At 48.0% G+C, this 55,506-nt stretch carries 54 protein-coding genes, 3 tRNA genes and 1 pseudogene (1 of these 58 cut by a window edge); 23 read left to right on the top strand and 35 right to left on the bottom strand.

From position 1 onward, the window contains the following. Positions 1–223 precede the first annotated feature (223 nt). Positions 224–661 (top strand): NUDIX domain-containing protein, encoded by a 438-nt coding sequence (locus ACRJJO_RS07835; RefSeq protein WP_404356143.1) that lies wholly within the window; start codon positions 224–226, stop codon positions 659–661. Between the two features lie 49 nt (positions 662–710). Here ACRJJO_RS07835 and efpL read toward each other — a convergent pair whose 3' ends face one another. Next, positions 711–1,277: an elongation factor P-like protein EfpL gene (gene efpL / locus ACRJJO_RS07830; protein WP_431065290.1), complete on the bottom strand. Its 567-nt coding sequence runs from the start codon at positions 1,275–1,277 to the stop codon at positions 711–713. Between the two features lie 244 nt (positions 1,278–1,521). Then, on the bottom strand, positions 1,522–3,657 hold the full coding sequence (gene recQ, locus ACRJJO_RS07825; protein WP_431065289.1) for a DNA helicase RecQ: 2,136 nt from the start codon (positions 3,655–3,657) through the stop codon (positions 1,522–1,524). Between the two features lie 805 nt (positions 3,658–4,462). Between recQ and gshA the strand changes: the two genes are divergently transcribed. From gshA to ACRJJO_RS07795, 6 genes are all read left to right on the top strand, one after another. After that, positions 4,463–6,049: a glutamate--cysteine ligase gene (gshA, locus tag ACRJJO_RS07820; RefSeq protein WP_431065288.1), complete on the top strand. Its 1,587-nt coding sequence runs from the start codon at positions 4,463–4,465 to the stop codon at positions 6,047–6,049. Positions 6,050–6,075: 26 nt separating this feature from the next. Further along, entirely contained in the window at positions 6,076–6,807 is a 732-nt protein-coding gene (locus ACRJJO_RS07815) for a phosphoadenylyl-sulfate reductase (RefSeq protein ID WP_431065287.1), read from the top strand. Positions 6,808–6,992: 185 nt separating this feature from the next. Next, positions 6,993–7,283 carry a hypothetical protein gene (locus ACRJJO_RS07810; protein WP_431065286.1) on the top strand — a complete coding sequence of 97 codons (291 nt, stop codon included), beginning with the start codon at positions 6,993–6,995 and terminating at the stop codon, positions 7,281–7,283. A gap of 550 nt (positions 7,284–7,833) precedes the next feature. Continuing rightward, positions 7,834–8,109, top strand: a complete 276-nt coding sequence (locus tag ACRJJO_RS07805) for a type II toxin-antitoxin system Phd/YefM family antitoxin (RefSeq protein ID WP_125219048.1) — start codon at positions 7,834–7,836, stop codon at positions 8,107–8,109. Positions 8,110–8,111: 2 nt separating this feature from the next. Then, positions 8,112–8,528, top strand: a complete 417-nt coding sequence (locus ACRJJO_RS07800; RefSeq protein ID WP_125219047.1) for a putative toxin-antitoxin system toxin component, PIN family — start codon at positions 8,112–8,114, stop codon at positions 8,526–8,528. A gap of 46 nt (positions 8,529–8,574) precedes the next feature. Then, positions 8,575–13,134, top strand: coding sequence for an AAA family ATPase (locus tag ACRJJO_RS07795; protein ID WP_431065285.1), 4,560 nt, complete (start codon positions 8,575–8,577; stop codon positions 13,132–13,134). 204 nt (positions 13,135–13,338) lie between these two features. On the opposite strand, the gene ACRJJO_RS07790 is transcribed toward ACRJJO_RS07795, so the two are convergent. The 4 genes from ACRJJO_RS07790 to hslO all read right to left on the bottom strand — a co-directional run bounded on the left by ACRJJO_RS07790 (position 13,339) and on the right by hslO (position 17,264). Beyond that, positions 13,339–13,989 carry a glutathione S-transferase family protein gene (locus ACRJJO_RS07790; RefSeq protein ID WP_431065284.1) on the bottom strand — a complete coding sequence of 217 codons (651 nt, stop codon included), beginning with the start codon at positions 13,987–13,989 and terminating at the stop codon, positions 13,339–13,341. Between the two features lie 410 nt (positions 13,990–14,399). After that, positions 14,400–15,602, bottom strand: a complete 1,203-nt coding sequence (locus ACRJJO_RS07785; RefSeq protein ID WP_431065283.1) for an HD-GYP domain-containing protein — start codon at positions 15,600–15,602, stop codon at positions 14,400–14,402. Between the two features lie 16 nt (positions 15,603–15,618). Next, positions 15,619–16,392 (bottom strand): hypothetical protein, encoded by a 774-nt coding sequence (locus ACRJJO_RS07780; protein WP_431065282.1) that lies wholly within the window; start codon positions 16,390–16,392, stop codon positions 15,619–15,621. Positions 16,393–16,394: 2 nt separating this feature from the next. Continuing rightward, the gene (gene hslO / locus ACRJJO_RS07775; RefSeq protein ID WP_431065281.1) at positions 16,395–17,264 is read right to left on the bottom strand and encodes an Hsp33 family molecular chaperone HslO; all 870 of its coding nucleotides are present in this window, start codon (positions 17,262–17,264) and stop codon (positions 16,395–16,397) included. Positions 17,265–17,578: 314 nt separating this feature from the next. Here hslO and msrA point away from each other — a divergent pair. From msrA to ACRJJO_RS07745, 6 genes and pseudogenes are all read left to right on the top strand, one after another. Further along, a pseudogene (msrA, locus tag ACRJJO_RS07770) lies at positions 17,579–18,210 on the top strand (peptide-methionine (S)-S-oxide reductase MsrA). Between the two features lie 387 nt (positions 18,211–18,597). Further along, the gene (locus ACRJJO_RS07765) at positions 18,598–20,016 is read left to right on the top strand and encodes an ATP-binding protein (protein ID WP_404356167.1); all 1,419 of its coding nucleotides are present in this window, start codon (positions 18,598–18,600) and stop codon (positions 20,014–20,016) included. Next, positions 19,994–20,542 (top strand): response regulator transcription factor, encoded by a 549-nt coding sequence (locus ACRJJO_RS07760; RefSeq protein ID WP_431065280.1) that lies wholly within the window; start codon positions 19,994–19,996, stop codon positions 20,540–20,542. Before ACRJJO_RS07765 ends, ACRJJO_RS07760 begins: the two co-directional genes overlap by 23 nt. 438 nt (positions 20,543–20,980) lie before the next feature. Further along, positions 20,981–22,408 carry an L-lactate MFS transporter gene (locus ACRJJO_RS07755; RefSeq protein WP_431065279.1) on the top strand — a complete coding sequence of 476 codons (1,428 nt, stop codon included), beginning with the start codon at positions 20,981–20,983 and terminating at the stop codon, positions 22,406–22,408. After that, positions 22,299–22,547 carry an MFS transporter small subunit gene (locus ACRJJO_RS07750; protein ID WP_431065278.1) on the top strand — a complete coding sequence of 83 codons (249 nt, stop codon included), beginning with the start codon at positions 22,299–22,301 and terminating at the stop codon, positions 22,545–22,547. The genes ACRJJO_RS07755 and ACRJJO_RS07750 overlap by 110 nt, the downstream gene beginning before the upstream one ends. 49 nt (positions 22,548–22,596) lie before the next feature. Then, positions 22,597–23,178: a TIGR00730 family Rossman fold protein gene (locus ACRJJO_RS07745; RefSeq protein ID WP_431065277.1), complete on the top strand. Its 582-nt coding sequence runs from the start codon at positions 22,597–22,599 to the stop codon at positions 23,176–23,178. A 99-nt stretch (positions 23,179–23,277) separates the two neighbouring features. Here the strand turns inward: ACRJJO_RS07745 and ACRJJO_RS07740 are convergent, their stop codons facing one another. From ACRJJO_RS07740 to ACRJJO_RS07710, 7 genes are all read right to left on the bottom strand, one after another. Further along, positions 23,278–23,610, bottom strand: coding sequence for an exosortase system-associated protein, TIGR04073 family (locus ACRJJO_RS07740; RefSeq protein WP_404356175.1), 333 nt, complete (start codon positions 23,608–23,610; stop codon positions 23,278–23,280). 99 nt (positions 23,611–23,709) lie between these two features. Continuing rightward, positions 23,710–24,177 (bottom strand): bacterioferritin, encoded by a 468-nt coding sequence (gene bfr / locus ACRJJO_RS07735; protein WP_431065276.1) that lies wholly within the window; start codon positions 24,175–24,177, stop codon positions 23,710–23,712. Between the two features lie 301 nt (positions 24,178–24,478). Continuing rightward, positions 24,479–24,554: transfer RNA gene (locus tag ACRJJO_RS07730), tRNA-Glu, on the bottom strand. Positions 24,555–24,608: 54 nt separating this feature from the next. Continuing rightward, positions 24,609–24,684: transfer RNA gene (locus ACRJJO_RS07725), tRNA-Glu, on the bottom strand. 18 nt (positions 24,685–24,702) lie between these two features. Then, positions 24,703–24,778: transfer RNA gene (locus ACRJJO_RS07720), tRNA-Ala, on the bottom strand. A gap of 47 nt (positions 24,779–24,825) precedes the next feature. After that, positions 24,826–26,229 carry a glutamate--tRNA ligase gene (gltX, locus tag ACRJJO_RS07715; RefSeq protein WP_431065275.1) on the bottom strand — a complete coding sequence of 468 codons (1,404 nt, stop codon included), beginning with the start codon at positions 26,227–26,229 and terminating at the stop codon, positions 24,826–24,828. Between the two features lie 3 nt (positions 26,230–26,232). After that, complete coding sequence (locus ACRJJO_RS07710; protein WP_431065274.1) at positions 26,233–26,655, bottom strand: tetratricopeptide repeat protein; 423 nt, start codon at positions 26,653–26,655, stop codon at positions 26,233–26,235. A gap of 360 nt (positions 26,656–27,015) precedes the next feature. Between ACRJJO_RS07710 and ACRJJO_RS07705 the strand changes: the two genes are divergently transcribed. After that, positions 27,016–28,005, top strand: a complete 990-nt coding sequence (locus tag ACRJJO_RS07705) for an ATP-binding cassette domain-containing protein (RefSeq protein WP_431065273.1) — start codon at positions 27,016–27,018, stop codon at positions 28,003–28,005. 899 nt (positions 28,006–28,904) lie between these two features. Continuing rightward, positions 28,905–29,885 (top strand): ABC transporter substrate-binding protein, encoded by a 981-nt coding sequence (locus ACRJJO_RS07700; RefSeq protein WP_431065272.1) that lies wholly within the window; start codon positions 28,905–28,907, stop codon positions 29,883–29,885. Here ACRJJO_RS07700 and ACRJJO_RS07695 read toward each other — a convergent pair whose 3' ends face one another. Both ACRJJO_RS07695 and ACRJJO_RS07690 read right to left on the bottom strand, forming a co-directional pair. Next, positions 29,886–30,896 carry a Gfo/Idh/MocA family protein gene (locus tag ACRJJO_RS07695; protein ID WP_431065271.1) on the bottom strand — a complete coding sequence of 337 codons (1,011 nt, stop codon included), beginning with the start codon at positions 30,894–30,896 and terminating at the stop codon, positions 29,886–29,888. Positions 30,897–30,911: 15 nt separating this feature from the next. Then, positions 30,912–31,412, bottom strand: coding sequence for a CinA family protein (locus ACRJJO_RS07690; protein ID WP_431065270.1), 501 nt, complete (start codon positions 31,410–31,412; stop codon positions 30,912–30,914). Between the two features lie 136 nt (positions 31,413–31,548). Here ACRJJO_RS07690 and mutS point away from each other — a divergent pair, with 136 nt between their 5' ends. Then, the gene (gene mutS / locus ACRJJO_RS07685) at positions 31,549–34,116 is read left to right on the top strand and encodes a DNA mismatch repair protein MutS (RefSeq protein WP_431065269.1); all 2,568 of its coding nucleotides are present in this window, start codon (positions 31,549–31,551) and stop codon (positions 34,114–34,116) included. A 191-nt stretch (positions 34,117–34,307) separates the two neighbouring features. Here mutS and ACRJJO_RS07680 read toward each other — a convergent pair whose 3' ends face one another. Further along, entirely contained in the window at positions 34,308–35,147 is an 840-nt protein-coding gene (locus ACRJJO_RS07680; RefSeq protein WP_431065268.1) for an SHOCT domain-containing protein, read from the bottom strand. Between the two features lie 1,143 nt (positions 35,148–36,290). Between ACRJJO_RS07680 and ACRJJO_RS07675 the strand changes: the two genes are divergently transcribed. The 4 genes from ACRJJO_RS07675 to ACRJJO_RS07660 all read left to right on the top strand — a co-directional run bounded on the left by ACRJJO_RS07675 (position 36,291) and on the right by ACRJJO_RS07660 (position 41,177). Beyond that, positions 36,291–37,454 carry a cysteine desulfurase family protein gene (locus ACRJJO_RS07675; RefSeq protein ID WP_431065267.1) on the top strand — a complete coding sequence of 388 codons (1,164 nt, stop codon included), beginning with the start codon at positions 36,291–36,293 and terminating at the stop codon, positions 37,452–37,454. A gap of 15 nt (positions 37,455–37,469) precedes the next feature. Continuing rightward, a complete protein-coding gene (locus ACRJJO_RS07670) occupies positions 37,470–39,992 on the top strand; it encodes a DNA phosphorothioation-associated putative methyltransferase (RefSeq protein WP_431065266.1) in 2,523 nt (840 codons plus the stop codon). Positions 39,993–40,410: 418 nt separating this feature from the next. Then, complete coding sequence (locus ACRJJO_RS07665) at positions 40,411–40,683, top strand: DUF1778 domain-containing protein (protein WP_431065265.1); 273 nt, start codon at positions 40,411–40,413, stop codon at positions 40,681–40,683. Then, positions 40,680–41,177, top strand: coding sequence for a GNAT family N-acetyltransferase (locus ACRJJO_RS07660; protein ID WP_431065264.1), 498 nt, complete (start codon positions 40,680–40,682; stop codon positions 41,175–41,177). Before ACRJJO_RS07665 ends, ACRJJO_RS07660 begins: the two co-directional genes overlap by 4 nt. Positions 41,178–41,526: 349 nt before the next feature. Here the strand turns inward: ACRJJO_RS07660 and ACRJJO_RS07655 are convergent, their stop codons facing one another. From ACRJJO_RS07655 to ACRJJO_RS07625, 7 genes are all read right to left on the bottom strand, one after another. Continuing rightward, a complete protein-coding gene (locus tag ACRJJO_RS07655; protein WP_431065263.1) occupies positions 41,527–41,844 on the bottom strand; it encodes a type II toxin-antitoxin system RelE/ParE family toxin in 318 nt (105 codons plus the stop codon). Beyond that, complete coding sequence (locus ACRJJO_RS07650; RefSeq protein ID WP_341325805.1) at positions 41,832–42,089, bottom strand: type II toxin-antitoxin system Phd/YefM family antitoxin; 258 nt, start codon at positions 42,087–42,089, stop codon at positions 41,832–41,834. The genes ACRJJO_RS07655 and ACRJJO_RS07650 overlap by 13 nt, the downstream gene beginning before the upstream one ends. Positions 42,090–42,536: 447 nt before the next feature. Next, positions 42,537–43,166, bottom strand: coding sequence for a DUF799 domain-containing protein (locus ACRJJO_RS07645; RefSeq protein ID WP_431065262.1), 630 nt, complete (start codon positions 43,164–43,166; stop codon positions 42,537–42,539). Further along, positions 43,163–43,561, bottom strand: coding sequence for a DUF4810 domain-containing protein (locus tag ACRJJO_RS07640; protein ID WP_431065261.1), 399 nt, complete (start codon positions 43,559–43,561; stop codon positions 43,163–43,165). Before ACRJJO_RS07640 ends, ACRJJO_RS07645 begins: the two co-directional genes overlap by 4 nt. A gap of 2 nt (positions 43,562–43,563) precedes the next feature. Next, positions 43,564–44,247 (bottom strand): CsgG/HfaB family protein, encoded by a 684-nt coding sequence (locus ACRJJO_RS07635; protein WP_431065260.1) that lies wholly within the window; start codon positions 44,245–44,247, stop codon positions 43,564–43,566. Between the two features lie 155 nt (positions 44,248–44,402). After that, the gene (locus ACRJJO_RS07630) at positions 44,403–44,786 is read right to left on the bottom strand and encodes a type II toxin-antitoxin system VapC family toxin (protein WP_431065259.1); all 384 of its coding nucleotides are present in this window, start codon (positions 44,784–44,786) and stop codon (positions 44,403–44,405) included. Then, on the bottom strand, positions 44,783–45,073 hold the full coding sequence (locus tag ACRJJO_RS07625; RefSeq protein WP_254055106.1) for a hypothetical protein: 291 nt from the start codon (positions 45,071–45,073) through the stop codon (positions 44,783–44,785). Before ACRJJO_RS07625 ends, ACRJJO_RS07630 begins: the two co-directional genes overlap by 4 nt. Before the next feature lie 532 nt (positions 45,074–45,605). Here ACRJJO_RS07625 and ACRJJO_RS07620 point away from each other — a divergent pair. Then, a complete protein-coding gene (locus tag ACRJJO_RS07620) occupies positions 45,606–45,878 on the top strand; it encodes a CopG family antitoxin (protein ID WP_431065258.1) in 273 nt (90 codons plus the stop codon). A gap of 10 nt (positions 45,879–45,888) precedes the next feature. Continuing rightward, positions 45,889–46,203 carry a HigA family addiction module antitoxin gene (locus ACRJJO_RS07615; protein WP_431065257.1) on the top strand — a complete coding sequence of 105 codons (315 nt, stop codon included), beginning with the start codon at positions 45,889–45,891 and terminating at the stop codon, positions 46,201–46,203. Between the two features lie 63 nt (positions 46,204–46,266). Here ACRJJO_RS07615 and ACRJJO_RS07610 read toward each other — a convergent pair whose 3' ends face one another. The 10 genes from ACRJJO_RS07610 to ACRJJO_RS07565 form a co-directional block, all read right to left on the bottom strand. Then, on the bottom strand, positions 46,267–47,805 hold the full coding sequence (locus tag ACRJJO_RS07610; RefSeq protein WP_431065256.1) for an AAA family ATPase: 1,539 nt from the start codon (positions 47,803–47,805) through the stop codon (positions 46,267–46,269). Positions 47,806–47,839: 34 nt separating this feature from the next. Continuing rightward, positions 47,840–48,430: a Uma2 family endonuclease gene (locus tag ACRJJO_RS07605; protein ID WP_431065255.1), complete on the bottom strand. Its 591-nt coding sequence runs from the start codon at positions 48,428–48,430 to the stop codon at positions 47,840–47,842. 314 nt (positions 48,431–48,744) lie between these two features. After that, a complete protein-coding gene (locus ACRJJO_RS07600) occupies positions 48,745–49,032 on the bottom strand; it encodes a helix-turn-helix domain-containing protein (protein WP_125218833.1) in 288 nt (95 codons plus the stop codon). Further along, positions 49,013–49,174, bottom strand: coding sequence for a hypothetical protein (locus ACRJJO_RS07595; RefSeq protein WP_431065294.1), 162 nt, complete (start codon positions 49,172–49,174; stop codon positions 49,013–49,015). Before ACRJJO_RS07595 ends, ACRJJO_RS07600 begins: the two co-directional genes overlap by 20 nt. Further along, positions 49,150–49,365, bottom strand: a complete 216-nt coding sequence (locus tag ACRJJO_RS07590; RefSeq protein ID WP_431065254.1) for a hypothetical protein — start codon at positions 49,363–49,365, stop codon at positions 49,150–49,152. Before ACRJJO_RS07590 ends, ACRJJO_RS07595 begins: the two co-directional genes overlap by 25 nt. A 724-nt stretch (positions 49,366–50,089) precedes the next feature. Further along, positions 50,090–50,611: a BrnT family toxin gene (locus ACRJJO_RS07585; protein WP_431065293.1), complete on the bottom strand. Its 522-nt coding sequence runs from the start codon at positions 50,609–50,611 to the stop codon at positions 50,090–50,092. 138 nt (positions 50,612–50,749) lie between these two features. Next, on the bottom strand, positions 50,750–50,986 hold the full coding sequence (locus ACRJJO_RS07580) for a HepT-like ribonuclease domain-containing protein (RefSeq protein WP_431065253.1): 237 nt from the start codon (positions 50,984–50,986) through the stop codon (positions 50,750–50,752). Further along, entirely contained in the window at positions 50,983–51,276 is a 294-nt protein-coding gene (locus ACRJJO_RS07575; RefSeq protein ID WP_125218830.1) for a nucleotidyltransferase family protein, read from the bottom strand. Before ACRJJO_RS07575 ends, ACRJJO_RS07580 begins: the two co-directional genes overlap by 4 nt. Before the next feature lie 52 nt (positions 51,277–51,328). Continuing rightward, positions 51,329–51,820: a hypothetical protein gene (locus ACRJJO_RS07570; protein WP_431065252.1), complete on the bottom strand. Its 492-nt coding sequence runs from the start codon at positions 51,818–51,820 to the stop codon at positions 51,329–51,331. Positions 51,821–52,138: 318 nt separating this feature from the next. After that, positions 52,139–53,188 (bottom strand): hypothetical protein, encoded by a 1,050-nt coding sequence (locus ACRJJO_RS07565; protein WP_431065251.1) that lies wholly within the window; start codon positions 53,186–53,188, stop codon positions 52,139–52,141. Positions 53,189–53,300: 112 nt separating this feature from the next. Here ACRJJO_RS07565 and ACRJJO_RS07560 point away from each other — a divergent pair, with 112 nt between their 5' ends. Beyond that, positions 53,301–53,429: a hypothetical protein gene (locus ACRJJO_RS07560; protein WP_431065250.1), complete on the top strand. Its 129-nt coding sequence runs from the start codon at positions 53,301–53,303 to the stop codon at positions 53,427–53,429. A 431-nt stretch (positions 53,430–53,860) separates the two neighbouring features. Here ACRJJO_RS07560 and ACRJJO_RS07555 read toward each other — a convergent pair whose 3' ends face one another. Next, positions 53,861–54,625: a hypothetical protein gene (locus tag ACRJJO_RS07555; protein ID WP_431065249.1), complete on the bottom strand. Its 765-nt coding sequence runs from the start codon at positions 54,623–54,625 to the stop codon at positions 53,861–53,863. Positions 54,626–55,024: 399 nt separating this feature from the next. Beyond that, positions 55,025–55,506 carry the end of a helicase-related protein gene (locus ACRJJO_RS07550; RefSeq protein ID WP_431065248.1) on the bottom strand. It continues 1,390 nt past the right edge of the window, so the window shows 482 of its 1,872 coding nt (coding positions 1,391–1,872); the start codon falls outside the window, past its right edge; it ends in the stop codon at positions 55,025–55,027.

The raw sequence follows: 55,506 nt of genomic DNA, 5'->3' as shown, positions 1-55,506 counted from the left end.
CTATTCTCGGCAAAATCGCCAGTGCTCGGCGCGGCCTAACGGGGCCCAGGGAGGGTAACCATAAATTAAACTAAATTGACTAAGCGCTCAAGGAAATATTATAACATATTGATATATTTATTATTTTAATGCACTTACCCTAGACAGCCTACCCTTATTCTCGATTATTGAAAGAAATTCAGGTAACGTAGACTGAAAGCTTCAGACTTTTGCGAGAATATCTATGCCGAAACCGATCACGCCGCTATTGGCCGCCGACGCCTTAATCCAATTAATCGACCGTCCGGGGCGCCCTTTCGTTCTGATCGAACGCGCCAACCCGCCGTTCGGCTGGGCCATTCCCGGTGGCTTTGTCGATATCGGCGAAACAGTTGAACATGCCGCCATCCGTGAAGCCCGAGAGGAAACCGGTCTCGATGTTTCCTTGACCGCTCTGCTAGGCATTTATTCGAACCCGCAACGCGACCCTCGCAATCATACCGTCACTGCGGTCTATATCGCCGAAGCAACAGGCACTCCGAAAGCCGATGACGACGCGAAAAACCTCGATACCTTCACCTTCGAAACGCTACCGTCAGAATTGGCTTTCGATCATGCACAAGTGTTGGCCGACTATAAGCGCTATCTCGAAACCGGCAACCCTACCCCGCTTCGCATCTGAGTCCGCCTCGCTTGCCCATGCACGAAAAAACGCCCACCTAGCGGACCCATCAAGCCCTGGACATGAATTTTCCGGTAACGGTATTGATCTTGATTATTTCGCCGCTCTTTAGGTATTCCGGAACCTGTACTTCCAAACCGGTCGTCAATCGCGCCGGCTTGGTTCTGCCAGTTGCCGTTGCGCCCTTGATTTCCGGTGCGGTCTCGACGATTTCCAACGCCACAGAGCTCGGTAGTTCGATACCCAGCACGGTATCGTCAAACAACAACGCAACGATATCCTCGAGCCCTTCGGTCAAATAACCTTTCTGTTCTTCCAAATCGTCCGCGCCGACCGAGTATTGACTATAGTCCTCCATATTCATGAATACGTAGTTTTCGCCATCCATATAAGAAAACTGAACTTTCACGCGCACACAATCCGCATCCTTGAAAAAATCGTCTCCTTTCAGGGTTTCATCGAGTTTTTGCCCGGTCTTGAGATTATTGAACCGGACTTTATACAAGGTAGTCGCGCCACGCGAGGACGGACTTCTAACCTCGATTTGCTTAATTATATGCGGCACACCGTTAATCTCGACAACCATTCCACGCTTAAAATCACTGGCCTTTGCCACGCATTGCTCCTAACAATAATTAAAAATTGGGCATATTATACCTTTCGCACTTCAAATTTCGGTAGTGCCTGAGGAGGCGCCGGGGTGTGCGGCAAAGGCTTTGCCAGCATGGAGCTGGCATAGAGCCTGTAGGGACGTATTCACGGCGTCCTTTGACGGACACCCCGGCGTCGAATTTTGATCTACGATAGCTATAAACTGACAATCGGCAGAAGCTCATCGGCAGGCATTATTCGGCAAAAAATCACTCATCGTCCAATTGCATTGCCGCTCGAACGCAACGCAACACGCCATAACTATATTGCCCATTATATGCTTCGAAAATCGGTTTCAAAGCATTTCTTTGCGCATCCGGCATGCCTAATATGGCATCCTGAATCGCATGGATTTCAGCTTCGGACAAAGCGACCACCTCGTTCAATTCGACGATGCCTTGCTCCAGGGCCTGAGCCAAATGATTATAAATCGTATCCATGGTCAAGCCGCGTTGCTTAGCGATTTTTTCGGCGTCATAGCCCAGTCGAAACAGATCGACGGTCTCCAAGACCGAATCAGACAAAGAAACCAAGGCTTCCGGAACCGCTCCGAACTCTTGAATCACGGCTAGAAAATCGTCGCCGTACAACTCCAATTTGCGTTCGCCGACCCCAGAAATTGAACGAAATTGCTGATGATTCATCGGCCTGCTTTCAACCATCTCCATTAAAGTGGCATCATGGAAAATCTGATACGGAGGAATGTCCTGCTCATCGGCAAGCTCGCGGCGTTTAGTACGTAGCGCGTTCCACAGCAAGGTATCCTGCTCTTTTTGAAATTGCCGAACCGCGCTTTTCGAGCGTTTGCCGGATTCGGTTGACAGGTCTCGGCGTAGCATCAATTGCTGCTCGCCGCGTAGTACCGTGCGGCAAGATTCATCCAGACGCAACGAACCGTGACCTTCGATATCGACCGTTACCAAACCTTTAGCGACCAACTGCCGAAACACCGAACGCCATTGTTTTTCGTCGATGTCCTTACCGATGCCGAAGGTCGACTGCCGGTCGTGGCCGAAATGCTTGAGCCGCTCGGTCTCCTTGCCGAGCAATACATCGATCAAATAATTGACACCGAAGCGTTGTCCGGTCCGATAAATACAGGATAAGGCTTGCTGAGCGGCTACTGTGCCGTCCCAAGTTTTGACCGGTTCCAAACAGGTATCGCAATTACCACAATCGTCAGCCAATCGGTCGCCGAAATAGCTCAATAAAGCTCTACGGCGGCAACCGACTTCCTCACAAAGCGCCAACATTGCATCGAGTTTATGATATTCGAGGCGTTTATGGCTTTCGTCGGCATTGGAATTGGCCAACATTTGCTGCAGCGTGATCACATCTTGCAGACCGTATGCCATCCAGGCATCGGCGGGCAAACCGTCGCGCCCGGCGCGTCCGGTTTCCTGATAATAAGCTTCGATACTTTTCGGTAAATCGAGATGCGCGACAAAACGCACATTGGGTTTGTCAATACCCATACCGAATGCGATCGTCGCCACGATAACCAATCCTTCTTCCATCAAGAACCGGTGTTGATGCTGCTGCCTCGCTACATTATCCATCCCGGCATGATAAGGCAACGCTCGGATGCCTTTACTTTGCAGCCATTCGGCAGTCGACTCGACTTTCTTGCGCGACAAGCAATAGACAATGCCGGCTTCTCCGGCATGTTCGCGTTGAATGAATTGCAACAATTGCTGCCGGGCATTTTGTTTTTGCACGATACGGTAACGAATATTCGGTCGATCGAAACTGCTGACAAACAATCTCGCATGGTCGAGCGCAAGCCGGCTGATAATTTCCTGACGGGTTCGTTCATCGGCGGTCGCGGTCAACGCAATACGCGGAATACTCGAATATCGCTCATGCAACATCGACAACTGCAGATAATCGGCGCGGAAATCATGCCCCCATTGCGACACACAATGCGCCTCATCGATCGCAAACAGCGCAATATTCAGATTATCCAATAACGACAGCGTGCGGGTCGAATTCAAGCGCTCCGGCGCAATATAAAGTAAATCCAATTGATCGTCGCGTAGCCTGTTTTCGATAGAACGCGCCTCTTCGGCGGTCAGAGTCGAATTCAAAAAAGCCGCATTGACCCCCAATTGATGCAATGCGCTAACCTGATCTTGCATCAACGCGATCAACGGCGAAATCACAATACCGACGCCCGGCCGCATCAATGATGGAATCTGATAGCACAACGACTTACCGCCGCCGGTCGGCATCAATACCAAGGCATCGCGTCCGGCCAACAACTCATCGATCACGGCCTGTTGTTGCCCCCTGAAACGATCGTACCCGAACACCGTATTCAGCACATCGAGCGGCTTAGTCGACATGTAATACCCCCTGTCCACAGCAATTCCCAGTTTGCGCAGTTTCGCCAATCTTACTGTGAAAGTTCGCAGATTTGGACTCTTTATCTAATTTTTTGATATAAGAAGCTTGGCAGAGAATATGCCGGTTACGGAGAGGGGGCGGTTGCTCGACCGACAGGCGTCGGCGGCAGGGAGCCGCCGTCGAGCCTACACGGATGTATTCACGGCGTCCTGTCGGGCAAGTGACCGCACCCTCCGCCACCAGAGAACTTTCATTTGCCGGGGCGATGGCTAGGCCTTCATGAACGTTACTGTGAAAGTTCGCAGATTTGCATTCCTTATCTAATTTTTCGATAGATAACACAATGCCGGTTCCGGAGAGGGGGCGGTTGCTCGACTGACAGGCGTCGGCGGCAGGGAAAGCCGCCGTCGAGCCTACATGGACGTATTCACGGCGTCCAGTCGGGCGAGTGACCGCCCCCTCCCCACGCCTCGAACGTTCATTTGCCGGGACAATGGCGTGGTCTTCATGATCGTTAGGGTGTGGGGTATGCCTGTCGAGGAACGCCGTAAACCCAGCACCTAAATTACCCAAAATAGTTAACCATAGCCAATGAACTATGGAACTTAGGTGCTGGGTAAACCCATCCATGGGGGCTTGACGGCAGATCCCCGCTGCCGACATCCTCGCCAAGCACGCCCCACACCCTTTTTGGTCCACAAATTGGGAGTAACGACCCTGTCCACGATAATATTTATTCAATTCTGTTAAACCTTTATAATGGTCCGATTTTCTTCAGACTCACGGGCGATAAACGCCCCTACTATGACTCAATTGCACCATCATTTACCGGCGCGTTTTAATTTATTAGTCGACAACGGCTTTAAAAATTTATTAAAAAACGGCCTCAAAGGCATTGAAAAAGAAAGCCTCAGAATCGGCAAGAACGGCGTCATCGCGCACACGCCTCATCCGTCATTTTTAGGATCGGCTCTCACGCATCCATATATTACGACGGACTATTCCGAAGCTTTGCTCGAGTTCATCACGCCGCCGTTTAAGGATATCAAAGAAACGCTGAATTATTTAAACACGATTCATCAATTCGTTTACGATCATCTCGACGGCGAAATCCTGTTGGCCGCTAGCATGCCGTGCGGCATCGACGGCGACGAAAGCGTGCCGATCGCCGAATACGGCAGCTCCAATATCGGCCGCATGAAACACATTTACCGCCGTGGACTTTGGTACCGCTACGGCCGAACTATGCAGGCAATTGCCGGCATCCATTTTAACTATTCGGTACCGGAAATTTTGTGGAGCAAACTACACGACTTGGAAAACTCATCGTCGAGCCTCGACCAATATATCGCGGACGGCTATTTCGGCATGATCAGAAACCTGCACCGCCAAGGCTGGTTGATCCTCTATTTATTCGGCGCGTCGCCTGCGATATGCAAAAAGTTTTTTAAAAGCCGTCCGCAAATGATGGCCCAGTTCGACGAATTCGACCGCCATACTTTATACCACCCTTACGCTACTTCGCTCAGAATGAGCGACATCGGCTATAAGAGTAAAAATCAGGCTTCGCTGCAAATCGACTACAACTCGCTAACCGGTTATGTCGACAGCCTAAGCCAAGCCATCAACACGCCCTACCCGGACTATGAAAAAATAGGCGTCAAGGTCGACGGCGAATACCGACAGTTAAACAGCAACATTTTACAAATCGAAAACGAATTTTACAGCACCGTCAGACCCAAGCAAATCGCTAACTCCTGCGAAAAGCCGACTCTAGCGCTCAAACGCCGTGGGGTTCGTTATATCGAATTACGGTCGCTGGATCTGGACTTGTTTAGCCCCCTTGGCATCCAAGATGAAACCGCACATTTCATCGAGGCCTTCATGCTGACTTGCCTACTGCAAGACAGCCCGCCCAACGATTCGCGGCAGTTTATTCTCAATAACGCCAATCAACTTGCGGTTGCCCATCTCGGCCGTCAACCCGGCCTTGTACTCGATAAAATCGACCGTAAAATACCTCTCAAAGACTGGGCCGAAGAAATCCTGGCCGACATGGAACCGGTTTGCACGCTTTTGGACGATGACAATTCCGAAAAACCTTATAGCGCTGCCTTAGCAGCCCAAAGAAAAGCCATAGAAAATCCGGACTTGACGCCGTCCGCAAGAATTCTACGCGGCATGAGCGAAACACAAATGCCGTTTGCAACCTACGCACTGAAAACCTCGATCAAACATGCCAAAAACTTTCGCAGCCAAAAGTTGGATGAGCAAAATACCTGTGCCTTCCAAGAAATGACAAAAGAGTCTATCGCCAAACAACTCGAAAAGGAACAAAGCGACGACTTATCTTTCGACGAGTTTTTAGCGCATTATTTTTCACAACAATAACCGGAATTCAACCCAAAAAATCTATCATGACCTCATTCGATATTACCGCCCTGCAGGCCGAACTGCAGGGACAAAAACCCCGAAAAATTCTTAAGGCCGCGCTGGAACAATTCGATAATATCGCGATTTCGTTCAGCGGCGCCGAAGATGTGGTTCTGATCGACATGGCCGTCAAAATACGCCCCGATATTCAAGTCTTCAGCTTGGATACCGGGCGCCTGCATCCCGAAACTTATCGTTTTATTGAAAAAGTGCGCGAACATTACGGCATTCAAATCGAATTGTTGACGCCGGATCATGCCATCTTGGACGAGATGGTCAAGGCCAAGGGCTTGTTCAGCTTTTATCGCGACGGTCATCAAGAATGCTGCGGCATCCGCAAAGTAGACTCATTGAGACGCAAACTCGCGGGTCTCGATGCCTGGATCACCGGCCAGCGCAAGGATCAAAGCGTAGGTACGCGCCAAGACCTGCCCGAAATACAAATCGACACGGCTTTTTCAACTCCCGAACATCAATTGATCAAATTCAATCCGTTGGCTAACTGGAGCTCCGCGCAGGTTTGGGATCATATCGAAGCCTATCAAGTCCCCTACAACGAACTGCATGAAAAAGGCTTCATCAGCATCGGCTGCGAACCCTGCACAAGACCGGTACTGCCGAATCAACACGAACGCGCCGGACGCTGGTGGTGGGAAGACGCCACGAAGAAAGAATGCGGCTTGCACGCCGGAAACTTGACACATAGGAAAAACTAAGCAATTCGGGGCGGACGAGATGCGCATTCAACTAACATTACTGGTTCACTTCGCCGGGCAGTGAATAAATCACACAATTTGCGTAACTCGGTCACCGCCTTTTTCTCCGAAAATCGGGATACTGTACCCAAGTTCAACGAAACGCTTGAACGAACCACACCAACAATAATCAAGGGGAAATCATCATGAAAACAGTATCTTTTGCAGCAGTCGTTTTAATGTCAATCATCGCCGGCACAGCCATGGCCGAAGGCTCGAAAATCGAAAAATCAACATTAATCAACGCTTCGAAAAACACGTTGACTAACACGCAAGCGATAGGCCGAAACAGCGCCGCCAGCACCGGATCGATCAACGTAGTCGGTTCTAAAATCCAAAAGTCCACAGTCATCAACGCTTCGAAAAACACGCTGACTAACACGCAAGCGATAGGCCGTAATTCTGTCGCGAACACCGGTTCGATCGACATCCGCTAAACAACGCATGAAAGCACAAGGATGTGCGCTATCGGGACAGCAGAACGCGCAGGAAAAGCAACGTTAGGTATCGGCGACCAAACACAAGAGAGTGAAAACTTCGGACGGCGATGACAAGGACGAATTCCGCTTACTCCCTTTTGATTGAAAAACCGGCTAAGAATTAAGGTATGGGATGTGTCTAACGAGGACAGCCGTGAACCCCTCCATGGGGGCTTGACGGCAGCGATCCCTGCTGCCGACATCCTCGCTAGCCACATCCCATACCTTCATAAAGTTAACTAATTTTTGAGTATAAAGGGAGTAGCCAAACGATTGACGAGCCCTTGGGCTTGAAAGTACCAGCTTTCGGCCAAAACCTGCCAGTCACGACAGTCCGCTTTGTGGCGGTGAACATAACCATCAGCCAGCAACTATATACCCTGATATAATTTTGTTGAGTCCGCAATTTCTTGCGTTAATCGTATTCGCTAAATTTTTTCAACTTGCCATTAATTTTATAAATCATTATGATCAATATGACTTTAATTGCATCAATAAGGGCGTTGTTATGATTAGTGAGGTAAACGCTGTTGCGTTCCGACAAAACTTGGGGGAAATGTTGAATCAAGTTCAATACCGGCATGATTCTATTTTAATCAAAAAAGACGGGAAACCCGTGGCGGCATTGGTCGACGCCCAATTATTCGATCGGATTCGTCGTTTCAAGGATCGGTTTGAGACGCTGAGCCAGCAAGTTGCCGATGCTTATGCAACCGTGCCGGAGGACGAAGGCTTGGACGAGATTAATGCTCTTGTCACAGAGACCAGGCATTCTCAACGCTAGCGATGCCGAAAATTTGCATTGTCCTTGATACCAACGTTTTGCTCTCCGGCACCGCTTATCCTGGCTCAATACCAGGCAAAATAGTCTCCGCATGGCGAAACGGAAGCCTGGAAGTTATTCTTTCCCAATATATCCTGGATGAATTGCAGCGGGTTTTACCGCGACTCAATCACCGTCTTGCCTGGTCCAGTATTGAAATTCGGGATTTTGTCGATAGCCTGACTTTCCTTGCCGATCTGGTCGAACCGGTTGAAACAGCCGAGCCAGCACTCCGCGATAGTGCCGACCAACCCGTACTCGGGACATTTCTAGCGACAAAGGCCAATTACCTCGTTACCGGCGACAAGGACTTGTTAGCCCTATCCGCACACTATCCCATCATTACCCCGGCCATTTTTTGGCAATTGCACGGCGGATGAACTCGCGGTTTGAACATGGCAGTCATTCAGTAGATAAGGATAAACTTTGAGTCTTGCAGGCGTTCGTTCCAATCGAGGTGATCATTACCAAACCCTGGTCGCGTTTGACTGGGCGTTAAGTATTTTGGCGGATAACGCATACCAATGGCTGGAAGTCGATTCAACTTCTTTTGACGCCAATGGAAAACCAATTTCCGTGGATGACGTCGTGATCGGTTGCGCCGACGGCAGCCTGATTGCCTGTCAATGCAAAAAGAATCAGCCCGATTTTAAGCCGTGGTCGATTGCCGATTTAGGCAATGAATTGACCAAAGCCACGCGACTCCTGGCGGCGTACCCAAGCTCTCAGGTTAAATTTTACTCACGCAATAATTTTGGCGCCCTCGCCAAGTTGTGTGAACATGCACGAAATGTAACCGGAGATGCCTATCAACGAAGCCTGACCGCCGATCATCGAAAGACCGATGCCGCCTTGGCTAAACATCTCATTGGAACATCCGGTCTAACCACATACAATTGGCTCCTTCGGACGTCGTTTGAAGTTTCCAACGATTTTGAACGTGCACAAGAGCTTCTGAAAGAACGCTTACGTGCATTGGTTTCCAATGCCGATAGTGCATTCGATGCTCTCTGGGCCAAACTGGACAAACTGGGTTCCCGTGTCGGCGATGGAGGATCGTCGGCTTTACCCTCGCATCGACTGAACAAAGCCGATCTAATAACCGTATTGGAAAAATTCGGTGCAACGCTAGTCCCGCCAATCTCGCAACAACAAATGCAACAAGCACTTGCCGAAGTTTCGGCAGTCGGTCGATCATGGCGGCGGGATATTTTCGGTACTCGTCTGCATGTCGATACCGTGGATGAGTTAATGACAGCCATCGCATCGACCGACCGCTCAATACTACTCAGCGGCATTCCTGGTTCCGGCAAGACCTGCGCACTGTTGGAGTTACAGGAGGCATTGGAGCAACGTAACGATTTGGCCGCCGCATTTATCCAGACCCGCGAATACGCCAACTGCCTGACACCGGAGGCTCGTTCTGCACACGGCTTGCCCGCGGACTTGGTTGGCCTGGTTGCCCGGATGGCGGATAACAAACCCGTTGTGCTCATCATTGACTCGCTGGATGTATTGTCCTTGTCGCGCGAACATGTGGTTTTGGATTTTTTCCTCGCGCTGATAGACCGCTTGCTACTGATTCCGAAGGTCACCGTGATCGCGGCCTGCCGGGAGTTTGATCGAAAATACGACCGCCGTCTGGCCGAACGCAGTTGGGATAAGGTCGTCAACACCCAAGCTTTGAATTGGCAACATGCGGTTGCGCCTATCATCAACGCCTTTGGCATCGATCCTCAAACTTTGGACTCAACAACGCAAAGCTTGCTGCAAAACCCGCGTGAACTGGCGATGTTTGCCGATATTGCCCAGCAAACCGGCGGCTTTAATGTGGCGTCCAGCCAGGCGCTGAGCCGTAAGTACTTGGAAATAGTTGTTCAAAACGATTGGTTTCTGGGTGATGAAGCCATGGCGGCGCTCGAAAAAATCGCCGACAAGATGGTGAAATCTCGCAAGCTAGATATCGCCCCAGTGCAAGCCGCGCTACCGGACGAGATGCGCAAGCGTTTATTGAGCGCCAACGTGTTACATGAAAACCAGTCCGGCAATATCGAATTTGGCCATCAAACCTTGCTGGATGTTTTGGTGGTCAGCGGTGCTCAGCGCAACGAACTGACATTGAAGGCTTTTATCGAACAACTGCCTCCCGTGCCGTTTGTCCGGCCTACCATACGCGCCTATGTCACTTACTTGGCGGCAGGTGATAGAAGCACTTTGCGTAAACAACTGCGGGCGGTTTTCGATAGCGAAGCAGCATTTCATTTCCGCCGCTTGGTGGCCGAATCCCTGGCCGAGTTAGTCCCACAGAATGACGATTGGTCTTTGCTCAAACACTTGCATAGCCAGCATCGCGAACTTTTTACCCCGCTGTATTACCAATCTTCATCACTGGAATGGCATCGTTTTTGGCTCAACTTTCTCATTCCTCATCTGCTGCAACAACGTGATGCACAAAGTCTGACCCTGCATGTACAGCGTATCGGGCTTTGGAAAAATGCCGATCCTAAGGCTGTCGTGGCTTTCTGGACGTTTGCCTTGCAACAAGAATGGGCTGATCGTGAGCAGTTGGCGGACAACGTAAAGATTCAGTTGCACGATTTCGACTTTCAAAACGAAACTGCAACGGCAGCCTTGATCGAAACCCTGCTGACTTATCCAGGCCGAGATCACGATTTTCTCGGTCGAGCCATTGCCCGATGCGTGGAAGCGGGCGGTGCTGACGATACATTGCTGTGGCGTTATATCGCAGGGGAGATTCTGCCGGATGATGTGTTGGCAATTCATTTCAACCAAAAACTCCGATGCGACTCGCATGAATTTGACAATCAAGGTTTCTTTGAAAACCGCATGCAGCAATCCGAACGCCTGCTGGATTTAGCTATCGGCGCGGTTAAACAGTGGAGTGCGATAAAAACTGAACACTATAACGGCAATCGTGAATTAGCGGCGCATTTTCTGAATTTCACCTCATACGAACATACCCATAGCCAACACGATACTTATCATGTTTCCGCTGAAAATGTGCTGTTTGGCGCCATGGAAAAAGCCATTCTCCTGCATGCCAAACAGAACTCTAATTGGTGGCAGGTCAATCGACAAAAGCTTTGCCATAGCCGGGAAATGGTGTTGCGCTATCTAGCGCTGTTGGCATTGATCGAATCGCCCGAGGCAAACCTGACCGAAATAAGTGCCTTACTGACCAACCAAGGCATGCTGGCTTCAAATTTAAGCTACGAGTTGGGCAACTTGATCCATGCAGCATTCGTTTTTCTGCAACCGACCGTTCAAGATGCCGTTGAGAGTGCAATCCTGACGTTGTGGAACGATCATAACCTCGATGAAAACCGTTGGATACTTGGGGCGAGAGTACAGCTCCTTGCGAGTATTCCGGTTTACCTTCGCTCGCCGACCGCGCAAACAACCCTGCTTGAATGGGAGAAGGCATTTGGCCCCTGCATCCGTCAGCCGCATATAGGTTCGCGTGGTGGCATTGTAGGCGCGCCATTTTCTTATCTGCGGTTTTTGGAGTTTTCCGACGCTGGGGTATTGCAGCTTTTGAAGCATTACAGAAATGACACAGGCCGTGATTGGGGAGACGATTTTCTAATCGGCGGAGCAGAACAAGTTGAATGGCAGTTACGCGAAGCCGCCTCACGCAGTCCACACCGATTCATGCGTTTCTTGGCCGAAAAGTGGGTCGATATACCCGAACGTTTTACCAATGACATTCTGGAGGGCGCGGCAAGCTTTCTGTTATATCGTTACGGCAATCATGGGCCAGCCGACAATCAATGGCAGCCCATCAAACAAGTCGATCCGCAACTATTGGCAACCCTAATACTTGATGAAATTGAAAGGCATCCATCCCATTGGCGCCATAGTCGGGCCGCTGCCGAGGGACTTGAAGCCTGCGCTAACGTAATCGAAAACGAGCGAGATGCCTTTCGGCTGGTATTTGCAGCGATAGGATTTTTTGATTTACACGAGCGTAGCTACAACGACGATAGAGATCTGATTGGTGCCGGAATCAACATGATACGCGGTAAAGTAGCGGAAGCCGTCATGATCGTGGCGACATGTTGGACGGAAAAACAACGGCCGTACCCGGAATTGCTGCTGCCCACCTTGAGACGTTTTGCCAGTGATTCGCAACCAGCTATCAGAGCATTGATATTGCGACGCTTACCCTATCTGCAAAGCCAAAGTCCGGAACTGGGTTGGGAATTATTCCATCTGGCGCTGGATGATGACGAGCCACGGCTTTGGAAAGAGGCAGAGCCTTGTCTGTATTACGCTTATCACCAACGTTTTGCTGAAGTAGCTAAGGTGTTGCAACGTCTGGTCTCCCAGTCAACCGGCGAACCACTGGAAACCTGGGGCCGAATATCAGCGCTGGCGGCATTTGTAGGTTATATCGATTTTCAGCCGTTCATTCACCAATTGGAAACTCTCGCCAGCACTGACGCCTGGAAAGGCGCGGCAACGGTTTGGACGCATAAAGACAACTACGCCAAGCATGCCCAACAATGTTTGGCTGGAATCCGTGCGGGTCTAAGCCAGTCGAATGAGGTCGCTACAACCATAGCCCGGGAATTGTCGTCGTTGTTTGATAAAGAGCAAACGCCCATCTGCATTTCTTGGGATATCGTCGATCTGTATTTCTCGGCTTACGAACAAGATCGGAGCGGCGAAGGTTTTCATCTTTACGGTTTCGATGAATGGCTCAATGCTCTTTCGCAAAGCAATCCCGATGAAAGTTTGGCGACCTGCGAACGGTTTGCTGCATTTATGCGTGGCGGTATTCATCCCGTATATGACTGTGAGCCACTTTCCCAGCTATTGACCCGATTATTCCGGGAAGCGGAAGAACGGGAAGAATCTGACGATGGTCAGATGCTAAGCCGGGTTATTGCATTGCAAGATGCGTTTTTGGCTATCGGCGTTAATGGTTTGCAAGACTGGCTCCGAGACGCGGAGAGACCTTAGGGCATTATTTCCATACGTTAAGATCGCTTACGATGTCAGCCATGTTAATTTTGCAACGGCCGGTATCGGCAAGCTTAAATCTTTATTCGAATGTCTCAAAAGGGTCGTAAATGGACCAGCAAAATATTTCTTGCTTTATCCCAACTCAATCATCGGCGGACGACGGCAGGCCGGATGCTCGTTATGCAATCCGGCCTTATCTAATCAACGACCTTGAAAAAACGCCTCCAAAGCCGCCGTCCTTTCCTGATTAACGCGTTGTGCATGCGGTCGGCTTTCAACCGACTGGATATAGGCTCCAAAATTAGGGATATGCTCTGCGACTAAATCCTGTCCGTAAATTTGTTGCGTAACGAATGACACTAATTGTAGATGTGGCCAAGCAACTACATCGGCGGCACTGAAACAGTCGCCTAAAGCATAGCTCGAAAAGTCAGTTAAACGGACCAAACCGGTCAAACCGGATTCGACTTTGACCAATACCTCATCCTTAGTTTCTTGCGATGCCTTACCGCCAAACAATGCTTCGCCATATAGACGACGCGTAATCAGCTCCACATTCAGCTCGATATGCTGAATAAATTCTCGGCATTTCGCGTGTTCGAATGGCTTGACCGGATATAGCGGCTTTTCCGGGTAAGCCTCTTCCAAATATTCCAAAATTGCTTGAGATTCCGATAAATATCCGTCCGGTGTTTTAATAAATGGGATTTTTCCTAATGGCGAACGCTTCAAAACCGCATCGCTTTGTCCAGGCGGCAGCGCTTCTTCAACGAAAGCAATCTCTTTTTCCAATAGCGCAAGTTTGATCTTGTTGTAGTAATTGCTGATAGCAATCCCATATAGCGTAATCATGGTGAGCCTCCAATGATGAACAAAAGAATGACAGACAGACCAGTCTGTATAAATATTATACCTTTCGCACTTCAAATTTCGGCAGTGCCTTAGGAGGCGCCGGGATGCTCGGTCCCTCACCTAACGTTAGGTGAGGGACCTACATGGACGGATTTACCCAGCACCTAAATTCCATAGCCCATTGGCCATGGTTAATTGTCTTGGATAATTCATCCAGCACCTAAATAAGCCATGATTTTGAATCATTGCCAAAGACCTAAGGAATTTAGGTTCTGGATTTAGGTGCAGGGCCTTTGACGGGCACCCCGGTGCCGAATTTTGATCTACGATGAATATTAAAGATAGGTTAATTTTAACGATTAAAATTTATCGCCCGGTGACTCCTATAAAAAACTGTATTACCTGCACGCCTAACTCACAAGCCAAGCCTTATCGAAACTGCCGCGCTCATATATTTCGTTAAGATTTAATCCAAAATCCCCCGCGCGCAAAACCCTTGAAATACGATAAGGCTCTTGGTTGCTATTATGTATCGAATCGTCCTCTAGGTCGATTACGGTTTCCTCGCAAGGCTGCTTATCGGCATTGAGCAACATCAAAACCTTGGGCTTGGTTTTATTAGCGGCATTGCTTTTAATGATCACGCCGACTTCGCCTGACTTCAGCTCGACTAGGTTACCGACTGGATAAATCCCGATACAGTCTATAAATTTTAGAACTAAGCCGGCGTCGAAGTGACTGTCTCGACATTTCATCAAAATATTGATGGCTTCCAAATGAAGGCGCCCTTTACTGTAAACTCGATCGCTAGTGATCGCATCGTAAGTATCGACAATCGCGACTATACGAACGAATGGGGAGAGCACAGCTTCCGTAACGCCCCTCGGATAACCTTGGCCATCCAACCTCTCATGATGCGCATAGGCGGCATCGACGGCTCCGGGATAAATACCGCGAGCCGACATCAGAATATTGCGGCCATGCGTAGTATGAGACCTCATGATTTCGAGCTCTTCCGGCGATAGCTTTCCCTCTTTATTCAAAATATCCAAGGGTACTTTCATCTTACCCATATCATGCATCAAGCCGCAGACTCCGAGTTTATTCAAGTCGTCGATCGAATAATTCAAATGCCGGCCTAGCATTATCGACATTAAACAGACATTTAAAGAATGCTGCGAAGTATACTCATCTTTGTTCTTCAACTGCGTCAGCAACATCATTGCGTCGGAGTTTTTTAAGACCCTATCCACACAAGCTTCAACAGACTTCTTAACGGCTTCGACATTCAACTGATTTCCGAATCGAATATCGTCCATGACCGTTTTCACCAAATCGCTGGTTTGCCGGTACGTATCGTTTGCATCGGCAAAAATGCCCATTTTTTCCTTGAGTTCCGCCGATAACGCACCATGCGTTTCTTTTTGCCTGGAAGGGTCGATGAAAACATAATCGCATACATTCTGAACGGCTTTGATGTCGGCATTCGATTTAATATCGAACCCTTGCAACATAAAAGGCGACTCTTCCCAAGGAATATCCAACTCGCTGACAAACATCCCGATTTCCAGTTGGTAGACATGAATTCGTATCGTTTTGCCGCTTTCCCGCATGTAAGTTTCCTGTTAATTACAATGACGCTTGAGTTTCCTCTAAATACTTCCGGTATTTAATCGAAAGCTTAACACCGGCAAAACGGCCTGCCATTCTGATTAATTCGTCCGTTTTTTTATCGAAAGTCAATTTCACTTCACTCAAGGCACGATCTTCATAACCTTTTTTTATGCCCATCGTCTCGAGTAAAAAATGATAAAGATAAATTTCTTGTTCATCGCTCACGTCGATGATTTCTAACGGTTCGCCAAGCTCTGCAAGGACCGATTCTTTTTTCGGTAACGATGCGGAAATTTTTTCGATATGATCGGCATTCGCCCGCATTTGTTTTGCGCCTTCATTTATTTCTGCACCGGCCAGCGATCGCAAGGAAACTTCTAAAAATTCCGCCGGAGCAATACGCAAAAACAACTCTGAAAACGTCCACGCAATCAGACGATTCTCTTTGTTGAAGTCGAGATTGAAAAAGAATTTAACTTCAGGAAGTATCGGTTTTTGATTCCGGTCGACTTTATGAAACAAATAACTCCAACGCCTACCCTCTCCTAACGGATCGGAATAACTCGGCCGCAAACCCGATAGCGAGACGAAGTCATCACTATACATAATTGGATTATTGAATCGCAAGGTAAAGTCATCGGTATTGACTACCGTGAAGTTTTTATCGAATTGATCCAGTTGACGGTAGGTTTGAAACGCCCGCCACCAATATATACAGCCGGTTAAAGTAAAGCACAAAATCAGCACAATCGTCCGGCCGAACCATAATTTGAACGTTTTATTACTCATCATCAATGCCTCGTATCTGTTGCGTTAGTCACTGCGATGTCGGCAAACAAACCTTCGACATCTATACGGTCGAATGAATAATTTTGTCCACAGAATTCGCAATTGACTTCTATGTCGCCTCGAGACTGCAAAATATCCTCAAGTTCTTCTCTTCCCAGGGAACGCAATGTGTTTTCGATCTTGTTTCGTGAACAAGCGCAACGAAACTCGACCGATTCGGAATCGAGTACTCTGACTTTTTCCTGGTTAAACAATCGATATAAGAGCGGCTCGCAATCCAGTTCCAATAATTCGCGATCCGTCACCGTTTGAGCTAACATTTCAATACGTGCCCAATCTTCCTTGTCACCCTTCCGGCTCGGCAATTCCTGCAACAACAAGCCTGCAGCTTGATGCTGATCCGCGACCAACCAAACTCGAGTATTTAATTGTTCGGATTGGCTGAAATAGGTCTCCAACGCTTCACCGAGATTTCGTCCTGCTAATGGAACCACCCCTTGATAGGGCGAACTATTTTCACTCTCAATCGTTAATATTAATTGTCCTTGCCCATACATTTGCTCGAACGAAGCGCTATCGACATCCTCGTTACAGCGAACCAGACCGCGAATATTTCTTTCATCCGAGGATTGAGCCACCAACGTTCTGATAACACCGGCTCCTTGAGCCTGCAAAATCATCGAGCCTTTAAATTTTACAATGGCGGACAACATAGTTACGGCGGCCAACGCTTGACCCAACTGCTCCATAATAAACGGCGAAGCCTGCTGGTGTGCTATCGATTGACGCCAGCTTTCATTTAGCTTAACCCATTCGCCTCTAACACCCAGGTCTTCGAATATAAAACGACGTAATTGATCTTGTTCTTTCATGTTTTAATCATTTCATTAAATTAAAGGTTATTATAAGGCATAGTTTTACTTAGGCTATGTATGCGGTAATAGTGTAACTATTCAGTCCCCCGGCAATTATCGTTCCCACGCTCTGCGTGGGAATGCCTGAGTACCGCTCCAGCGGTACGAGACGCTAGAGCGTCTCGGGCGGCATTCCCACGCTGGAGCGTTGGAACGATAGGGGGTGTGAATAATTACTTCGAGATTGGTGTAGTATTCACTTCAACTATTAACGCAACACAGCTTTTATACTTAATCTCATTTAAACAGCCACTGAACCACCGGTATTCGTAATGATCTTTAGCCATAAAAAAACCGTCATGGTCCCCCCGTCACAAGCCTTGCCTGGCCGAGAAACCCCCATAACGTAACTCCGAATCACTTTGTCACAGGCCACATGATCGTTCCTCCTTTTCCCGATCACTTGGCTCTTGCACTATTCGGCATGGGCTGCTTTTGGGGAGCCGAACGAAAATTCTGGCAATGCCATGGAGTTTACAGTACTGCGGTCGGCTATAGCGGCGGCTACACACCTAACCCAAGCTACGAGGAAGTCTGCACCGGAAAAACCGGTCACAGTGAAGTCGTTCGAGTGGTCTTCGATCCGAAACTCATAACTTATGAGTACCTATTGAAACTATTTTGGGAATCTCATAATCCGACGCAAGGCATGCGCCAAGGTAACGATATCGGAACACAATATCGCTCGGGTATTTATTTTTACTCAACGGAACAGGAAAAAGCCGCATGCCGGTCGCAAAAATACTATCAACAGAGATTATCAAACAACGGCCACGGCCTGATTAGTACCGAAATATTACCGGCCGACATTTTTTATTATGCCGAGGACTATCATCAACAATATCTGGCCAAAAACCCGGGCGGTTATTGCGGATTAGGCGGCTTGGGGGTTAGCTACGATTAGCATGGAATAGCAGCCAACTAGCTACAATCGCTTTCCGACAGGCAAAAAAAAGCGGTTTACAAAAACCGCTTAAGAAGATATTTAGGAAGGATATATAACGCAACTTTCAGCATTGAGATTTAAAGTAAAACCTCAAAAGTTAGATATATACTAGCAATATGAAATGCAAATAAAAATGTGACATATTGTCGCAGCCTAATCTGTCATCGATTCATAGCCGCTAATATTGGTATTGGTATTTTTCTGGTTCCCATGGTCCTCCGTGGGAACCCATACCTTGGCCGCAGAAACAAGACCGGTATGCATTCCCACGCTGGAGCGGTGGGAACAAGGGAATTCCTTCTTAATTCACTCCCGAAAAATTAACTTAACCAATTAAAGTATTTCATGTTTTCAGACATACTGCCTAAAACCGAATTATCGACAAAACAAAACCTGAAATGGCTCTTCATCTTGAGAAATCTGATGATAGCCAGTCAATCGGTGCTCATCCTAATATCCGTGCATGGACTAAACATCGTTCTACCTCAGGAACAGCTTTGGCTAGTCGTGCTTTCGATTGCATCGGTCAATCTCTATACTTGGATGCGTTTGAAAACGGACGACCCGGTGACCGAACTAGAAATTTTTTCTCATTTGGTCATCGACGTCTTGAGCATTGCAGCACTCCTCTATATGACGGGCGGCGCCTCCAATCCGATTATCTGGGTGTTTTTGTTGCCGTTGATCATTACTGCGATCATGCTGCCGCCGTCTTATGCATGGTATATGGTGATTTTGACCACATCGACTTATACGGTTTTAATCACCTACAACATACCCTTACCGGCCATAGAACCTCATATACCGACCACAACACCCGAATTGATGATGATCGAAAAAATGACTGCCGACTCGCCGCATTCGGACATGGATCATTTCGAAATGCTGCGCCAAATGCACGAAATAGGCGATAAGCATTATTTCAATCTGCATATCTTCGGCATGTGGTTCGGTTTTGTATTCAGTGCAGGTTTGGTCGCATTTTTTGTTGTGGAACTAGCGAAAACACTTAGAGCTCAGGAACGGTCGCTCGCCGAAGCGCGTGAAAATGCCTTACGGGATGAGCGTGTTGTTTCGCTTGGCACCCTAGCGGCAAGTGCCGCTCACGACATCAGCACACCGCTGGCAACTATTGCGATCGTCGCCCATGAATTAGAAAACGAATACCCCGATCACCGCTATCCCGATCTACATGAAAAAGCCCAAATCATGGCTCAACAAATCAACCGTTGCAAACAAGCGTTATCAGTCATGTCGGCCAGCGCGGGTGAAATGCGGGCGGAATCCGGTAAAATCATGCCGTTGATCGAATATATCGATGAAGTAATCAGCCAATGGCGCACGCACAGACCCGAAACCAAACTCAATTTGTTTATCAATCCTGTAGTGCCGACAAATGCCGGCATCATTGCCGAACGTACACTGACTCATTCGTTGATCAACATTTTGAACAATGCCGCCGAAGCGACTCAAGACGACCTCGGCATCGAATTTCATGCCTCTTGGGACTTGGAACAAGCCCATATAAAGATTCGCGACTTCGGCCCCGGCGTGCGTTCGGAAATTTTGGAACTGATCGGTAAACAGCCGGTCATTAGCAATAAGTCCGGCCTAGGCGTAGGGCTTTTTTTAACGTGTAGCACCATTCGCCGGTTAGCTGGCAAAATAGAATTCACTAATTTAGAATCCGGCGGGGCTTGCGTGGATATTACCCTGCCTTTACTCGCTTTGGAGGAAGCAAATGACATCACAGGAACCGGATAAACCTCGATTACTTTTAGTCGACGACGACGAAACTTTTTGCAAGGTGTTACAAAGCGCATTGGAAAAACGCTCATACGAAGTCCTGGTCGCCAACAACGTCGAAAACGGAATCAAACTCGCCGAACAATTCGAGCCTGAATACGCGGTGATCGACTTACGCATCGGTCATCAGTCCGGTCTGGAATTAGTTAAGAAGCTAATGTCGCTCGACGATAACACGCGGATCGTGATGCTAACCGGTTTCGCCAGTATCGCCACGGCGGTTGAGGCTATCAAACTTGGTGCTATTCATTATCTGACGAAACCGGCCAATGCCGATGAAATTGTCGCCGCACTGAATAAAAACGAAGGAGACGCTTCGGTCAGCATCAATGAAAACCCGCTATCGATCAAACGCTTGGAATGGGAGCATCTACAAAAAGTGCTGATGCAACATGACGGCAACATATCGGCTGCGGCGCGCGCACTAAACATGCACCGCAGAACCTTACAACGCAAACTTGATAAGCGGCCCGTTAGAGAATAATAACGCCGCCTAATCTCTAAGCCGCCTCTTTCACTATCATGTAATCCATAAACCTAAAAAGAGCAGTTGAGAGCTTCAAACTACTGTTCGCCCTGAGCCCTTCGGCTGCGCCTGTTGAAGGGTAGCATGAAGTGTTGTAGACCCTTCATGCTTCGACTTGGCTCAGCACGAACAGTCAGTCTACAACACATATCAACTGTTCTTTTTAGGTTGACGGACACCCCGGTGCCGAATTTTGATCTTCGATGGGTATACATCCAGTCCGATTCCGATAAGATAGCACCCACCGAAGATTCACGGACCTCACCGATAGCTCAGCAACATCTTGCAGTGCTTTGATAGTTATTTTTAGCTATTATTCCATCTTTGTATAACCGAAAAATGTTAAAGCCAGGTTTACAGACCCAAAGGCCTAGACTGAAATGTAAAAGGTTTTTCATGCCCGGATTTTTTTCTAAACAACGTATAACCACCTCTCCCGGCTACAACCGCTGGCTGGTGCCGCCCGCCGCTTTGTCAGTGCATTTGTGCATTGGCCAAGCTTATGCGTTTAGCGTATTTAACGAACCTTTGACTCGGGTGATCGGAGTTTCGGCTTCCTCGCCAGACGACTGGAAATTGACCGAGCTGGGCTGGATTTTCAGTCTGGCCATCGTTTTTCTGGGAATATCGGCCGCATTCGGCGGTAAGTGGCTCGAAAAAGTCGGCCCGCGCTTGACGATGTTCGTGGCCGCGTGCTGTTTCGGTGGCGGTTTTTTGATTTCGGCATTAGGCATTTTTTTGCATCAAATCTGGCTGCTGTATTTGGGCTATGGCGTCATCGGAGGCATCGGTCTCGGTTTAGGCTATGTCTCGCCGGTTTCAACCTTGATTAAATGGTTTCCCGACCGGCGAGGCATGGCGACCGGCATGGCAATCATGGGTTTCGGCGGCGGCGCGATGATCGGCGCGCCATTGTCGGTATTGCTGATGGATCATTTCCAATCGTCCGTATCGGTCGGCGTGATCGAAACATTCTTGACGATGGGCGGTTTATATTTCTTATCGATGATGATCGGCGCACTAACAATTCGCACGCCGCCCGAAGATTGGCGCCCCGAAGGTTGGAAACCGCCCGTACTGCGTAACAAGATGATCACGCATCGCCATGTCCATATCGATCAGGCCTTGAAAACGCCGCAATTCTATTTGCTGTGGCTGGTTTTGTGTTTAAATGTGACGGCAGGTATCGGTGTACTGGGACAAGCTTCGGTGATGATTCAGGAAATATTCAAGGGACTCGTCACGCCGGCGGCCGCGGCCGGCTTCGTCGGTTTGTTAAGTCTATTCAACATGGGCGGGCGTTTTTTCTGGTCCACCGTGTCCGACTATATCGGGCGCAAGAGCACTTATTTTGTATTTTTTGCCGTCGGCGCAGGGCTTTATGCGGCTGTTCCTTCGGTCGGCATGTCTGGAAACATTGCCTTGTTCATCGTGCTTTACGCGGTTATTTTGAGTATGTACGGCGGAGGCTTTTCATCGATTCCCGCTTATTTGGCCGATATTTTCGGTACGCGTTATGTCGGCGGCATTCACGGCCGACTTCTAACCGCATGGTCGACGGCTGGCGTGTTGGGCCCGGTTTTGGTCAACTATATCCGAGAATTTCAGATCGCCCAAGGCATCGCGAAAACCGATGCCTATAACGTCACGATGTATATCATGGCAGGCATTTTACTCTTGGGTTTTTTCTGTAATTTATTGATCAAGCCGGTACATGAAAAGCATTATATGCAACACGATGAATTCGACGAACTGGACGGCGCTTATCCGCTCGATGAGTCTCGGAATACGAACACTTCAACATCAACAAAAACCGCTTCGTGAGCCTCCTCCGATGAAAAACAGCAAACCTTTTAAACCCGGCCAATGGATACTGTTGCTAATATTTTGGCTTTATGTCGCCATTCCTTTGATTTGGGGCGTGTGGTCGACGTTGCGTAAATCCATGATTTTGTTTAATTAACCTGCCCAATGCGATTCAATATTTAGGCGGATTATAGAAGGCTTATCAAATGAAAAGAATTTGCGTTTATTGCGGGTCTAGATCCGGAAAACGGCCCGAATATACTCTTGCTGCACATCTTCTCGCTAAAGAACTTGCGCTCCATGACATCGGTTTAGTTTACGGCGGCGCCCACGTAGGGATCATGGGACAACTTGCCGATGCCGTATTGGCGCAAAACGGAGAAGTCATCGGCGTGATTCCTCAAGACTTAGTGGATAAGGAAGTAGCTCACTATGGACTGACTGAACTTAAAATTGTCGGATCGATGCATGAACGTAAAGCCTTAATGGCCGATCTAGCCGACGGGTTTATCGCCTTGCCCGGCGGACTAGGCACGCTGGAAGAATTATTTGAGATACTGACTTGGGCGCAACTGGGCTTGCATCGAAAACCCTGCGGCTTGCTCAATATTGACGGCTACTATGACGGCTTGGTTGCGTTTTTGGATCATGCCGTTGACGAACAATTCGTCAAACCGGTCGATCGTTCGATGCTGTTGATTGAAAAACACCCAAAACAATTATTGGATGCTTTTTCAACCTATCGAGCGCCATCAGTCGAACAATGGATCGAGCGGGGCGCCACTTAATGATTGTAACGGATCAAACCAACCGACTAGCTGTTAATTCGTCTCAATTTAAAGTTAGCCTTTTTTGAGTATATAGGGAGTAGTTCCCAGGACGAAAAACTATTTGAAATAATCCCAAGGGTACTCGGGCTTCAAAATCGGACGAAAGCCGGCCGGCAATGGAAACGGAGCAGAAAGAAACTCATAAACGCCCACCATCGTGCGCGTTACCATCATACCCAGCCCCATAGCGAATCCCATCGGTATTCCGATTGCAGGGCCCTGAGCCTGACTCTCCTTAACCATGTTCCCCGGAATCTCGAGCACTCCAGTCGTCATCCCGGCTAATCCACGCAACGATTTATCGGCTGCGGAATACGCATTCGCGTTTTGCACAGAAAACATCATAAAAACTGTAAAAAAAACGATGAAATATTGTCTTGGAATTTTCATATACCCTCCTTATAAAAAATTTAAATTAAATAAATCCTATTGAATAACAGCATTGTTAATTCAGCCTTAACAGGGCAATATCGCAGTAAGAAATCAACATTATTGTTGCGATTGCAAATAGTTTTGCAATCCGATTCTATCGATTAACCCCAATTGCTGTTCCAGCCAATGCGTATGATCATCCTCTGTATCCTTTAGCATGCCTTCCAAAATTTCTCGGGTCTGATAATCTTGCACCGATTCGCAAAAGGCAATGACCACCCGCAATGAAGCTACGACCTTTAATTCCAATTCAAGATCGTTTGTCAGCATATCCGAGACATTCGAACCGACCTTTAGAGGCTCACGCTTGGATAAATCCGGAGTACCCTCCAAAAATAAAATGCGCTTGATTAATGCATCGGCATGAGCCGTCTCATCTTGCACTTCATGAGCAATGCGTTCGTAGAGTTTACCGAACCCCCAATTTTCATACATACGCGAATGAATAAAATATTGATCGATTGCTGTCAATTCGCCGGCCAATAATTCGTTCAAGCGCTCGATAACTTGACTATTACCTTTCATCTGTGACTCCTTAATTCGTAACACATTGAACCGATACAACAAACGCAACGGTCATTATAATGCCTCAGAATAATATATTTACCGAATAAGTGTACACATAAATTAAAACCGATCGTTTAGCTCTGCTTCGTGAACGTTACTGTGAAAGTACGCGAACCGTACCCAGTCACCCCTCGCACTTTCATTTGCCGGGGCGATGGACAGCTTCTTCATGATCGTTACGGTTAGATGCTTTTTCTAAGATAGAAAACAGCAGGCAATAAAAAAGGCCTACGACCAAAGATCGTAAGCCTTCAATAAATGGCGTCCCCAGGGGGGTTCGAACCCCCGTTACCGCCGTGAAAGGGCGGTGTCCTAGGCCACTAGACGATGGGGACTAAAACGGATCGGTATTTTTTTCAGAACCGATATCTGAACTTTTTTGTGCGAAATGGCGTCCCCAGGGGGGTTCGAACCCCCGTTACCGCCGTGAAAGGGCGGTGTCCTAGGCCACTAGACGATGGGGACTTAAGACGCTAATTCAATTGGTGGAGCCAAGCGGGATCGAACCGCTGACCTCAACACTGCCAGTGTTGCGCTCTCCCAGCTGAGCTATGGCCCCTCACTTGAGTCCGCATATTCTACAGGATTTTAAATTCTTGTCCAGCTTTAATTTAAAGACTTGATAAAATCTACGGCATGAACCAATCGCGCCAATGTTTTTTCGCGCCCCAACAACGCCAATGTCATATCAATCGGGGGCGACACCGCAGTCCCGCAAACCGCTACTCGCAGGGGTTGCGCGACTTTTCCCAAATTCAACCCCAAGGTCTCGGCTAAATTGACGACAATTTGATGCAAAGCCTCTCCCTGCCAATTATCCAGCCCGCTAAATTGATCATGCAGCTGTTGCAAAACATCCGCACTCTCCGGTTTGAAATTCTTTTTTGCAGCCTTTTCATCGTATTCATCGAAGTCTTTGTAGAAATAGCGACTGATCGTGGCCATTTCGACCAAGGTTTTGCAACGCTCTTTTTGAACTTTGACTAACTCAACCAAATCCGGTCCGTCGGTAGGGTCGATACCTTGCTCGCCCATGTGCCAACTTAAATGCCGCGCGACATGAGCCGGATCCGAGTTCATGATGTATTGATGATTGAGCCACAATAGCTTTTCCGGATTGAATGCCGATGCCGACACATTGACGTCTTTTAGTTCGAAATACTCGATCATTTCGTCCAGGCTAAAAATTTCCTGATCGCCATGCGACCAACCCAACCGAACCAGATAATTCAATAGCGCTTCGGGCAAATAGCCTTCATCCCTGTACTGCATCACGCTGACCGCGCCATGGCGTTTGGACAATCTCGCACCATCCGCGCCCAATATCATCGGCAGATGTGCATATTCCGGAATCGGAGAGCCCAACGCCTTCAATATATTCATCTGTCTCGGCGTATTGTTTATGTGGTCGTCACCGCGAATCACATGAGTCACCCCCATATCCATATCATCGACGACGACACTGAGATTGTAAGTCGGCGATCCATCGGAACGTGCGATAATCAAATCATCCAATTCTTTGTTCGAAACGACAATATCACCTTTCACCAAATCCTTTATAACCACCTCGCCGTCATCCGGGTTCCTAAATCGAATCACAGGCATGACGCCTTCAGACACGCCCGAAGTTTCCCGGCATTTGCCGTTATAACGAGGTTTTTCTTTGTTCGCCATCTGCTCGTTACGCAGTTGTTCCAGCTCTTCTTTACTGCAATAACAATAGTAGGCGTCCCCCTGGTCGAGCAGTTGCTGTATGACGGCTTTGTAGCGTTCGAACCGGTGCGTCTGATAGAAAGGCCCTTCGTCGTATTCCAAGCCCAACCAAGCCATTCCCTCTAGAATCGCATTGACCGATTCCTGCGTCGAACGCTCCAGATCGGTATCTTCGATTCTTAAAACAAACCGGCCGCCGTGCTTACGGGAATACAACCAAGAAAAAAGCGCGGTCCGCGCGCCGCCGATATGAAGATACCCCGTCGGACTCGGGGCAAATCGTGTTTTCGTCGTCATTTGTTATTTATTCGTTTTCGATAAAATCTTTTTTGCGTATTCATTTGGAATTTGCTTGGAAGCTCGCATGCGTATTGCCTGGTAGTTAAACCCCACACTACCCTTTGGCGCCTCGTTCTTTCCGAGAATAGCCAAGGAAGCTCCATGACCTTTTGCAGCAGCCTTTTCATACCATTGCGTGGCTTTTTTGACATTTTGAGGCATACCTAAGCCTCTATCATACATTGCAGCAACTACGACTTCAGCTTCGAGCAAACCTTGCTCAGCCGCCTTAAGCATCCACCCGGCGGCTTGTTGCTCATCGACTTCAAAACCATCTCGACCTAATAAATATAAGGCGCCCATTTTAGCTTGCGCAAGCGCATCACCCTGTTCCGCCGAAGCCTGAACAGATGCTTTGGCATCGGCTTCTTCAGCATGAACCATACCAATCTCGGCTAAAACCAACAGGCAAGCTATCGTTGTTATTTTAATCATTCCTCTAACCTCATGCATCGATTAACGACAGAGTTGTTGATAAAATGCTTTCGGCAAATCAAATGTTTTACTTTCCGACCCGCCGAAACGAAACAACTCTCAGAACGCGTATTATTTCACGACATAGCCCTGAGAGGAATTAAACATTCGGTAAATTCAGAATTCCGCACTCTTCTTAGAAAGGATTTACAATTCTATTAGCATTGAGCGAGCCTTATCTCACGACTCACAATTGACCATGAATAGCTATTTGTCTTGAATGGCTATTTGTTCGAAAATACACTCTGACAAGCAACCTGCGTAACTTAAATGACCGACCTTTACCGACTAAACGATATTCGTTTCCTTTACGTTGATAAGGTAGCACTCACACTGCCTTCGCTTAGCGTCAAAACCGGTAAAATTACTGCATTAATCGGCCCTAATGGTTGCGGAAAAAGCACCTTACTTAACATGTTGGCTTTTTTAGATTCGCCGCAGCAAGGCAACATCGCATTCAAGGGGGGAACCGTTCGCACCAAAAAGCAACTGCAAGCATTAAGAAAGCGCGTTGGGCTACTAACCCAAAAACCTTATATGCTGCGGGGCACGGTGGCTGATAATCTAAAACTTGCGCTAAAATTACACGGCGCACCGAAACTGCTTTGGCAAACCAAAATTAACGAGGTTCTCAACCGTTTCGATGCCATTCATTTACTCAACCGGCAAGCCAATATGCTGTCGGGTGGGCAACTGCAAAAAGCGGCTCTTGCACGCGCACTGATTAACGACCCCGAGGTTTTGTTATTAGACGAACCATTCAGTTACTTGGATCAAGCCGCGAACATTATGCTTGAGGAGTTCATTCAAGATTACAGAACTTCCACTCGTAATTTGATCTTTAGCACCCACAACCGACTGCAAGGCTTAGCGCTGGCCGACGAAGTCATAACGCTCATTAACGGCAGCCAGGTTCAAACACCGTTACTGAACTTGTTTCATGGTCATCTGGACAATCATATTTTTAATACGGGTAAACTGAGTGTCGTTTTAACCGGGGACATCGAAGGATGTCGGCATATTTCGATCGATCCGCATGAAATTGTCTTGTCCAAAGAACCTTTTTGTTCCAGTATTCGCAACCAATATCCGGGACGCGTCACATCAATTTCGGAGGAAATGGGCAAGGTGAGAATCAACGTTTCAGCCGGCGAAATTTTTCAAGCCCTTATTACCTTCGAAGCGTTACATGATTTAAAGTTGCAATTGGGAGATGAAGTTTGGGTTAATTTCAAGTCGAATTCGATCGTAACATTTTGAAATAAATATTCTTTTACATTTCTTATCTCATAAGCGAGTTGACGAACCCTTACGCATCAAGATAAGGAAGTCGCTAAAATTAACTTACTGAATTGCCAAAGTTTCATTTAGGGCGCTTCCCCGAATATGCTGCTACCCAAGCTCCAGCTCTCACCGTTATACACAAGTATCGGTAAACTTGCTAAACAGAGGTCATCGTATACCTGGAAACGGTGCTGTTTGATAAATCTGCGGATATTGAACATCAGTGACTTTCCCTCACCTAGCGTTAGGTGAGGGAAAGTCGGGAACGTTGGGCGACAAAAAATGGTATCGAAGCCTCATTAGCTAAGATTGCAAAACAGTAATTTTTTTTCTGGTTCCCACGGTCCTCCGTGGGAACCCATACCTTGTCAGCCGAGGCAAGATCGGTATGCATTCCCACGCTGGAGCGGTGGGAACGAGGAAAACGGTAATTTTTGACTTATGTATAACGATGAGAGCTCCAGCTTGGGTAACCTGTTCAGGAAGCTCTAGATTCCCGACAATCAAGGAAGATTGAACGAGCGAATCAGGGTTGATTGCGAATGTTCCTAGGTTGTGCCGGTCTCAGGAAGCTGGTGCTTGGGAAAGAGCGTGGATGCAGGTTGGCCGTTTTTAGCTTTATGCGCATGGTTGCCGAACCCTCAACAAAGCTCATAACTCTAGGACGTAATTTATACCTCTCGCACATCAAATTTGGGCGATACTTAAGGAGGCGCTTGGGAATTCTCTGTCCCTCACATAACGCTAGGTGACAGACCTGCATGGAGCCTACTTGGGCGTATTCACCCAGCACCTAAATTCCATAGCCCACCCACTAACCGGATGCTCAACGAAATGCGAATCTCTTAACTCTTCAAATTTTTTCATCAAATGTGATGGCAACAAACTTTATCAACCACCTATCCCGACGGCATTTCATTCGGCGCCTTACCGCACTGAGCCTATCACCCTGGCTTTCCGGATGTGAATCATTGTTTGCTCAACGCATTGCGATTGCCGCTCATGCTTGGCCCGGTTATGAATTTCTGTTTCTAGCCCGGCGCGAAAAATGGTTGGATAACTCGTTAGTCGACTTGATTGAAACGACTTCTGCAACCGAATCATTAAACGCACTGCTCGACGGCAAGATTGACGGGGCAGCATTGACGCTGGACGAAGTCTTGACTGCGCGCGCATCCGGCTTGCCGCTTACCGTGGTTTTGGTATTTAACATTTCAGCTGGTGCGGATATGCTGGTAGCTAGGCCCGACATAGCAAAGCTAGCCGATCTCAAGGGGCAGCGCATCGGCTTTGAACAAGGCGCAGTCGGCTCGCTATTACTGCATAAAGCCCTGGATGCCGCAGGTTTGTCAATGACTGAAATCACAGCTGTTCCATTAACAATCGACGCCCACTTTCAAGCCTGGCAACAGCGACAAGTCGACGCCCTAGTCACTTACGAGCCGGTTGCCAGCCGTTTGTTACGCGAAGGTGCAATCAAGCTTTTCGACAGTCGAAAAATTCCTGACACAATTTTTGATGTTCTGGCCTTTCGAGCCGATCGTTTAGGTTTTAGTCGAGCGCCAGCCATTCGCCATTTGGTCGCTGCCCACTTTAAAGCACTTGAGCATCTGACCAAAAACCCACAAGATGCCGCTTACCGAATGGCACCGCACTTTAAATTATCGCCCGCTCAAGTGCTTGGCACATACAAGGGTTTAGTCATTCCCGATCGAAGTAACAATCAACGCTTACTGCTAGGGTCATCTCCGATTTTGTTAAACAGCGCGCGCACCCTGAGCGCCTTCATGTACGAATCCGGAAAACTGCCGCACGAGAATGACTTAACCGGTTTGATTGACGCAAGCTACTTATGATTAAAAACGAATTACCCGACCATCCTCGGCCGATTGCAGCGCACCGACAATAATCCGACAATTGGTCTTAGCGTCTTCAAGCGAAAGTGCGGGAGCCTTGCCGGTCAAAACGCAATCGCTGAAGTGTTCGATTTCCAAACGGAAATGATCGGCGATAGGGAGTATCTCCTCAGATTGCCGCCCTCCCTCCGTCCACCAGGAAATGACCGGAATATCGCCCGGATTTTGCCAAACGCCATGACATTTCAAACCGCCTTTTGTGCCGACAACTTCGTATTCGCAGCGCCGCGCGCGCTCGAAACTGAAATCGAAATGCGCGTATTTGCCGTCGCCGAAATCGAGCACACCGCTACACGCAGTATCGGCGCCGCTTTCGATATATTTGGCAACGGCAGTGACCGACTCCGGCATTCCATCGAAAAACAGCCTGAGCGAATGAATCGCATAACAGCCTATATCCCACATCGCTCCGCCGCCCTGATCGATACTATCGGCGATCCGGTACATTCTAGCCGGTTTCATCATGAACGAAAAACTCGCACGCACCGTTTTAACCTCGCCGATCTCGCCGGAACGCAGAACATCCAAGACCCGCGAATGCTGCGGATGAAAACGGTACATAAAGCCTTCCATCACAGTAACGTTATGACGGTGCGCCGCAGCTTCTATCGCTTCGATATCCGAAACCTTCAACGCCATTGGCTTTTCGCACAAAACATGCTTGCCCTTCTCGATCGCGCGCAAGGCCCATTCGGCATGCTCACCATTCGCCATCGGCAAATAAACCGCTTCGATTTCATCGTCATCGAGAATCGCTTCAGGGCTATCGTAAGCGCGAACACCTTGCTGATGCGGCGCATATTTCGCCAAGGTTTCCGCCGCGGCGCCGGGACGTCGACTGCCGATCGCGACCAATTCGGCATTGATCGCATCGACGATCGCCGGCATCAGCCGCTCGTTGACCCGTGCCGCGCCTAAAATACCCCAACGCAATTTCTTGTGTTCGTTCATGATTCTCCTCCGTGTTTACTTATCAATATTCAACCATTCCGCCAATGCGGTCTTGATTGTTTCGGTTCTAATTTGGTGGCGATCGCCATCAAAATGCATTTCGGCAATTTCGGCAATAGCACCACGCCGCTGCCAAGCGATGTAAACCGTGCCGATCGGTTTCACCGAAGTGCCGCCACCAGGCCCGGCAATGCCGGTCACCGCGATTGCCCAATCGGCCTGACTGTGTTTCAATGCGCCGCCTGTCATCTCGCTCGCAGTCTCGGCGCTAACCGCGCCATAATTTTCGATCGTCTCGGCCCGGACGCCCAGCATTTGTATTTTGGCGGCATTGCTGTAAGTCACGAAGCCTCGGTCGAACCAAGCCGAACTGCCCGGTATTTCGGTAATCGCTTGCGCAATGCCGCCGCCGGTACATGATTCGGCGGTTGTCAGCAGCCAACCGCGTTCCTTTAGGCTCAACCCGACCACACGAGCCAATTCGATGATTTCGTTCTCTGTATTTAATGAGACCAATGGGGCAAGACCTAATCAATTTAAGGATATCGTGACGAATAACTTTCTAGAACCATGGCTTTGTCGCGGGTTCGGTTAGCCTGCATTAAAAATAAGAAAGTTATCTATGACTCAATCCTAAGATAAAATAATATCTATGAGTATAAAACAAACCAGCAAGCAACACACCCCGATGATGCAGCAATATCTGCGCATCAAGGCTGACCATCCCGACACGCTCGTTTTTTACCGGATGGGCGATTTTTATGAACTTTTTTTCGACGATGCCAAAAAAGCCGCGCAGATCCTTGATATTACGCTGACGCAGCGCGGCCAGTCGGCCGGTGAACCTATTCCGATGGCCGGCATTCCGTATCATGCCGCCGAAGGCTACATCGCGAAATTGTTGCGCCACAGCGAATCGGTCGCGATTTGCGAACAAATCGGGGATCCTGCGACTTCGAAAGGACCCGTTGAACGAAAGGTGGTTCGCATCGTTACACCCGGCACCGTTACCGACGAAGCCTTGCTCGAAGATCGTAAGGATAATTTGCTGGTGGCGCTGCATGTTGACGATTCCAAATTCGGTATCGCCGCTTTAGATGTGACCAGCGGACGCTTTGTATTGCAGCAACTGGATTCGACCGATACGATGTTGAGCGAAATCGAACGTCTGGACCCGGCCGAGCTATTGGTCAGCGAAGATATCGCTCTTCTACAGGCTTTGAAGCAGCGCAAGGGCATTTGTAAGCGCCCGCCTTGGCATTTCGAGCCTGACAGTGCGCGTCAACTGGTATTGAATCAATTCAACACGCACGATCTATCAGGCTTCGGTTGCGAAAATATGCCGATGGCTATTGCCGCGGCCGGTTGTCTGTTGCAATACGTTAAAGACACACAACAAAGCGCCCTGCCCCATATTCAAGGCATTCGGGTCGAAAACAATTCCGAGGGCATTAAACTCGATGCCGCTAGCCGCCGCAATCTGGAACTGGACACGCATCCGACCGGCGAGCTGCGCTACACCTTATTCGGCGTACTCGACAAAACCGTCACCGCGATGGGCAGTCGTTGTCTGCGCCGCTGGATCAACCGACCGCTCAGAGATCAAGCCATTCTGCAAAACCGATATTCGGCAATTGAATCGCTATTGTCCGAACGGCTTTTAGATGACGTTCGCAATCAATTGAATGCGGTCGGCGACATCGAGCGAGTCAGTTCTCGCATCGCACTCAAGTCAGCCAGGCCGCGCGATTTGATCGTGTTACGCAATACGCTGGCCGTTTTACCGACATTGCAGCCCTTGCTATCGAATACCGACAGTCCGGAGCTGATGCGCCTGGCCGAACAACTCACCGAACAACCCGAGTTATCGGCGCTGTTGCAACGAGCCATTATCGACAACCCGCCGGTCCTAATTCGCGACGGCGGCGTCATTGCGCCCGGCTACCATGCCGAACTCGATGAACTGCGCAACTTAAGCCGCAATGCCGATCAATTTCTGCTCGATATGGAGGAACGCGAAAAGGCCGCGACCGGCATTAGCGGCCTAAAAGTCAATTACAACCGCGTGCATGGTTACTATATCGAGATTTCAAGATTACATGTCGAGAAAGTTCCGGCACACTACCACCGTAAACAAACGCTGAAAGGCGTCGAGCGCTACATTACCGAGGAATTAAAAACCTTCGAAGATAAAGTTCTGAGTGCGAAAGAAAAATCGCTGGCTTTCGAAAAACTGCTATACGATCAATTGCTGAACAAGCTCGGCGAGTCATTAACCGATCTGCAGCAATGCGCGCAAGGACTCGCCGAACTGGATGTGCTGGCGGCATTTGCCGAACGCGCCGAAACATTGAACTTGACTCGCCCGCAATTGACCGACAAGCCCGGCATCGATATCGAAGGCGGACGGCATCCCGTCGTCGAACAAGTATCCGAGATTCCGTTTGTCGCAAACGATCTTAAACTATCGCCTCAGCGACGCATGCTCATCATCACTGGCCCGAATATGGGTGGTAAATCGACTTATATGCGCCAGGCGGCTTTGATCGTATTGATCGCACATGTCGGCTGTTATGTTCCGGCCAAGGCCGCAACGATCGGCCCGGTCGATAAGATTTTCACCCGCATCGGCGCTTCGGACGACTTGGCCGGCGGGCGCTCGACTTTCATGGTCGAAATGTCGGAAACAGCCAACATTCTGCATAACGCAACCGAACAAAGTTTGATATTGATGGACGAAATCGGCCGCGGAACCAGTACTTTTGACGGTTTATCTTTGGCTTGGGCTTGCGCCGATCATTTGGCAAAAGTCACAAAGGCATACACCTTATTCGCGACGCACTATTTCGAGTTGACGACTCTAGCGGAAGAGCAAAAACCGATCCATAACGTCCATCTCGACGCGATGGAGTACGGCGACAAAATCGTGTTTCTACATGCGGTCAAGGACGGCCCGGCGAGCCAAAGTTACGGGCTGCAAGTCGCCTCACTGGCAGGTGTTCCGGCAACAGTGATCGACAAAGCCAAATTGAAATTGCAGCATCTCGAAAACAACACCTATTATCAAAACCAGACCGAATCGGGCAATCAGCAATTGGATTTATTTGCGACCCAAGAGTGCCATCCGGCAGTCTGTTTGATCGAGGAGTTAGACCCGGACAACTTAAGCCCGAGGCAAGCCTTGGATACGCTGTATCGTTTGAAAAAGATGGTGGAGTGATTTTAAGCTCGGGCGACTACTATCCTACTCCCTTTTGATTGAAAAACCGTCTAAGAATAAAAGGCATGGCCATCGCCCCGGCAAATGAAAGTGCGAGGCGTGGCGGATCAATAAATGCCCCGTGAACGCATTACCCGCTGCTTATACTTCACGCGGTCATGATTCCGGCGATTTCGCGCTACAGCTAACCTTCATAATCGCCCTAACAATTCGGCTTTTTTGGCATTGTATTCTTCGTCAGTCAATATGCCTTTATTTTTCAAATCAGTCAGCTTTTCGATAGTCACAAAAATGTCCTCTTCATGACTAGATGCCGGCTTATTAGGTACAGCCGACTGCTGGACAGGTTTAGACTTCGCATCCATTGGCACGTTGTCCACCGAAATCACAGGCAAACTGTTTACGTCGACCAAACCGTATTGGCTGGTAAAAGACAAAGAACCGCCTACCGACTGTTGCTGAGAAAACCCGCTAATTTGATGATCCAGCGTGTCGTAAAGCGTTACATGCCCATTGGCTTCAATCGCCAACCGGTGAATAGTCGCAAAATAGGCATAACGTAAATTGTTTTGTGCCCCCGTGCTGCTAGGAAATTGTAAGCCGGCCGGCCACCAGTTTGCGGACTGAGTATTCGAAGGCGGGACAAACAAGCTAACCGGCCCCGACGGCCCGTTGCTATTTTGCTGCTGTTGGCCTCCGGAATAATTGTTTTGCTGCTGAGATCCTTGTGATTGCGACTGGAAAGACCCCTTTTGAAGCAAATTCGGCTGACTCGCGACTAAATCGGACAATTCTTGACACAATCCAGAGATAGAGTTTTTGAGTTGATTATTAAACATGTCGCCCACCATAATCATTCCGCCGCGCATCCATTGCCCCGAGCCGCCGAATTCAGGATGATTGAATTGAGCCATCGATCCATTGCCGTTGATCACGGATTGCAGGAGGCTGCAAACTGCATCAAAGCTGAAATGATAACGGTGAGCGAGTTGATTGATAATGGAAGAGCCTTCCGGTGTAAGCTGATTCATTGAATTTTCCGCCAAAGTACAAAATTGAGAGCTTTTACTTCTTGCTGTTTCCGATAATTTACCCGACTCATCAGACAGTTATACCTTTCGCACTTCAAATTTCGGTAGTGCCGGAGGAGGCCTCGGGGTGCTCGGTAAAGGCTTTGCCAGCATGGAGCTGGCATAGAGCCTACATGGACGTATTCACGGCGTCCTTTGACGGGCACCCCGAGGCCGAATTTTCATCTACGATGAGCATAATTCCAATTGCATGACGTCGTGGAACTCGTATCGGCCAAACTGTTGTTGCCGGTAAGCCTACCCTATCGTTAAGTTAACCCTTAATGCCCGTATCCAAGCAATATAGATGCTTTCAAACCAAAATCGTCGTTAGCTTTTTGGTTCCTGTAATCCATTCTAGAATGATGTTTTTTGAATCCGCGATAACTTAAAGGCAGTGAGATAGGATTTAGCAAAAGAGAAGATTGAAACGATTATCTTGCTTTGTCAACAACTTTCCTAAAACTGTTGAAAATAGGATTTTCCTCGTTCCCACCGCTCCAGCGTGGGAATGCATACCGGTCTTGTTGTACCAGCCAAGGTAAGGGTTCCCACGGAGGACCGCGGGAACCAGACAAAGCACCCGGCTTTCCCTCGTTCCCACCGCTCCAGCGTGGGAATGCATACCGGTCTTGTTGTACCAGCCAAGGTAAGGGTTCCCACGGAGGACCGCGGGAACCAGACAAAGCACCCGGCTTTCCCTCGTTCCCACCGCTCCAGCGTGGGAATGCATACCGGTCTTGTTTCGGCAGCCAAGGTATGGGTTCCCACGGAGGACCGTGGGAACCAGACAAAAGTACCCGGCTTTCCCTCACCTAGCGTTAGGTGAGGGACGACGAAGGCGTCGCTCCCACAAGAGACGGGATGCTCTGTGGGAGCGACCCCTAGATCGCGATTTCGGAGCCACTGATGTTCAATATCCGCAGGTTTATCAAACAGCACCGTTCCCGGGTATACGATGACCTATGTTTAGCAAGCTCACCGATTTTTGTGTATAACAATGAGCGGAGGACCGTGGGAACCACAGACAAAACTAACTCTCACTGGATAGACCAATTTGATAGAATCCAGGCAATTTAGTCATCAACCGAATCCTAGAATAACTTGAATACCCCAATTTATCTCGATTATGCCGCTACCACACCGACGGCGCCTGAAGCGGTGGAAGCCATGCTGCCCTATTTAACGCAATCGGGCCTCTTCGCCAACCCCGCCTCCACTCAACACTGCTTAGGAGAAGCGGCGGAATCCGCTGTTGAACACGCACGCACTCAAATCGCCAAATTAATCGGTGCCGATGCCAAAGATTTTATTTTCACTTCCGGCGCTACGGAATCTAGCAACCTTGCCATCAAAGGGATTGCGCTTACCTATCGCGGCCGGGGCCGGCACATTATTACATCGGCAATTGAACATAAATCGGTCTTAGACACTTGCAAATATCTGGAAAACGAAGGTTTTTCGGTGACATACCTATCGCCTAATAAGGAAGGCATGATTAACACGAAAGACTTGCTGAACGCGATCACGGATGAGACGATTATGGTATCGGTCATGCATGTCAACAACGAAACCGGCGTCATACAACCAATCGAACAAATCGCAGACGCCCTCGCCGGCACAAACTTATTCTTTCATGTCGATGCCGCCCAAAGCGCAGGTAAACTAGCGATAGACTTATCAAAAACGCCGATTGATTTACTGTCTATCTCGGCGCATAAATTTTACGGACCTAAAGGCATCGGCGGCTTGTATGTTCGCAACCGCAAAAAAACTCGGCTCACACCGATGATGCATGGCGGCGGACAAGAACACAACCTACGCCCAGGCACCTTAGCAAGCCATCAAATTGCCGGCATGGCAAGCGCCTTCAAGATCGCCCACGAAAACTTATCGAACGATTTTGAACATTGCCGGCAGTTAAAACGAACACTGATAAATAGCTTGCATCGAATCGAAGGCGTTACCCTCAACGGCGGACAAACGCATACGCTTCCGAATATCCTCAATGTCAGCTTCGACAACATCGGTTCCGACTCGCTAATTATCGCCTTAAGAGATCGACTCGCGATTGCATCGGGTTCCGCTTGTAATAGCGGCGCCATCGAAGCCTCTCATGTCCTGCGGGCAATGGCGATTGAAGGCGATAGACTTTACGGCGCGGTCAGAATAAGCTTCGGACGCTATACAACCGAGGCGGAAATCCAACTCGCGGGACTCGCCCTTATCGAGGAAGTTACACGTTTGCGAGCGCTGGCCCTAACCTAAGCGGTAATCCGTTATATGATCGGCAAAAAAGTCCTCAACCATGTTTATTGGCATTTCAGCTTAACCGGCGAACAATCCCTCGAAGTTCAACAACGCATTACCGAAGCGGAGAAGTTGAGCCGTTGCCGTGCGGAGCGCGATTACAATATCGTCAAATATGAAATCAACGGAACAGCCATATCCCTGCTGCACTATCCAAATTTTTTCGACACCCCCTTCCCTGTCCTGGCAACGAGTTATCGCATCGATTTAAATAACAAACGAGTCGAAAAACGCAGCTATCAAGACTCATACAATCCCCCCATTCTGCACCGCAAAGAACTATTACTCGGCGAACAGCATCCCCGCAACCCGGAATACCGAGAACTCACCGCTACCGCCGAACAACTCGGCCTGTTCGATAATCCGGTCACAATCGGCTTTAAACAAGCTTGGGATGCGTTGATTGCCGAAAAAGGCTTTCAGCTAATCGACGGACAATTCGTACCGATCGGCAACGAAGTCGACACGCCGGACACCTTGACAGATAGCCCGTCCGCTTCGATTGTTCGGCATTTGACCGCACTATCTCGTAGCAACTTATCTGCACCGATGCAATGCTTGGCCCGACACGGTTTTTTAGACGGCAACCTATCGGTATTCGATTACGGTTGCGGTAAAGGCGACGATATTCGCAATCTCAAAGCCAATTCGATTCCTGTCGCCGGCTGGGACCCTCATTATGCGCCGGACCAATCTAAGCAAGAAGCGGATATCGTCAACCTGGGATTTGTCATTAACGTGATCGAAGACTACCAAGAACGCCTGGAAGCGCTCATCGGAGCCTACCGACTAACCCGGCAAATCTTGGTCGTTTCGGCGATGCTGTTCAACCAAAACGCATTGAAAGGCCAACCCTATAACGATGGCGTCATCACGCAGCGCAATACCTTCCAAAAATATTACACGCAAACCGAACTCAAAGAATTTTTAAGCGACACGCTAGACACGGACGCGATTCCTGTCGCCCCCGGCATCTTCTTTATCTTCAAGGATCAAGACGCCGAACAGCGTTTTTTATTAAACCGGCAACGCAGCCGTCGAAATATTTTGCGCATACCGCAACGTCCTTTCGGCCCGCCGCAGCCGAAACTGTCGCGCCGAGAGAAAATATACCAAACCTATCGGCATTTACTCGACCCGCTTTGGCAACAAACCTTAGCTCTCGGACGCCTGCCGGATAAAACCGAAATCCCGGAATTAATAGCGCTCACCGAAGCCTTCGGCACAGCCAATAAAGCCTTGCGCTTCATGCTCGAACAGTTTGAAGAAGATTTACTGGAACAAGCCCGGCAAAGCCGCATCGACGACTTTCTAACCTACCTTGCCTTGCAGACTTTTTCCAAGCGCAAACCTTATAAACACTTGGAAAGCGGCTTACAGCGCGATATTAAAGCCTTTTTCGGCGACTATAAAAATGCCGTTGCCAACGCTCGCTCGGTTCTATTTCAAATCAGCGATGCCGAATCGATCGAAACAACATGCCGCCAAGCCACAGAACAAGGTTTAGGCTATTTCGATGACGAACACGCTTTGTACCTGCATACCAGCCTAGTCGACCGCCTACCGGCGCTACTGCGCATTTACATCGGCTGCGCAACGGTATCGTATGGCGACATCGACCAAACCGATCTAATCAAGATTCATAGTCAATCCGGAAAGCTGAGCCTGATGCGCTACGACGACTTTACCGAGCAACCTCTGCCGCGTTTGCTCGAGCGCGTCAAAATCAATCTGCGCGAACAAACTTTCGATCTGTATCAATACGGCGAAGAATTCGAGCCGACTAATTTGTATTTGAAATCGCGCTTCATCAATGAAGAATTTCCGAACTACGCGCAGCAATTACACTTCGACGAACAACTGCAAGCACTCGATCTATTCGACCTGAGCAGATACGGCCCGAAACCTAGCGAATTTCGCGAAACCTTGGCCAAGCATCGCTGGGAAATCGATGGCTTTAGCCTGATCCGCAGCCGAAGCCTTCCGAATCTCGACGACAACTGCGGCGGTTATTTGACCTATCGGCACTTGATCGAATGCGGGGAAACGCAACAACACACAGGCCAACCGAATCTGCCCAAACAGCCGGACAGCTATAACGCGCTTTACGACTTGGCCGTCAACATACTCGATCCTGTCATCGACTATTTCGGCATGATTCGCCTGACTTACGGCTTTTGCTCGCATGAGCTGGGTAAGCTGATCAAGAAGCGCGTCGCGCCGAAACTAGACCAACATGCCGCACACGAACGCAACACGCGAAACAACCTGATCTGCCCTCGTCTCGGCGCTGCAGCCGACTTTATCGTCGAGGACGAAAACATGCGCGAAGTCGCCGACTGGATCGCCGAAAACACACCGTTCGACCGGCTGTATTTTTACGGCGAAAACCGGCCGATTCATGTCAGCTACGGGCCGGAACAAAAAAGAGAATACATCGACATGGTCACGACCGAATCGGGCAAACAAGTGCCGAGGAAAAGGCGGTTAGCCTAGATGAAGCACCATGTTTTTCTGGTTCCCACGGTCCTCCGCTCATCGTTATACATAAATTGTAGGGTACGCTGCGCGTACCAAAGCCGTGCCCTGGCGGCTCGGTTGGCACATGAACATTGCGGGGTTACCATGGTACGCACAGCGTACCCTACGCGGATCGCCTAGCGCTAGGTGATCCGCGAGTGTTAAGTGACAATAAATGGTATTGAGGTTTCGATGGTTAAGATTGCGAAAAGGTAATTTTTGACTTATGTATAACGATGAGCGGTCCTCCGTGGGAACCCATACCTTGGCTACCGCAACAAGATCGGTATGCATTCCCACGCTGGAGCAGTGGGAACGAGGAACTTTGTATTGACAACAACTACACACGACACTACCATTTGTCTATCTATTGTAACCACATAAGGAGATCGATATGCGCGCAGCTTCTATCAATCTACGTGCCTTGCCGGAACAGCGAGATCTCATTGATCATGCAGCCAATCTACTAGGCAAAAACCGTTCGGACTTCATGCTGGAAGCTGCTTGTGAACGTGCCCAGTCGGTTTTACTTGACCAAGTCTTTTTCGGCCTGGATACGGATCAATTTCAAAAGTTCACTGCAATGCTAGACGCGCCGCCGAAGCCAAATGTCGGCCTGGAGCGACTGATGGCGGTTAATCCGCCTTGGAAAAATAATAAAGAATGAACTTGACGCTATCCGCACCTCAACCGCTTGCGCCCACACACCTATTGAATGATTTCGAGTGCGGTGAGCATACACTGGATGACTGGCTCAAACGCCGAGCGATGAGCAACCAACTCAGCGGAGCCAGTAGAACGTTTGTGGTCCTTGATGAAAGTGAGCGAGTATGGGGTTACTACACCATGGCTGCTGGCGCGATATCCCACCAATTGGCTACGAGTGCAATTCGCCGCAATATGCCTGATCCCGTTCCGGTCATGGTGCTTGGCAGGTTGGCCGTAGATCGCCGGGCGCAGGGTATAAAGGTGGGCGCAGCCATGCTTCAAGACGCCGTAAAACGTGCGCTTGTCGTATCACAAAATACAGGAGTTCGCGCATTGCTCGTCCATGCCCTCAATGATCGTGCGAAGCAGTTCTACGAGCATTACGGTTTTCAGGAGTCGCCGCAGCATACTATGAATTTGATGCTACGTTTGAATAGCTATGCAATTTCTTAACGGACCTTTCGAAAAAAGGGGTCACCACCAAATAGCCGAATAAAACAATTTGCTATGGATGTAAATCGATAAATATATTGGTTTTTCATCGTTCCTACGCTCTGCGTGGGAATGCATCCGGGGACGCTCTGCGTTCCCAAAGGTCGATAATCCAGACAAGAGCAACGCTACACTCTCTACAGTTTCTCAATCCAATTGCCCGCCGCAGTCGACGCAGAGCGTCTAAAGCGGCATTCCCACGCAGAGCATGGGAACGATCGTTTCGTGGGATACCTCAGAACCCCTTTTTGACCCTCTTAATGCGGCGGAAACAAGGAAACTCAGAATTATTGGCTAAGCTGATTATTCATTATCCGCTTTGTTTCGCCCTATCCTCTAATAGGAATTTACGTAATTCACGCTCACTGCGCATCACATAGAGAATATAAACAGTAGTTTTCTGTACACGATAAAATATTCGGCAAGGGCCTACTATTAACTCTCGATAGTTTGTATCTTGTAGTTCCGGGGGACGCCGACCGGATTCCGGGAAATTTTTAAGACGTCGTGTGGTTTTGAAGATTTCTTTGACTAACTTCTTAGCGGCACCCGGTTTATCTATAGCAATGTACTCTGCAACCTCATCGATATCGTTTAGTGCAGGCTCAGTCCATTTTATTTGAGCCATTTGCTCATTTTCTCTTCTGCTTCCGATTCTGAGTATATTCGTCCTTCTAAAACTGCTTTTTCGCCTCTTGCTATACCCTCCAGGATTCGCATCCTATTCTGGATTCGTTCAAAGTCTTCAAAGTCGACAAGATAAGCAGACGGCTTGCCATGCTCGGTAATGAGTACAGGCTCTTTGGATTCGCGCAAGTCGGCAAGAATCCGAGTGGCGTGACGTTTTAGTGTGGTTACAAGTTCAGTCTTCATAAAAGTGATACTATTCTGTCACTTGGCATTTTGCAAACTTGGATTCAAGTCATAAGCGCAATCGTAGTAGGCATGAGAATTTTTTCTGATTCCCTCGATCCTCCGTCAAAACCCATACCTTGGCTACAGCAACAAGATCGGTATGCATTCCCACGCTGGAGCAGTGGGAACGAGGAAAATGTCATAGCCTTCGTGACCTCGATACCTTAATGTTATTACCCAGCTTTTCTGGTTCCCACGGTCCTCCGTGGGAACCCATACCTTGGCTGCCGCAACAAGATCGGTATGCATTCCCACGCTGGAGCGGTGGGAACGAGGAAAATGTCATAGCCTTCGTGACCTCGATACCTTAATGTTATTACCCAGCTTCTCAACCTCGAAATCGCGATCAGGGGATCGCTCCCACAGAGCATCCGGCCCCGCCCGGGATCAAACCCAACATTTCAACTAAAACCGCTCATGATCCTTTTTGTACTCGGGATGATAAGGCCCCGCCGGCAACCCTTTCGGAGGCGCAAAGGCCATGAAATTGGCTTGCCTCGCCAACGGTAGATAATCGGTAACCAATGCATTGATCGCGGCCGCTACCATCATCGCTATCGGATGACCACCGCCGCCGGAATCGTGCGTGTAAGTCTGTTGGTTTTCCCACAAAACCAAGCCCGTTTTGGTATCTTTCAGAACGTATTCCATCGTGACCACGACCGACGAGGCCACCACCAAATATTTAGTACTCCAATCTTTGATCGTGACGAACAAGACCGCATCGGCGCCGAACAACTCAAAAAACCGGTCCACCGGCATTTGATGAATATGCCCGGCTTCCACGAGACCGAAATCGCGCAGAATCATATCCGTCAGATAAACCGGAAAAACATAATAGCCCCGCTCCGCCAAAGGCCGGCTTATGGTGCTGATAAAAACCGATTGCGCAGTAACCTCGGGAGACTCGTTAACGACCGGCACGACTAAAATCGACCTCGGCTGATGCGCATAAAACGTATCGAGATCGAGCCGTTGACGCGGCGCGCAACCGGCCATAAGCCATGCCGTTAAAATAATCGCACCCCATTTCATCGCTCTTCTCCGGCTAATTCCTCAGTTGGCAAATCCGCCGCACCCGACTTATCTTGCTGTTCGATCCGTTCTATCAATTTATTCATCAAGGCCGTGGATTCAGGATAAAGCCCGCGTTCACGGCGAAAATAGTCGATTGCGCCCGCCTTGTCTCCGCGTTGATACAACACAAAACCATAATCCGCATATAAGCCCGGCGGCACAGGCATGCGATTAGCCTCCGCCTCGGTCATCGATTGCCGTAAATAAGCTTCGACTTGTTCGCCGCTGTTTTCGACATAACGATCATAAAGCCCGTCTTCATAAGCCCCCCAATAATACAATCCCTGAGGAGCGCAGCCGGCCAAAACAAAGACCGACATCACGCACCAACCAACAACCCGTAATAAAGACATGGTTAACGAGGCCGGCTTTGGCGCCGTGCATCCAGCGTCGAAACCACATTATTGATCATATTGACAATCGCGGCATCGATAGCCTTGCCTTCCAGAGTCGAATCGAATCCGGCCGTGCCGCCGAAACCCAAAGTACTGGTGGCCGACATCGTCGCATCGCCGCTGCCTTCTTGGCTGTAAAACACTTGACCGGTTTTCGGATCGACCAAACGCAATACGACACGAGCGCGAGCCCGCTGGGTTTTTTCTTTACCCAATAACCAAACGCCGCCGGTGGTGTCGCGCCCTAATTCCACGACCGATCCCATGATCAAGGCATCGACCCCGAGCAAATTTTGCTTGAACTGCTGTTCTGTCGCGCCCATCAACTCAGCCTCCGACTTGAGCCTTCCGATGTCTTGTCTTTCCACGACATTGAAACGCTGCGTCGCCATCAAATGCCGCGACAACATATCCGCGGCTTGCTTGCCGATCCTATCGCCGGAAGCGTCTGTAAACAAACCGCTGCCGTAAATCGATTCATTGGTAAAACGGGACACGGCAATGGTCATCCGTTCTTCCGGCGCCAATGGAGCAATCACGACTTGCGGCCCCTTGTCGGCGACATCTTCACTAATACCGCGACTGACACAGGCAGCCAAACTCACCGCCGACAATGCAACTGCATATATAACAATTTTTTTCATCAATTTACGCGAGAGCCCCGGAACTTCAGCCGGTTGGGATAGCACCCGCCCTCAGGCGGCCTGTCTCGCTTTCTCCTTTGGATTCAATGCTATCTTCATTTCAAATAATCGTATTCGCGCAACCCGAAACGCGTGCTTTTAAAAATAAAAAGTCATCAAATCAAATTTACCGGATAGTTGGCAAACATCCGATCAGCACTGATGAAATGCATTTGCTCTTTGACGCTTTGAGCGATCAATAGGCGGTCGAATGGGTCTCGATGCGGGGATGGTAAATGACCAAGAGCCTTGATATGCTCCAATTCGATAGGGAGTAATTGCAATCCATTGTAACTTTGTTGAGTGTTAATCAGGGTTTGCAAACTTTCGCTAAGCTCAAGCTTCCCGAGTTGTTGTTTGATCTGGATTTCCCAGGCGGATACCAGACTAAGAAACAGAGCATTATTTTCGTCCTGACAGGCATTCAATGCCGCGTGGGACAGATTTTCCGGCGTATCGTTCAGCCAAAGAAAAACATGAGTATCTAGCAACAGGTTCATACGTCATTGCCCAACCAGAAGTCGTCCGGCAATTCGTTTTCGAAATCCTCGCTGATTTTTATTTTGCCGCGAAATTGTCCAAACACCCGCTTTTTCTTTGGCTGTGGCTCGGTAACATCCTCCAGCAATACAATTACCTTAGCTTTACCTGCTCTAATTGAATCCGGCAATTGTAAATGGATTTGATGCTTTTCGTTAATTTCAGTTGATAGTTCTAAAGCCTGCATAGTCATGTGCTCATATTTTGATTGCGTCCAGTCTATTCTTTCTGCATAAAATAGTTTCAATATCTCAAACAGGTCATCGGTCTAATCAAATATTATAGCCTGCTTTATGTGGCAGTCGAAAAGAAGCGGTGATTGACCAGGCATTACATAGCGCCCCCAAGTGGATTTAGTACGCTGGGAGAAGACGAATATCCCGTATACGGTAAGAAAAAAGCGCCAAGAATTTTTTAAATAAGGAAAGCCAAAAAGCGGCGAAAATAATAACGGACTAAATCATTTTCGACAGACTAGGGTTATCCTAAAAAGAGCAGTTGAGAGCCTCAAACTCCCGTTCGCCCTGAGCCCTTCGGCTACGCTCAGGAGAGCCCTGTCGAAGGGTGAACGGGAGTTTGAGGCTTCACCAGGTCGGTGAAAGTGTTGTAGACCGTTCATGCTTCGACTTTACTCAGCACGAACGGTCTACAACACATGCCAACTGCTCTTTCTAGGGTTATGCTTATCTGGTGCCCTTTGTAGAATCGGAAGATGAGATTTTTTTGAAAACAATCATTCCGAGCAGGAAAGCAACCAAAGCTTATTTGGGAGGTCCGAAATGAACAGACTGGATAAAAAAGAGCAAGAAATTCTGGATGCATTCGATGCTGGCGAGTTGCAGCGAACTCCAGATTTTGAAGAACAGAAAGCGCGGCATCAGCAATACGCAGAAGCCATGTTCAAGAAAGATGCCCGTATCAACATCAGGCTTTCATCGAAGGATCTTCGTGGACTCCAGAAGAAAGCCCTGGCGGAAGGCATCCCTTACCAGACGCTTGTTGCCAGCATCCTCCACAAATATGTAGAAGGTCGTTTGCATGAAGATCGGTAGGAGGTAATTCATGCGCAACATTGACCCTGTAACACCCGGCGAGTTATTGAAAGAACAGTTTCTTGAGCCCATGGATATTTCTCAAAACCGCCTAGCAAAAGAAATTGGAGTCCCTGTGCAGCGAATCAGTCAAATTATTGCTGGAAAGCGTTCGATAACCGCAGATACTGAACTACGACTCTGCCGTTTCTTTGGCTTGTCCAACGGGTATTGGCTGCGGGCTCAGGCAAGCTATGATACCGAAATTACGGAAGATGCTCTTGAGGTCCAGTTAAAAAACATTCGTCCTTGGAATTCCGGGCCACCGATAAGATACGGGACATAACCAACGGTTGCACAGCGACAGCTATTAATCCTAAGCTTTGGCCGTAATAGTAACAAATATCAATTAAACCGCTTCCCACTCAAAATGAACAATATTTCGCTCAGATTTATCAAACTCGATACCGATTAACATCACCTGAAACTCACCGGTAGCGTATTTTTGCCAATATTTTCTTGCCTTGATCTGCGCCAATGCTCGCCCCGACTCGCGCTTTCCCTCCAGTACTTTAAATTCAATAATAAAAATCTTTTCAGCCAACTTGACGGTCAAATCGACCCTACCCTGGTTGGTCATATCTTCCGCGATCACATTCAACCCCAAGGCCGCCAGACAACAATAAACGATAGACGCATAATAACCCTCATATCGAGCCAATTGATTTTGTCGATACCAATCATGAGGAATCGCGGCAAACAAAGCAGTCAAAGCCTGTTGCAATTGTTCCGGATCGGCCTGCTCCAAAGCCTTATAAATGCGCATCTGCTGACGCGTCGCCTGCCCGGATTGCACCAACTCCCGCAATAAATGACTATTCAGACCTGCCTTGACCTCGCGGTTTGGATAAGTCAAGTGATAAAAACGCTCCCCGCCCAAATCCTCCACCCGTTCAATCGTCAAATAGCCGGTCTGAAACAACAGGTTTTCAAGCGTAATGTCATCGATATCAAAACGGCTGAGCATCGCCTCATCGACAACCACATTCTCTAAATCGGGAATGGCATATTGCCGCTCTCTAACCAAACGAATCAAAAAATCCGGGCTACCGCTCTCGAACCAATAATTCTTGAACAAACGCTGTTCCAGATACAGCAACACATCAAACGGGTTATAGACCCTCTCACCCAAAAAGTTATAACCGTTATACCACTCGGCCAACTGACTGAAATCCACGCCGGACAAACGTTCGCTAAACACCGATTGAATTTCCGCCAAGGTATAGCCGCATAATGTGGCATAGCGGCCATCCAACGAAATATCCCGTAAATTGTTCAAGCCACTAAACAAACTGACTTTGCTGAATCTACTAACTCCGGTGAGCAACGCGAACTTGATAAAAGCATCCCTGTCTTTAATTACCGAATAAATGTTGCGCAAGCCTTCCCTAATCGCAACAGCCCGCGCCGAATGCTCAATATTGTCCAAAATCGGCTTGTCGTATTCATCGACCAACACAACGACCCGCTGTTGAAATTGATCCGCCAGCTTTTTGATCAACTCGGCAAAACGATTCGCCAAATCATCATGATGTAAATCAACCCGATAGAACTCAGCCGTCTCGTCTAAAATAGCCCGAAAACGTTCATCCAACATAGCAGCGGAATTCACGACACCTCCGCCGAAACTGATATGGATCACCGGATATTTCACCGACCAATCCCAATGATTCTGCAAAAATAAACCGTCAAATAGCGCTTTCTCACCGGCAAAGAGCGATTTCAGCGTGCTAACCAATAACGACTTGCCGAATCTACGCGGGCGCGCCAAAAAATAATATTTGCCCGAATCAATCAGCTCAGCAATCAGGGCCGTTTTATCGACATAATAATAATTGCCCTCGATCAGTTCCGAGAACGTTTGAATACCGATTGGCAGCTTTTTCATGGTATGGGTAAGGAGGTTTGAAATACGTTTACACTCAATCACTTGCCGCTTGCTTGCTTAAAAACTCAAGCATCTCTTCGTTATGCACCCGTGCGTAAATCGCCTCGACCGGCAAAGTGAGATCAATGGATTCAAAAGTAATTTCATCCCCCAAAAAGTAATGCCTTGGCAGCCATGACTCATTCCGGCGAATGACCTGGATATCGACAAAATCCTGCTCGATCAACACATACTCTTGCAAGCTCGGAATATCGATGTAGGAAAGCAATTTAACCGTTTCATCCATCTTGCGTGTTGCCTTGGACAACACCTCGACAATGATGATCGGCGACTGCACGTAATAAGGCTGGGATTCATCGAAATGGCAATCGACACTGACATCGGGATAAAAAAAATTCGAACCTGCTTTGACTTTCATATCCGACCCGAAAGGTTCGCAAGGCAAACCCTCCAAATGATTGCCGAACTTTCTACAAACATTCCCAGCAATTCGCTCATGGTTTGCGCTGGCGCCGGCCATTGCGTAAACGCAGCCATCAATCAGCTCGTGTTTTACATCGCCTATTAGCTCGCCTTGCAAATAGTCGTCTTCGGTAATTAAACCTGTATGTTTTGGTATTAACATACAATGCCAGTCCCAAGCATATCGACCTAAGTCATTAAAGTGAAAAGAAAATTCCACCGGTCAAACATAATAGTATATTTTCCAATTGGAAAGTGGCCACAAAGACATGTTTCGGGTTCCTCTGCTCCGTAAATCACGTTCAGCTTCCATTCGAGTTTTGCCATGTCCCAGACATTGGATTGAGATCGCTTGAGTATCTCTTCTGTCAGCTTGTATTCGAACATGCTCGCTCCTTGACGGCTAACGCCGAGCTTTGCGGCAAATGTGGAGCGAGCAGCGGAAAATTTGCCGCAAAGCAGCGCCTTGTTATGTTTTTATTCGTGCATCGCGTCAATAATTGCTTTGGGGTTATGCTTAACTACCTTAAGCAATACTCGCGCAGGACCTCTAGGCACACGCAACCCTTGCTCCCAGTGACGCAATGTGCCAAGAGAAATACCGAACGCAGCGCAAAATTTTTGCTGTGTCATGCCTGTAGTTTCTCGGATGGCTTTGACGTCAATAGGCTCCGGTTTATGCTCAACAACCTTTGTTGATTTACCTTTTGCGTGATCAATTGCATCACTAAGGCCAGCAAATATTTCAGTGAATGCCTTGCCCATTTTTACGCCTCCAATAGGTTACTAACTCTTTTACTGCCTTCGACAAAATGTTCCTCTCTTCAGCAGTGATGTTTGCCTTTTCGTTTTTAGCGAAAACAGCCAATAGATAAAGTGGCATCATGTCGCTATGAAAATAATAGATAACCCTGACGCCTCCGCTTTTGCCTTTGTCTGCCTTTGCCCATCTGAGCTTTCTAATGCCCCGGTTCCTTGAATTAAATCTCCGGCACTCGGATGTTCCGACAAATATGCAATCAACTCATCCTTTTCTTCCTTAGAAAGTAACTTATTGATTTTGCTTTGAAATGTCTCGGTTTCGGCAACGGTAATCATGCCTTAAGAATATACTCCATTGGAGTGCTTTGCAAGATAGTGACTAAGTGTTTGATTTGAAGACATAACTACAATTAGATATCCCAATAGACACAAAAAAACAGGACAACAGGTCTAGATGAGTAGCGTTGTTTGCTACTCATCATGGTAGAACAGCGATCTACCCGACTGCCCCTTCACAAATCCAAATAACTGGGGTCAGGTACTGAGGTATCCCCACGAAATAGCCAAATAAAACAATTTGCTATGGCTGAAAATTGATAGATTTATGATTTTTTATCGTTCCTACGCTCTGCGTCACTGCCATTAAGTTAAGGATTTTTCCGTTCGCCCTGAGCCTGTCGAAGGGTGAATGGAAAAATCCTGGGTCGATAAGTTAAGCCGTCCATGGTTCGACAGGCTCACCACGAACGGCTTAACTTAATGGCAGTGCACCTAGCGTTAGGTGAGGGACGACGAAGGCGTCGCTCCCACAAGGGGCTGGATGCTCTGTGGGAGCGATCCCCAGATCGCGATCTCGGAACCACTGATATCCAATATCCGCAGATTTATCAAACAGCACCGTTTCCAGTTATACAATGACCTCTGTTTAGCAAATTTACCGATATTTGTGTATAACGAAGAGCGCAGATCATGGGAACGAGCGTTTTGTGGGGATATATCAGGGTCAGGTACCAATTAAACGCAGGCCAATTCAGTATCATTTAGCTCGTGTTTTACATCGTTAATTAGCTCGCCTTGCAAGCAGTCTTCTTCGGTAATTAATTCTGTAACTTTCGGCTGTAACATGGCATATTTTTTTAGAATAGCGATTTTTTTCGTTTTTTAAAACATAATGGCCGGCTCTGCGGCAGGCAAAAATAAAGGCCGTTTTTTGGCCGGAGCTATTGTCTGTCCGACAGAAGCCGATTGTTAACAGTTCACTGCCACTCAATCTTAAGATCCTTATGTGACTGGGCGCAGTCACGCAGATAGAGGTTGATAAGGCTCTGATACGGTAGGTCTTTTTCCTCCGCAAGATTCTTGAACTACGCCACCGTATCTTCATCCAACCGGATCGTAACCTGCTTCTTGAGCTTCTTGGCATATGGATTTTTAACGGAGTCGGAAAAGTCGTAATTATCACGCATGTCCTGTACCCTTCATAAGTTTTTCGTTCTCGCCTATTCGCCTTACGGGCAGAGATAATTCGGATAACCTCACCATCTCTTATGCAGTGGCACACCACCAGCAAGCGAGAATGTATGCTAGTGCCGAGGAGAATGAACCAGTCCTCCTCTTCAGAATGGTCGGGGTCAGCTATAAGACGTGCGAACTCTCATCTGTAAAGGCAGTTTTGGCCTCCTGGAACGAGACGTCGTGCTTCTTGCGATTAGCGGCATCCTTACGAGGATCCCAACCAAAAGAATAATGGCTCATCATTACATTTAGGTTGTTCCGCCAACAAGGTTTCAACACCAAAGTCCTTAAGCGCTTGGCCGATGATTTCCAGATTGCGAATCACTGCATCCTGAGTTTTTCTATCGGCCAAAAACCCAGTTAAATCGTAGCCTTCGATATAAGACCGAATTAACTCGATGCTTTCCAATGCCGCAGCAATGAAGATAAATCGATCTTTCATAACGCTACAGCTTCTTGCAAAACCCGCTGGCGTAAGTATTTGTTCAATGCGCGCTCGCTGACTATATCGACCTTGCGGCCCAGTGTCGTCGATAGCGCATCAATCAGGCCAACCTGATCCAATAGAGTTGAGCCAGGCAGAAAATCGACCAATAAATCAATGTCGCTGTCATCATGCGCTTCGCCGCGTACCACGGAGCCAAACACGCGGATGTTGGTTGCGTGGTAATGCTTGGCAATTTCCAGAATACTGGCTTTTTGCTGCTGTAACAATTCATATAATTCAGTCAAGTCATATCCTCTTGGTTATGACGGTTTGCTGGTGCAAAACCATCTTACAGCGTTAGGCATGGCAATTAAAGTCCACGATAAAAGACGGAATGCCTAGAGGCGAGTAGCCACGAAGGGTACACAAAACCAAAAGAAACCAAATGGCCGCAAACGTGATACCAACCCAAATAGATATGCGACTAACTGAATAGCGGCGCATGATTAAACTTTCAATTCTACCGCTGATTCCTCGCTTGCTGAGCCGCCCCTTTACGGTGTTGTTGTACCTGCAATCGTCTTCGTGAAATAAATTGGGTTCAAATTCAGAGAGCTTGGCCTGCCAATACTTTGCACCAGAAGCCATACCAACTTGAAATAACGAAATGGAAAAGCCTGCGACACAACCCAAAAAACTTACCACGGCTATTGAGTGGGCGGACTGAATAACCCCAGCAAGCAACACCCCTTGAAATATCATAAAAAAATTGTTTCGTTGAGCGAGTTGAGTAATCTCAAACTCACGCATTTGCAGTGCAACCTCAAAATCACTTCTTTTTTCAGTCATGTCATATCCAATTCAGAGGTAAGTATTCGGTCCCCCTCTTTGAAAAAGACGACTGTACGGATGCAGGAGGTAGGGCAACGCAGGAGCAGTTGCCGAGGAGCTAGGGGAGATTTTTAAAATAAATCCCCCTCAATCCCCTTTTTCAAAGGGGGATGCCAACAATACGCCTGGATTGCGGTAATTTGCCAACGGGGTCTGAATACTTACGATCTTTCAGGCTAGAAACGGTTTCTTTATTTTGATCCTACCTTTTATTTACTTGGAAGCCCTAACCTGAGAATTTAGCATAAAATATAGACCTGACCCCTGCCCCCGTCGCTATGCATATGATTTACAACGAATCAACTTCGAAGCCAGCGATTGCGCCTCAGATATCGGGAGCGATTTTTCTGCCACTTCCTCTCCATGGTAGATGCGATCGCGAATACGCTTCACCACCTTGAAATTTTCAACATCGGAATCGCACACATCGCTCCACCGCAATATCGAACACCACATGAATCTCTGAGTGAGATTCTTTGCTTCCTTTTGTCGATCGATGTAGAACGCAGCAGCAGAATCAGCAATCCGAGCCGGAAGGACATGAAGCTTTGTTAAGGCAACGGCGTAGTCAAGTTCTTTGAATGTTTGGTGTGTGTGAATTTCAATAACCAAGAACAGATATAGGAATTTTTTTAAACGATCTTTTTCTTTAGTGGCAAGACCAAAGAAATAGCCGACTTTTGGATGGATTGAGTGCGACAATTGGAGCGCAGAACTTATCTTTTTTGACGCGCTCGCGGTATCAATTGGGCTTGATACATAAGCTTCCCCCGAGAACTCAAACCGTAAATCTCGCAGCCTCTTATCGAGATTTGTGTCTGCATAGACCTCTCTGGCAACCGGAACAAAAACAACAGGCCTCTGCTCGCTCGATAGCAATGCACTTAAAGCAGTGACCACTACTGCTGTTCTTACGTTCTCGAGTTTCTGAAGGGACTCTTTGGCCTCTGTGAAGCAATCGTGAGTAATTATTTCCTCGTTCTCTTGTTTCCAATAGCCATTACTACATGTCACTTGCTCTGGGGATTCTGTGAGAACGATCATATAAGGAGGGGAGGTTTTTGTTTCTGTTTTCCATTTATCTTCATCATCGGTGAAATCATCGCCAGCCAAAATTCGACATATCTCATTTACGCTATTACCAAGTGATAAAGAGACCTCGTTATCCGTGTTCTTCAGGGATGAGGAATCAAGCGGAGCCTTCTTGTCGGAAACAATACCTCGCGCCTCATACACATTAAGCGACCGGAAGCGCGCCTCGATTGTACGATCGGCGGGTATTTTCTCAAACCCCATTCTCTCAAGAGCATAATTGGTCAATCCCATATGCTTAGTCGCCCATTCCTTTTACACATAACGCAAAAGCTAACCCGCGTAGCGAAGCGGAGTCGGGTTGAGCGGTGGGTTATACATTTTTAAATTTAACGAGGTAAACAACATGAGTATTAAAAAATTTAAAAAAGATATTGCAAAATTCAAGAAAGAAACTAGAGCTAACAGAATTAGTTTTAACGCCTATACGAAGCTAATTCGTCAGTTAAAACTTGAACCTGCGCTTTTAACCTAAAAAGTTCATCTTTGAGGACATCTATCATGTACTGCTTATTCTTTGAATCTTCTATTACCGTTTCAGAAAACTCAGAAAATTTTTCAACCCACGACTCGAGGGTTTTTAAGCGTTGCTCTGTAAGCATGTTCTTTCCTATGGCTGAAATGTATAATGGCCGAGTTGACAGGCGATTTTGCCTGATAATGGATACGGAGTATCGGGTTATCAGGCATAAATCGTCCTGTCGAACGATTGGTTCTCAGGGAGCGTAGCGGACTGAGGGCCAATTGTTCGACAGGTTTCCTGTGAACTCGGCCATTCTCAGGGTGCGTAGCGCAGCGGAGCACCCTGAGAACGCCATGCTCAGCTGCCATTTGCCGCGGTACTTTTTTGGGGGAAAATAGCGAAGCGACCCCCAAAAAAGTACCGCGGCAAATGGTCAGCTGGAGCTAATTGTTAGGCATGTTATTGCCCCTGAATAACTTTACAATGTAGTAGCACATTGAAATAACCAGGTTTCTACCGAAACGAACGTACTCTTGTTCAGTAAACCCCAAAGGCACATGTGCTCCATCGCTTATGAGCGTATAAATCGATGAAATAGCTGACTCATCTTTTTTATTTATAAAATCAACTTCAGATAAATATCCTAGCGACCTGCCCCAAGCCTTAGCGCCCTCCATACGTTCCATTCCTTTACTCAAGGCAATAGACCTAATTAGAGTTTCTAAAGCAACCCTTGAATGGGATAAACACGCGTTGAAATCCGGTTCGGTTTTTAAAAACGACTGCGCTGACAAATTAATGTGCTTTATTACATTTCCTGACTCAGATAAATAAGATTCTTTTAGCTCTCTATCTAAGTCGTCTTCCAGAGGTGCATACCCTTCAATAGTAGGTTCAATATTTATTATTTTTCTTTCTGAAACTCTATAACCGTCAAGAATCAAACACTTTTCTAATTCTTCCCATCTCTCATCAAACCTATACTTTGGGCTAACTTTGCTACGTAAATCGCCTTTTGTACATACAACTTCGTTCATAAGCTCGCCAATCATATCTCCATTGGCTTGCATCAATGATTGGCTTATTTCAATTTGGGAGTCCCTATAATAGTCAATTCCATATTTCCCAAATATCAAATACAAATCATCACCACTAAACAATGATAAGAATTGGCTTAAGGATAGCTTTGATCTTTTCCCAATCTCCACGATAACTCTCTCTTATGCCTAACTATTGATTATTAAGCAAATCTGCTCGATAAGTTGATATTGACGATCTTTTCAGGCACTTTTGCCCTGATAACACCCAAACCAGGCATATTTGCCTTAATAACTTGATATTAGACATAAATTCAGGCAAATTTGCCTATATAATAAATTCGCCTCACTATAGCCGCTAACAATTTTATGTCAAGCTCAAAATCGCCGACCTTGTTGGAAGATGTTCGCCGCGTCATGCGGCTCAAGCATTATTCGTTACATACCGAACACTCGAAAATAACTGGGGTCAGCTACAAATTAAACGCAGGCCAATTCAGTATCATTCAACTCGTACCTGACCCCAGTTATTCTTTTTGGGCTTCATGGATTGTTATCCCTCAACACAAATCAGGCATCTGCCAGGTCATCCGAATCGATCACGCCTTTGAAACGCGCAAAGGTTCGCATCTCTTCTGTCGCCCGCATGGGCTGATAATCCGGATTGTTCGCGATCAACTCATACTCGCCTTGGCCTAATTTTCGAACATATCTCAATAAATACTGATCATCGCCTGATACATCCTGTCTTTCAATTGCAACGATTTGATGACTAATACTTCCCGCACGGTCGGGCGTGATCGCCTCGAGCAGAAGAAAATCGCCGTCCTTGATCGGATTTTTTCCGCCATCCATCGAATGGCCTGTTGCGCGGGCAATGAAATGCCGTTCCGAATCCAATCGACCATAGTGTTCCGGCAAAGCGACCTTATGAACACTATCTTCATCATGTTGGCTGGTTTTGAAAAATCCGCATGCGATTTTTAAATCCTGAAAGTAAGGTATTCTTTGTTTTCTGACGCTGTTAATGTCGATAACATCCGCTTTCGGGC

The sequence above is a fragment of the Methylotuvimicrobium sp. genome (assembly GCF_050611805.1).
GTDB lineage: Bacteria > Pseudomonadota > Gammaproteobacteria > Methylococcales > Methylomonadaceae > Methylotuvimicrobium.
This window is presented reverse-complemented; position numbering and strand designations above follow the sequence as displayed.

Coding starts and splice junctions, on each gene's coding strand:
- ACRJJO_RS07740 (WP_404356175.1), bottom strand. CDS start 23,610: ATGAAAATTCCAAGACAATATTTCATCGTTTTTTTTACAGTTTTTATG.
- ACRJJO_RS07590 (WP_431065254.1), bottom strand. CDS start 49,365: ATGATTACCGTTGCCGAAACCGAGACATTTCAAAGCAAAATCAATAAG.
- ACRJJO_RS07835 (WP_404356143.1), top strand. CDS start 224: ATGCCGAAACCGATCACGCCGCTATTGGCCGCCGACGCCTTAATCCAA.
- ACRJJO_RS07615 (WP_431065257.1), top strand. CDS start 45,889: ATGCGCAACATTGACCCTGTAACACCCGGCGAGTTATTGAAAGAACAG.
- ACRJJO_RS07560 (WP_431065250.1), top strand. CDS start 53,301: ATGAGTATTAAAAAATTTAAAAAAGATATTGCAAAATTCAAGAAAGAA.
- ACRJJO_RS07810 (WP_431065286.1), top strand. CDS start 6,993: ATGAAAACAGTATCTTTTGCAGCAGTCGTTTTAATGTCAATCATCGCC.
- ACRJJO_RS07750 (WP_431065278.1), top strand. CDS start 22,299: ATGAAAAGCATTATATGCAACACGATGAATTCGACGAACTGGACGGCG.
- ACRJJO_RS07630 (WP_431065259.1), bottom strand. CDS start 44,786: ATGAACCTGTTGCTAGATACTCATGTTTTTCTTTGGCTGAACGATACG.
- ACRJJO_RS07660 (WP_431065264.1), top strand. CDS start 40,680: ATGAACTTGACGCTATCCGCACCTCAACCGCTTGCGCCCACACACCTA.
- ACRJJO_RS07650 (WP_341325805.1), bottom strand. CDS start 42,089: ATGAAGACTGAACTTGTAACCACACTAAAACGTCACGCCACTCGGATT.
- ACRJJO_RS07745 (WP_431065277.1), top strand. CDS start 22,597: ATGAAAAGAATTTGCGTTTATTGCGGGTCTAGATCCGGAAAACGGCCC.
- ACRJJO_RS07665 (WP_431065265.1), top strand. CDS start 40,411: ATGCGCGCAGCTTCTATCAATCTACGTGCCTTGCCGGAACAGCGAGAT.
- ACRJJO_RS07670 (WP_431065266.1), top strand. CDS start 37,470: ATGATCGGCAAAAAAGTCCTCAACCATGTTTATTGGCATTTCAGCTTA.
- ACRJJO_RS07565 (WP_431065251.1), bottom strand. CDS start 53,188: ATGGGATTGACCAATTATGCTCTTGAGAGAATGGGGTTTGAGAAAATA.
- ACRJJO_RS07700 (WP_431065272.1), top strand. CDS start 28,905: ATGGCAACAAACTTTATCAACCACCTATCCCGACGGCATTTCATTCGG.
- ACRJJO_RS07600 (WP_125218833.1), bottom strand. CDS start 49,032: ATGGGCAAGGCATTCACTGAAATATTTGCTGGCCTTAGTGATGCAATT.
- ACRJJO_RS07800 (WP_125219047.1), top strand. CDS start 8,112: ATGCCGAAAATTTGCATTGTCCTTGATACCAACGTTTTGCTCTCCGGC.
- ACRJJO_RS07780 (WP_431065282.1), bottom strand. CDS start 16,392: ATGAGTAATAAAACGTTCAAATTATGGTTCGGCCGGACGATTGTGCTG.
- ACRJJO_RS07755 (WP_431065279.1), top strand. CDS start 20,981: ATGCCCGGATTTTTTTCTAAACAACGTATAACCACCTCTCCCGGCTAC.
- ACRJJO_RS07710 (WP_431065274.1), bottom strand. CDS start 26,655: ATGGTTCATGCTGAAGAAGCCGATGCCAAAGCATCTGTTCAGGCTTCG.
- ACRJJO_RS07815 (WP_431065287.1), top strand. CDS start 6,076: ATGACCTCATTCGATATTACCGCCCTGCAGGCCGAACTGCAGGGACAA.
- ACRJJO_RS07580 (WP_431065253.1), bottom strand. CDS start 50,986: ATGAAAGATCGATTTATCTTCATTGCTGCGGCATTGGAAAGCATCGAG.
- mutS (WP_431065269.1), top strand. CDS start 31,549: ATGAGTATAAAACAAACCAGCAAGCAACACACCCCGATGATGCAGCAA.
- ACRJJO_RS07655 (WP_431065263.1), bottom strand. CDS start 41,844: ATGGCTCAAATAAAATGGACTGAGCCTGCACTAAACGATATCGATGAG.
- ACRJJO_RS07640 (WP_431065261.1), bottom strand. CDS start 43,561: ATGTCTTTATTACGGGTTGTTGGTTGGTGCGTGATGTCGGTCTTTGTT.
- gshA (WP_431065288.1), top strand. CDS start 4,463: ATGACTCAATTGCACCATCATTTACCGGCGCGTTTTAATTTATTAGTC.
- ACRJJO_RS07610 (WP_431065256.1), bottom strand. CDS start 47,805: ATGAAAAAGCTGCCAATCGGTATTCAAACGTTCTCGGAACTGATCGAG.
- ACRJJO_RS07765 (WP_404356167.1), top strand. CDS start 18,598: ATGTTTTCAGACATACTGCCTAAAACCGAATTATCGACAAAACAAAAC.
- ACRJJO_RS07695 (WP_431065271.1), bottom strand. CDS start 30,896: ATGAACGAACACAAGAAATTGCGTTGGGGTATTTTAGGCGCGGCACGG.
- ACRJJO_RS07570 (WP_431065252.1), bottom strand. CDS start 51,820: ATGACTGAAAAAAGAAGTGATTTTGAGGTTGCACTGCAAATGCGTGAG.
- recQ (WP_431065289.1), bottom strand. CDS start 3,657: ATGTCGACTAAGCCGCTCGATGTGCTGAATACGGTGTTCGGGTACGAT.
- ACRJJO_RS07705 (WP_431065273.1), top strand. CDS start 27,016: ATGACCGACCTTTACCGACTAAACGATATTCGTTTCCTTTACGTTGAT.
- ACRJJO_RS07620 (WP_431065258.1), top strand. CDS start 45,606: ATGAACAGACTGGATAAAAAAGAGCAAGAAATTCTGGATGCATTCGAT.
- gltX (WP_431065275.1), bottom strand. CDS start 26,229: ATGACGACGAAAACACGATTTGCCCCGAGTCCGACGGGGTATCTTCAT.
- bfr (WP_431065276.1), bottom strand. CDS start 24,177: ATGAAAGGTAATAGTCAAGTTATCGAGCGCTTGAACGAATTATTGGCC.
- ACRJJO_RS07645 (WP_431065262.1), bottom strand. CDS start 43,166: ATGAAATGGGGTGCGATTATTTTAACGGCATGGCTTATGGCCGGTTGC.
- ACRJJO_RS07790 (WP_431065284.1), bottom strand. CDS start 13,989: ATGATTACGCTATATGGGATTGCTATCAGCAATTACTACAACAAGATC.
- ACRJJO_RS07805 (WP_125219048.1), top strand. CDS start 7,834: ATGATTAGTGAGGTAAACGCTGTTGCGTTCCGACAAAACTTGGGGGAA.
- hslO (WP_431065281.1), bottom strand. CDS start 17,264: ATGAAAGAACAAGATCAATTACGTCGTTTTATATTCGAAGACCTGGGT.
- ACRJJO_RS07760 (WP_431065280.1), top strand. CDS start 19,994: ATGACATCACAGGAACCGGATAAACCTCGATTACTTTTAGTCGACGAC.
- ACRJJO_RS07785 (WP_431065283.1), bottom strand. CDS start 15,602: ATGCGGGAAAGCGGCAAAACGATACGAATTCATGTCTACCAACTGGAA.
- ACRJJO_RS07680 (WP_431065268.1), bottom strand. CDS start 35,147: ATGAATCAGCTTACACCGGAAGGCTCTTCCATTATCAATCAACTCGCT.
- ACRJJO_RS07605 (WP_431065255.1), bottom strand. CDS start 48,430: ATGTTAATACCAAAACATACAGGTTTAATTACCGAAGACGACTATTTG.
- ACRJJO_RS07635 (WP_431065260.1), bottom strand. CDS start 44,247: ATGAAAAAAATTGTTATATATGCAGTTGCATTGTCGGCGGTGAGTTTG.